The sequence below is a fragment of the Planktotalea sp. genome (assembly GCF_018607995.1).
Taxonomy (GTDB): Bacteria; Pseudomonadota; Alphaproteobacteria; order Rhodobacterales; family Rhodobacteraceae; genus Planktotalea.
In genome coordinates this window covers 1-50,946 of sequence record NZ_JABBAL010000024.1, presented here as the reverse complement: position 1 = coordinate 50,946, position 50,946 = coordinate 1, and the positions used below count along the sequence as shown (strand labels likewise).

The window sequence follows — 50,946 nt, the reverse complement described above, 5'->3', positions numbered from 1 at the left end:
TCGCTGTGAGGTAACACTCGTGGGGGTTCGAGTCCCCCCGACCGCACCAGCAAGTGTTGATGTTTAGAGGGCAAATCGGAAGATTTTGCATTTAATCCCACATCCAATCCCTCTTCGATTTTTTGTTTCGACGATGTACCGGTTATCTCGAGGGCACTAGAAGTCTGAAAAATGGCATCTAAGCGAGTAACGCAAGAAAAAGTGCGATTAAGCTCGTCAGCTCATTTAACTGTGGACGTTTTGATACGCCAAGCCGTATAATAAACAGGGCACGCCCCGTGCGGTAGCCACCATGACCCAAAGGGCATTCTTAAGCCACCATGACCCAAAGGGCATTCTTAGATGAGCCTTTATTAGTGCTAGCGCGGAGCCCTGTAGAGGTTTTCGGATTTTAGTATTTCGATATTCACATCTTCGCGTGCCATCGCGCGTTGTACAGCAGGGCGTTCGTTATTAAGCGCAAAGTGGCGTTGGATATTTGGGTAAGCGGACCCATCGTAGCCAACGCCTGAAATCCGTGCCCAAACCCAATACAGATAGCCGTCCACAATAGACCAATCTGCACCATACCACCACGGACTTTGCGCGAGTCGCGCATCAATCATCGTCATGATCTTATTCATGTCTTTGATTGCGGGAGGGCGAACAATTTCAAATGAAAGGGTTGAATCTGCGATCGTTTTCATAGGCATGGCTATGCGCGTGACAATTGGGTGAATTGTGCCCGCAAAAAACGCAAGGTCTGCGGTTTGCTTCAGCTGCTCCAATTTGGTGTGGGTTGCAGGTAAGAGATGCGCGTCGGGAAATTCTGCTGCCAGCCAGCTTAGAATAGCAACATTTTCGGTAAGTGGCATACCGTCGATCAAAAGGGTAGGAACTTTTCCCTTTGGGTTGACCTTCAAAAACTCAGCAGAATTTTGTTGGTTTGCCGCCGTTCTCACCAATGACGTTTCAAACGAAACACCTATTTCTTCCAACCCAATCGTCGCGACGCGCGCGCATGAATTGGGTGCAACAAACAGCATAAGGTTGGGCATTGTATAGAATCCTGAGATGGTTATTAATATAGGCACGAACGAAAAATCGATTTTTTGACGGGAAGGCAATCAAATCATTTAAAAGAAACAGTGTCACTGTCAAAATTCATACATCATCTGGGAGGATAATTAATGTCACGAAAGCTACTTGCGGTCCTTGCCACCGCAACTTGTGTTGGGTCCAGCGCCTTTGCTCAGGGAATTTTGACCGCAGAAACGGCGGCACCGAGTACGACGCCGGGTATTTCAATTATCGCACTGTCTGAGGCTGCGTCCAAAGCGGGTATTGCTGATATTCAAGTTACAGCTGGCCAAACCCTCACAAATTCGGTCCAGAACGTAGCGGAAGGCAAGACTGATATTGCCGCTGCACCTTTCATCTTGCCATTCTTGTTGTCGCGTGGCGTTGGTCCCTATGCGGGTCTTGGCGCAGAGGCGGGCGGAGATTTGGCCGACAATCTAGCAGTTCTATACACGTACCGCATCTCTGTTCAGGGGCTTTTTGCTTACGATAGTGCCGGTATTTCTGGATGGGATGGTCTGGAAGGTAAAACCATCTTCAACGGACCGCCACGCGGGGCAGCTTTGACCAATGCACGGCTTTTGGTAAAGACCGTCGCAGGATTGGACGAAGGCACAGGGTATACTGGCGTTCAGGTTAACTGGGGCCAAGCGGTCAAGACCATTCAAGATGGCTCAGCTGATGCGTTTGTTTTGCCTCAGGCGTTTCCTGATCCTCGCGTTACTGCGGCCTTGGCGTCTGGTAACATGACTGTTTTTTCGATGCCTAAAGACGTACATGAAAGTGAGGCTTTCCAGAAAGTTGCCAAGCTTCCGGGTACAGTTGCATTCAGTATGCCTGTGGCCGAGATGGGGTATGGCGACGGCGTCACAGTCGTTTCCGAGGATGACACGTTTCGCGGTCCAGGTACCGTTGGTGGCGACATCGTCAACGTAAGCATGGATTTTGATACGGCCAAAGCGCTGACTGCAGCTTTCATCGCAAATATCGAGCCAATCTATCAAGCCAAAGCATCTTTCATGAAAGCCGCATGGCATGGTGAAACAGATCTGGAGTTGACCGACATGTGCGGCACGAACCCGATTAAGTATCACCCCGGTGCGGTCGCCGCTTGGGAAGAGGCCGGCTACCCTCTGCCTGACTGCGCAAAGTAAACACTTAAACTATAATTTACGGGCCGCGTGCACAGTCTTGCGGCCTGTTTATTGGGGTTGGAAGTCATATGTCGAACGCATCTGTTAAGCAGCAAAGCACTCAAGGCTTCTCTGAGCGCTTGCTATTTATCTTGTCGCTGGCATTGGTGCTCATCGGGTTGATCAACTCCACGCCCGGAATCCCCGGATATGACGATTTTGCAGCTGCTATTTTGGGTGAAACCGGAACGCGTTTCCGTAAGTTCCCGACAGAATGGTTCTATCCTTTGTTCTTCTCACTGATGATGTGTACCGTCGTTCTTAGGCACTCCATGTGGCGCGATTGGGCCGAACGATCCAGTCTGCGGCGTGGCTTTGGATTGACTATGGACCTTGCGCTTGTTGTCATGGCAGCCACTATTTCAATTACTTACTTGGTCGAAATTGAATCGGTCTGCTTGATAGATCAGCTGAACGGTGACCGCGCTCGCTTGATAGCAAAAAGTCTCGCGTCTGCAACGGAATTCAATGAAAGCCTCGGCTTGCCTGCGCCAACCACGGTCGAGGACCCGCAATGTGTCAACACGACCGGTGGGTGGCTGGTGTTGATCGTCGGCGTCGCCGTCATGATCTTTCTGTTCTACAACGTCAAGGTTTGGGGCTTGCCGCTGGTGATCGTGGCAATCATTTTTGCGAGCTACACCATCCTGACTGTGCTGGTTTGGTACTTCTACGGCACTGAAGACATCAACAAATACTTTGTGACCAAACTCGCAGGCGAGCCGCGCATGCTGTCCGATGGACGGCCACGGGTTCATGATATTCTGGTCAATAATTCGTCCGGCCTTTTGGGTCGCTTCATGGATATCGTCCTGAACACGATCTTCCCTTATCTCGTTTTAGGATCGCTTTTTGGCAGTTCTGCTGGTGGGCGATCGCTTATCAAACTGGCATTCCGCTGGACACGTCATTTGCGGGGCGGGCCTGCGCATGCTGCAATAGTGTCCTCTGCCATCTTTGGCACCATCTCTGGCGGGCCAATTGTGAACGTTCTATCAACAGGTGTTTTGACCATTCCGATGATGATCAAACGTGGATTTTCCAAAGTGTTTGCAGGCGGGGTAGAGGCCGCTGCCTCGTCTGGTGGATCAATTATGCCCCCTGTGATGGGCGTTGCGGCCTTTGTTCTCGCCTCATTGACCTCGGTGCCATATTCCAGCGTCATTGTCGCTGCGATCATCCCCGCGGCGGCGTATTTCTTTTGTCTGTTCCTTTCCGCAGTGTTTCAATCGCGCAAGCAAAATATCACTGCCATTGGCGATTTGACCGAAGACATGATCCTAGAGCGTCAAGATTACTTAAATCTTGTGATGATTTTTGGACCGATTGCAGTGATCCTGACGTTGTTGTTGATTCCAAAAGATGCCGTTGGATGCGGAGTTTTTGGTGGTCTCTTGGGCGCTGATCGTCTGCTCACTGATGGGGATTGCAAGGTTCAAAGCCTGAATTGGTTCCTGCAAGTGGTGCAAAATGCATCAGGCTCTGCTGGCGCCGCGGGCTGGTGGGCTGTGATGCTTTTGATCGCGCTCCTGTTTCTTGATCCAGACATCCGCGCACGTCCGCGCAAAATCATTGGTGCGCTTTCAAATGCAGGAACACTCATCGCTACGCTGTATTTGATGTTTTTGGCCGTCTCTATCATCGATTTTTGTCTGTCCTTTACCGGTTTGCCGGTCTTTTTGTCGCTTGATGTACTGTCTTGGCTCAACACGTTGAACCTGGGTGGCAGCGACTCTGCGCTTCCACAGTTTGTAGCGCTGCTATTAACGATGTTTCTGGCCGTTTTGCTTGGCATGGGCATGCCTGCCGTTCCGGCCTACATCAACGCAGCCTTATTGATGAGCCCGGTCCTCGCCGGTCTCGGTTTGTCGCTGTTCACGGCGCATATGTTCATTTTCTACTTTGCGGTTGCCAGCGCGATAACACCGCCAGTCGCCTTAGCGGCCTTTGCAGCGGCGTCGATTACCAAAGCAGAACCCATGGCGACGGGCCTTTCTGCAGTCAAATCTGGCATCGTCATATTTATCGTGCCCTTTGTGTTCGCGTTCCATCCCGAGTTGCTGTTGATCAATGAGGCGATTTTAGATGCTCAATCTCCAACAGGAGCGTTCCTGCCTGGCTATGACGGGCAGTTCGACTTGGGAGCTTTCGCACTTTTGATAACGCGTCTGGTGTTCGCGCTCTATCTTCTTTCAAGTGCACTCGCCGCATTTGATAAAACCCGACTGGCAGCTTGGGAAATCTGCATACGATTGATCTTGGCGGTTCTGTTGATGATGAAACCAGAAGCGATTTGGATCACAGCCGCGCTCTTTTCAATAGCTGTAATTATTGAGCACGCACAACGGCGCGTCGCTCACCCTTTGGACGGATAGATCCTAAGGATACATCAAAAAAAATATCAAGAGCTCTGTAGCGGATTAGCACTGCGATGCGAATTTAGGCGTCCACGACCCACTGCTAGAAATCCCGCGCCACAATCGCCTCACTACATTTGCGCGTGTCACCAAAATTTACTCATACATCGAATGTCCGAAATGACATGCTGCACCGTAGTATGAACGAGGATGGCTGGAAGTCCGGTTATAACCGCCCCCTGCGACTGTTTTCTCTGATCAGTTGGAAACACGCTGTCACACCGCATGGCGGCTGCAAGCGCATTGGTGAATTGGATTCCCTCACTTCGCGCGTTCGGAGCGGAAAAAACGCTGCATATGCAGTATCATCTGATGTTGCGACGCATCAAAAAGAGCGGAAAATCGTTCCTATTAAGATGATGGACTGGAAGAGGCGGACAATAGCCGAGCAGCTTCATATTGCGACAGAAACACCTCGCCCGTCATTTCCTGCAAAAAGTGTTGTTTCGCCAATCGGTCCATAACCGGGCCTTTAACTTCGGACAGGTGTAGTTTGACGTCCATCTCGCGCAAACGTTCGTTGATCGCCTCCAGAGATTCCAGCGCACTTAAGTCAATCTCTTTTTGCAGTCGCTTCAGTTCCTTAAGTTGTTCTGTGCCCATTCCGCCGTATTTCTTCTTCCAGCGATAATAGGTCTGTTCAGTCACACTGATCTGTCTGATTGCATCGATCCGGGGCATGCCTTGCCCCATCAGAACTTCAACCTGCCGTAACTTCACGACAATCTCTTCGGGCTTGGGTCTCTTAATCGCCATCTCTGATCCTCCGCTTTCCTAACTGTAGGGGCGGACGACTTCAAACGGGGAGGCTCAATTCTGTTCTAGAATCTCAACGAATGGGTCACGCGCCAGAAGGCTGTCCCATTCAGCATAAATACCTTCGACTATTTTGGATTGCTTCATCTTTGCACTGGGTTCATCGCTTGTGCCAGTTGATCGTCGGGTTGGATATTTTTTTTGCCATCCCTTAGCGCATCAGGCTTGGTTATGATGACATACCAAACGTTCCCCTTTGACGGGATTTGCTTAAAAGATGGCGGTGGGTATCCACGATTTAGTGCTATGTTTAGGCCTAATTTAGTGCCTTATATGGACACAAAACGTAGCATACGTTGAAATAAAGGCAATGAGAAGCAATGGAGGCGAGTACCGGAATCGAACCGGTGTACGCGGATTTGCAATCCGCTGCATAACCACTCTACCAACTCGCCAGCCAGTGATTATAGGCAGTTAACTTATCTGGCAAACTGCTGCAAGTCCCAAGCGGTGCGAAATCTAGCGAATTGTGCGGAGGTGGGGCGTTGTGGGGGCGCGCGTGATGTGGCACTAAAGCGCAAAGGATTCTGAACGGATGAGTTTAGCCAATGTCTGATTTTGCAGCACGTCGTGTCATGATGGTGGACACCCAAGTTCGTCCCTCTGATGTTACCAAATTTCCAATCATCGATGCGATGCTATCGGTTGAGCGCGAGAACTTCGTTCCGAGTGAACGCCGCGAAGCCGCTTATGTTGATGGCAACCTTGCGCTAAGTGTGGGGCGTGTTTTGCTTGAGCCGCGCACGCTCGCGAAAATGCTCGACGCTTTGGATTTGCAAAATGATGAGTTGGTGCTCGATATCGGATCAGGCTACGGCTACTCGGCCGCGATTATAGCTCATATTGCCCAAGCGGTTGTTGCGCTCGAAGCCGATGAGGCGATGGTTGCAGATGCGCAAACTGTGCTGAGCGATGCGGGCGCAGACAGTGTGATCATGAACGCCGGGCCGCTTGATGCAGGTGTCGCAGAACACGGACCCTACGATGTGATCACCATCCAGGGCGGTGTTGAAGAGTTGCCAGTCGCAATTATCGATCAACTGAAAGAGGGTGGGCGCATCGCGGCACTCTTTATGAAGGGTGCTTTGGGCGAAGTGCGGATTGGTCGCAAAATCAACGGACAGATGAATTGGCGGCTTGCGTTTAATGCCAGTGCGCCGGTTTTGCCGGGATTCTTTAAGGCGCGTGACTTCGCGCTATAATATTTAATACCCGCGCGACGGAAGCTGCTGTGTCGCGCGTTAAGACTGTATAAGAGCATCCCGAATGGATGCGGAAATCCTTGGGGGCAGAATGCTCGATCTATTGATGAAGGTGCGACGCACGACTGCGATTGTTGGCCTCTTTTTACTGGCCACGCAATCGGTGCAGGCTGAAACGCTCTCGGATGCGCTGATCGGGGCGTTCAATCACTCAGGATTGCTGGAACAAAATCGCGCTCTGCTACGTGCAGCAGATGAGGATGTGGCCATCGCAACGGCTTCCCTCCGCCCGATCTTGAATTTCACGGGCTCTTTGGGCCGCAGCTTTTCACGCACGTCTAATACGTCAAGCGGCCTACTAGTGGATCCAAGCAGCACGACAGCGAAGATTGGCATCGCGATGGATCTACTAATCTACGATGGTGGCCAAACCCGATATGCCATTGAAGCTGCAAAAGAAAACGTGCTTGGTACGCGGGCGCGCCTGCTATCGTTGGAGCAATCCGTGCTTTTGCGCGCGATCCAAGCTTTTATGAATGTGCGCCGCACAACCGAAACAGTCGCGTTGCGTCAAAGCAATGTGCGGCTGATCACGCAAGAACTGCGCGCCGCGCGCGATCGCTTTGAAGTTGGTGAGATCACCCGCACGGACGTCGCACTTGCCGAGGCGCGCCTTGCCTCTGCGCGCTCGGCTTTGGCTGCAGCAGAAGGGGATTTGATCCGCTCGCACGAAGAATACCGGGCTTCAGTTGGGCATAAGCCTGGAAATCTGCGTCCACCCAAGAACTTGCCTAAAACGGTTAATTCCGTTGAAAAGGCTAAATCGATCGCGGTGCGTGGTCATCCCGATATGCAAGCTGTGCAACATGACGTGGCTGCGGCTGATCTCAATGTGGCCCGTGCGGATGCTGCGATGCGCGGCAACGTGCGCTTGCGCGGCGGGCTGAACCGCACCCAAACGCCGTCGGCAAACACCTCTACTAACGCGGGTTCCTTGTCGCTTGAGGCGTCTGTGCCAATCTATCAAGGTGGCCGCCTTAACGCTTTGCATCGCCAAGCAATGGCGCGCCGTGATGCGGCCCGCTCTGGTCTGCACATCACACGGCATCAAATTCAGCAAAACGCTGGCAATGCGTTTGCGCAGTTACGCGTATCCCGCGCATCTCGCGATGCTAGCGAACGTCAAATCCGCGCAGCAACCGTCGCGTTCAGGGGCGTGCGCGAAGAGGCGGCCGTTGGATCACGTACGACCTTGGATGTGCTCAACGCAGAGCAGGAATTGCTCGATGCACGCTCCGGTCTGATCGGTGTGCAAACCAATGAATTTATTGCCGCTTATTCCGCGCTGGCGGCGATGGGTCTGTTGACGGCCAAGCACTTAAACCTGCCTGTGCAGCAATATGATCCGACCGCCTATTACAAGCTGGTGAAAGACGCACCCGCGCGCAGTGTTCAGGGCGACAAGCTCGATCGCCTCCTGCGCTCGCTTAATAAAAACTAACCTTAGGCAACCTGCGCGTAAATATTCTATCATAGAGCGGTAAAAATTACTGCTAATTCGTTCTATCTGTTGTGAAAATTTACTTTGGTAGGTATTCTGCGCCAGAGGCGAGAGTGGAATTATAATGTCAGATCCGGTTACCAATATCGAAATTGAGGACGTATTGTCTTCTATTCGTCGACTTGTGTCTGATGAGGCGCGCGCCGCTGAACGTGGTGAGAAAGAGCCGTCATTCTCCTCTGAGGTTCCCCCTCAATCCGTTGAGTTGGAAGAAGAAAGATCTGATGAGGTGATGGAATTTACGGCCCCTAAAGCCGCGCCCGCACTTGTGCTGACCGCAGCCTTGCGCGTTGTGCTGGAGCACGAGAACGAGGCGGAAAAGACCGACACAGAGGATAGCGCACCAGAAGGTGAGGACGCATCAGACGATGGCATTTTGATTCTGACGCAGGTATCTTCTGAAGATGACACCGCGCAAGTTTTCACGGAAGAGGCGGAAGCTGAGCAAGATGTGGCTGGCGATCACGCTACAAATACCACCGATGAGACGTATGAAAACGAGTCGAGAGCGCGAGAAGGGCACGACGCGCCCGCGCCTGAAATGCGCGAAGAGGCTGAGGCAGACAGCGAAGACCAAGACGTGACGCTCGAAGAGCATGTCACAATCGAAGATAAAATTGCAGCCCTTGAAGCTCTTATTTCGCGCACTGATAGCGAGTTTGAACCTGATGGCGAGGAACAGGGGGGCAATGCAGCCCGCCGGCTCCAGTCATTGCATTGGGAAGATAGCCGCCCGTTACATAGTGGTTTGCAAACTCGCACTTTGCTCGATCCAGAGATCGCATCGCAAACAGCAACCTTTCATGACACTGCAATAACTTTCGAGGGAGAGCATACCGAAGCGGTCGATTCAATGCAAGCTGAGCTATCGACGAACGCCAGGGAGACCTTGTTAGAGAACGAACAAATCGCAAGCGTTGTCGATGAAGAAGCGCTACGCGATATGGTGTCAGAGATTGTGCGTCAGGAATTGCAGGGAACTTTGGGCGAACGCATCACGCGCAACGTGCGCAAACTCGTACGTCGCGAAATTTATCGTGCTTTGGCGGCAAACGAACTCGACTAAGGTCCGCCCCTTAGGGTATGACCGGCTCCGCCAAATCAAACAACAAATCCAAATCCATGTGGGTTTCCAGATGGCGTGCGAGCTTATCCAGCACCGCCTCCACATCTGCCGCATAGTTGAAATCTTGCGATGCCAAGTCGCCGATGAAGCCAGCGCGAAAGCCATCCGCGGTGAAAAGGCCGTGCAAATAGCAGCCCATGATCTGCCCGTTCATGCTTGCTGCACCCTCGGATCGTCCCCCAATGTCCAACCAGGCGCGTGCGCGATCAGGGCCATCGGTCTCGCCCAAATGAATCTCATAGCCGGCAACAGAATCTCCCGTTGGCGTGTAGGTCGCCGCGGTTAAAGCCAGCCTTTTTTGCTCTGACATGCGGGTCTTCACCTTCAAATGCCCCAAGCCCTTAACCGTTGATGGCGCGCCCTCGATTCCCAATGGATCTGCTATCTCTGTGCCGAGCATCTGATATCCCCCGCAAATCCCCAACACACGCCCGCCACGGCGAATATGCGCAGTCAAATCAATGTCCCAGCCCTGCGCACGGAAGAACGCGAGGTCTGGAATCGTCGCTTTAGAGCCAGGAATGAGGATCAGATCAGCATCTGCGGGTAGGGGGCGACCTTGTTCCACGATATCGACACTGATGTTTGGGTCGGAAGACAGTGGATCAAGGTCATCAAAATTCGCGATCCGTGCAAGACGCGGCACGGCGATTTTGAAAATGCCATCATGCGTTGATGCGATGTCCATCACGTCTTCTGCGGGCAGACGCCAAGCATCTTCAAACCACGGAATAACACCCAAAGATGGCCAACCTGTGTGTTCAGTGATCGCTGTTAGGCCATCATTAAAAAGGCTGACGTCGCCACGAAACTTGTTTATGCAAAAGGCTTTTATATGATCCGCATCAGTCTTGGGAAGGATCGTTTGCGTGCCGACAAGTTGCGCTATGACGCCGCCGCGATCAATATCACCTGTCAAAACTACAGGCACCTGCGCGGCCTCTGCAAAGCCCATATTTGCAATGTCGCCCGCGCGTAAATTGATCTCTGCAGGGCTGCCTGCACCCTCTATTACAATCAAGTCTGCTGTTTTAGCGAGGCGGTGAAAGCTCTCCAAAACTGCACTCATCAACTTGGGTTTGGCTTTCGCATAATCACGTGCGCGCAGCGTGTCCCAGCGTTTGCCCTGCACGATCACCTGTGCGCCCGTATCGGTTTCGGGTTTTAACAAAACGGGGTTCATATCCGTATGTGCATCACGTCGCGCGGCTAATGACTGCAAGGCCTGTGCACGGCCAATTTCGCCATCATCAACAGTGACAGCCGCATTGTTGGACATGTTTTGCGGTTTGAAGGGCGCGACTGATAGCCCACGATTGGCAAAAGCCCGCGCGATTCCGGCCACAAGCATGGATTTCCCCACATTCGAGCCTGCGCCCTGGATCATTATTGCTTTGGTCATGGACAGCCCCCTCATTCCCCATCAGACATAGTTGGGAGTGATGCAGAGCGAAAGAGGCATGAACACACCCGCGCATTTGATCTTAGGTTTGGCAGCATTTTCGCTCGCGGATAATCGTAAAGTGACGGGAGCTGCGGGTTTTGGCGCGCTTTTGCCGGATCTATCGCTTTATGTCATGGCAGGGGGGGCGCTGGCGATCTTGCAGATCCCGCAGGATGTGGTGTTTGGGCAATTGTATTACTCGAATGCGTGGCAAATGGTGTTCGCGATCGACAACTCGTTTTTACTCTGGGGTTTGGTGCTGGCCTTTGCGCTTTGGCGGAAAGCGCGCGCTGGTGTGGCGTTTGCGGGTGCAGGATTGTTGCACGTTTCGTTGGATTTTCCGCTGCATCACGATGATGGTCGCCCGCATTTTTGGCCCGCGAGTGATTGGATTTTTGAAAGTCCCGTCAGCTATTGGGATCGTGCGCATCATGCGGGCTGGGTGCAACCGCTAGAAGTTACTTTGGTCTTTATCTGCGTGGCGGTTCTCTTTCGACGCTTCCTGCGTTGGCCGATGCGGGTGGTTGCACTTGTCCTGCTCGCTATGGAACTGATGGTAGCGCGTGTTTGGATGTTCGTTTTTTAAAAAAGAACATACGTACAAAAAAACGCCCCCGAGAACAGATCGGAGGCGTTTTTGACTTTCGAGTGAAAGCGTTGTTTATGCGGCTTCTGCCTGCTGTGCAGCGTTGCGGCGCTCCGACTCCTCACGAGATAGGGCGACGGATGTGCGCACACCTTTGGAAACGAAGTCCATCAAGCCTGCGACAACACGTTCGTTCGGGTCGATGCCCGCACAAGACAACACTTCACGGCCATCACGCGAACGCGCCCAACGGGCGATTTGCTCAGGACCATTTCCATACTTCTTATCGTCGGCGATTGCATCGTCGAGCGCTGCCAGGACGACTGCCGCAAACAATTTGCGTGCACGGTTGCCTTGCTCAGAATTGTAGGCAGTACCGTCTACGAAATCTCTCATAATTTCGATCCTTATTCTTGCTCTTGTGTTTCCGGCGTAGAGGCTCTTATGACCCATCCTCTCCGATTCGGATACCCTCTATTTGCATAGCACTTATGCAAAAATTGCATGGCTTGCTGCAGATGCAGCACGAAATTTAGCGTTCTTGCACGGGGGCTACCTCCGAGATATAGGGTGCAACAAGATTTCATCAACCTTTTGATATGGTTTTGACACATATGCCCAAGATTAACGGAAACGAAATACGCCCCGGAAATGTTCTTGAACACAACGAAGGCCTGTGGGCTGCCGTTAAGGTAGATCATGTAAAACCGGGCAAGGGTGGCGCATTTGCACAAGTAGAAATGCGCAACCTTCGTAACGGATCCAAACTGAACGAACGCTTTCGCAGTGCAGACAAGGTAGAACGCGTACGGTTAGAACAAAAAGATCAACAATTCTTGTACGAGTCCGACGGCATGTTAGTGTTCATGGACACGGAAACCTATGAGCAGATTGAACTGCCTGCAGAGCTGCTCGGCGAGCGCCGTCCGTTCTTGCAAGATGGCATGACGATTGTTGTGGAATTTCACGATGAAGAGGCACTGCACGCGACGATTCCGCAGAAAGTGACCTGCAAGATTGTTGAGACAGAACCTGTCGTCAAAGGTCAGACTGCAGCAAATAGCTTCAAGCCTGCGATACTGGAAAACGGCGTGAAGGTCATGGTGCCACCATTCGTGGGACAGGACGAAAGCATCGTCGTGGACACGGTGTCCATGGAGTACTCCGAGCGCGCTTGATAAGCCGCCAAAGCGGGGGATTGAGGATTTGCCTCAAACTCCGAGGTATTTTGAGACCAGAGAAACTAAGACGCGTAGGTGATCTGCGCGTCTTTTGCTTTTAAAGGGCCTGTTGCGCGATCAAAGCGCAGGTAAGCGAGGGCTTTGTCGCCCGACTGGCTAAGGAGCGTGCCGGCGATTTTATCTGCCTCGGTCGTGATGTCAGTACCAATCGGGGCTGAGCCTGTGATCGAAACTTGGGCCAGGCCTTTACGCAGCTCCGTTTTGTGTTTCATTCGCGCGGTCACTTCTTGGCCGACATAGCAGCCTTTCTTGAAATCAACACCATTCAGCCGCTCGAACCCCATTTCCAATAGGAAGCTGTCCGGCGTCAGCTCAATACCAGCGCGCGGGACACTATGCGTGACGTTCAAAGCGGTCCAATCCACATCTTGCGCGATTTGCCCGTCATAACCACGCCATCCAAGAGCGGCGAGACGGGGGTCGATGAAAGCGCCTTCTGGGATCGGGCCTAGGCCACGCGAGACCGATCTTTGATCGTCTTCAATGGTCACATCTGCGCGCAATTTGTACATTGTCAGCCGTTTGGCCAGCGCGTCGGTTTGGCTGGCATCCGTATCTAGCAAGATCGCGTCACCGTCAGGCACCAAAAAGAAATCCGCAATGTATTTCCCCTGTGGCGTCAGCATCGCAGTATACACAAGCCCTCGATCCAGCTTTTGCAGATCATTGGTGAGCAGGCCTTGCAGGAAACCTCTTGCATCGGCTCCAGTCACGCGTAGTAGGCGGCGGGTCTCGGGGTGGATCATTTTGCTCTCCCTCAGGCTTTGCCCTTGATATAAGAGGAGTGGAGCGAAGTGAGAAGGGCCAAGGTTATGCGCGCGCCGATTTCTGTGGTGATCCCCGTTTTGAATGCTGAGAAGCAATTGGCGCACTGCGCGGCCGCGTTGATTGAAGGTGTAGAAGCGGGGCTAATCCGTGAGTTGATCGTGACGGATGGCGGGTCTACCGATGAAACGCATTTGGTTTCGGATGAAGTTGGCGCGGTTTGGATCACAGGCGCGGCCTCGCGCGGGGGGCAACTGAAACGCGGATGTGCGGCAGTGCGTGGCGATTGGATCTTGGTGCTTCACGCCGATACGATTTTGGATGCAGGGTGGAGCGGTGAGGTTGCGACGCATTTGAACTCATCCGATACGGGCTACTTCACGCTGGCGTTTGCGTCGGGCGGTCTGCCCGCTCGATTTGTGGCGGGATGGGCGAACCTGCGCTCACGGCTCTTTGGGTTGCCTTATGGGGACCAAGGATTGCTAATTGCCCGGGCGTTGTATGAGCGTGTGGGTGGGTTCCAAGACATGCCGCTCATGGAGGATGTCGCGATGGCACGGGCTTTGCGTGGGGGCTTGCGCCCTTTGAAAACCCGTGCGGTGACCAGTGCTGCGAAGTATGAAACGGGTGGCTGGATACGACGAGGGTCGCGTAACCTTATGACACTGCTGCGCTATTTCGCAGGGGTTCCCGTCGAGAAGTTGGCTGCGAGTTACCGCAAGCCCTAAGCTTTTGCCTGCAATTTGTGCAACGACGCGTATGTACCATCCAGCGCTATCAGGCTGTCGTGGGTGCCTTGTTCCACGACTTTACCTGCTTCCATCACCACGATCTGATCTGCCGTCCTGATCGTTGATAGGCGGTGTGCGATCACCAATGTTGTGCGCCCTTGTGAGAGGCGTTCGAGCGCGGCTTGAACAACCGCTTCGGATTGCGCATCCAATGCGGAGGTTGCCTCATCCAAGAGCAAGATCGGCGTGTCGCGCAGCAGGGCGCGCGCGATGGCGACCCTTTGACGCTGACCGCCTGACAGGGCGGATCCGCGGGGGCCAACGGCTGTGTCGAGACCATTGGGAAGTTGCTCCAGAAAGTCGGACACATGCGCCGCGTCAAGCGTCTTTTTCAGCTGCGCCTCGCTCACATCTTTGCGCCCCAGCAAGATATTTTCGCGCAGGGTTTCATCAAACAAAAGCGCATCTTGCGAGACCACCGAAAACAGATCGCGTAAATCTGTCAGCGCCATTTGCGTCACAGGCACGCCACCCAGTGTTGCAACCCCTGACTGAGGGTCGGTTAGCCGCGTTAATACGTTGAAAATAGTGGATTTACCCGCGCCAGATGGACCCACAAGCGCAGTTGTTTTACCAGCTCTCGCAGTCAAACTCGTGCCCTGTAAAACGGGTGTGTCGCCATAGCTCAGATGTACGTTGTTAAGCGTAATTTCAGGTGTACCAACCGGTGCAGGCTGCGGATTGGTGGGTGTCTTGTGGACGGGCTCCAGCGCCAACAACTCCATCACGCGTTCGATGCCAGCGGCTGCCGCTTCCCATGTGCCTGTGATCGTACCGAGGCGACGCAGAGGTTCAAACGCGAAGCCAAGCGCTGTGAAGAACGCCATGAATTCGCCAACAGTCTTTTCGCCAGAGATTATTTCGCCGCCCCCATAGAGCAAAACACCCAAAAAACCGACGCCTGACATGGCATCAATCAAGCCGGGAATAGCGGCTTTTCCGCGCGATGTTGTGACTTCGATCTCTACCCGCTCTTCGTTGAGTTTGGCGTAGTGGCGCGCTTGATAATCTTCCAAGCGATTCAACTTTACTGGTACTATACCGTGAAACACCTCATCCAGACGTCCTGATTGGCGGGCTGCAATTTGATGCGCCGTGCGGCTGTGACGGCGCACAAAACGCTGCGCAATAAGCGAGGGCAGGACCAGAAAAGGTACACCGATCAAAGCAACGACAGTCCAGCGCCAATCAACGCTCATCGCGACCCCAAACAGCACGACGACCGCGACCAGATCACGCCCCGCACCCGTAATAATTGCGTTCCAGACTTTGGATACGGCGGAGACATCGCCAATGACACGTTGCATCAACGTTCCAGGGGCATTCAACTGGTGAAAGCTCACATCAAGGCGCATCAAATGGCTCAGAAGATCGCCGCGCATGTCCGCTTCAGATTGCTGCGAGATCCGCGTTAGGATTACTTTCTGGATCACAGACGCCACTGCGCGGACCAGAAAAATCCCAAGGATCACAAGGCCAACCCACCACAGCGCGCTCTCATCGCCAGCGAGAAAAACCGAATCGAACATCGGTTTCATCATCCAACTAAGCAAGCCTAGCATCGATCCTTCCAGCGCCATAAAAAACGTCGCCAACAGCAACATCCAGAAATGCCGGCCGAGATAACTGCGCCAAAGCCAGCGCAGCAACGTGCGACTTGTTTGATCGGGTTGTGCCATGTCAGGCAATCTGCGCGGGCGGCGACTTGCTGTCAAAGCCTGACTGTATTGCCTTGTGATCATACTCTGTGCGCAACCAAGTTTCAAAATCGATCTCGCCCTTGGCTTGGCGTGCTTGAAACACATCCAGAATATAGCCCTGAACACCGGTCTTTGACCATTTTAGGTGGATAAACTTGATGGAGAGCTGCCTTTTCGCCTCCTCAACAGAGGCCCCGTCAAACACGATCTGATACATGGCCGCGCAAAACCCCGCGCGATCTGCACCAGATTTGCAATGAAACATAAAGGGCCGCTCAACACTGCGCATCAGATCCAGCACTGCAACGATATTCTCGCGATTGGCCGCCGTGCGCGCCCAAAGCTTGGTGTTATGCAGCTTTAACCCCAAGATCCGGCAACTTTCCTCTTCAAACAGGTAATGTGCGCGCGGGTCTGTGCCGCGCAGGTTGATCACCGATTTGATTCCCAAATCACGGTAGCGCATAAATCGCTGGTGGGTCGGCTGATTGGATCGCCAAACCCCTGCGGACACGGGATAAAAGTTCGTCCAAGGCACACGCAGAAAGGCGTGATCAAACATATTGTAGTGCCACTTGGCCTTGCGCCGCTCTTCGGGATCAGTGATGTCCTTGCCAAAGGCATACCGCCATTTGCGTTCCCAATCGCTAAATTTTTTCCCGAGGGTCTTAAACATCAAGCTATCCTGCCAAAAAGGGGCGTGGGGCGGATGTAGACCCTAGGCTGGCGTGGTGCAAGTCTGCGCCCTGTTGACGCGCCGCGCGGCTCGGCTAATGTCTGCCTAAATGCAACTGGAGTTCGCATCATGTCTCTTGCAAATGGCCGTACCTATCTTGCTATTCCTGGCCCTTCTGTGGTGCCTGATGCGGTTCTGCGCGCTATGAACCGAGCGTCGCCCAATATTTATGAGGGTGAATTGATCGAAATGATGCCGGGTCTTACGGCGGATCTGCGCCGTGTTGCGCGCACTGAACATCACGTGGCGATCTACATGGGCAATGGCCACGCCGCGTGGGAGGCCGCGCTAAGCAATGTGATTAGCGAAGGCGATCTGGTACTCGTGCCCTCAACAGGGCGCTTTTGTGAAGGCTGGGGCGAGATGGCTGAAGCATTGGGCGCATCGGTAGAACTGCTTGATTTCGGGATGAAATCCCCGATGGACGCCGGTGCGATCGAAGCACGCCTTCGCGCAGATACGGAACATAAGATCAAGGCAGTGCTCGCTGTACATGTGGACACCTCGACTTCGATCAAAAGCGATGTAGAGGCGGTGCGCGCCGCGCTTGACGCCGCTGGTCATCCGGCCCTTTTGATGGCCGATTGCATTGCCTCGCTGGGCTGTGATCGCTTTGAGATGGACGCCTGGGGCGTTGATGTGATGGTCACAGCCAGTCAAAAAGGGCTGATGTTGACACCCGGCTTGGCCATGGTCTTCTTCAACGATCATGCCGCAGAAATACGTGCTACGATGACCCGTGTCAGCCGTTATTGGGATTGGACCCCGCGTGCGCATCCCGAACATTTTTTCCAGTATTTCGGCGGCACTGCGCCGACGCATCACCTTTATGGTCTGCGCGTCTCACTCGACATGATGATGGCAGAGGGGATGGAAGCGATTTGGACCCGCCATGAAAAGCTCGCAAGCGCAATCTGGGCCGCCTGCGAGGCATGGGGGCAGGGCGGTCCTTTGAGTTTGAACGTGGAGAAACGCGCGCATCGATCTTGTGCGGTGACCGCTTTGCGCCTTGGCGGCCCAGATGGCACGCGCTTGCGCCGTTGGAGCGAACATCAGGCTGGCGTCACCCTTGGCATTGGTTTGGGCATGTCCGAGCCAAATGATCCCAAAGGCGATGGCTTTTTGCGCATTGGTCATATGGGGCATGTAAATGCGCATATGGTGCTGGGCACGCTCGCCTCTATTCAGGCGGGCTTTGATGCGCTTGATCTGCCTTATGGGGCCGGTGCTTTGGACACGGCAGCTAAATCGTTGGCGTCTTAGTGGCGCAAACGCGCGAGACTTCGATCCAGTAGTTTGATTGAAAAATGCACCGCACCGCTTAGTAAAAGTGCCGCGACAAAGCCTTTCGATGCCTAAATCACAACCATGATCCACATCAGATTAACCAGTGCCATGATCAAGCACATGCTTATGTAGTCTTCGACGCGGCCCTGCCTTTGATCTCTCATCTTGCCCTCTTCACTCAGTCACTGTCAGAGTAGCAAAGCAGACCTAAATGTCAGGTAAATTTTTCGCGGGTTATGCGTTCTGCGCCGCACTCAGCGCTTTTGGCAGCGCAGTCGAAACTAAATCCACCTCCGCATCAGGGCCGCAACTGATACGAATGCAACGATCCTGCGGGGCTACAAAGGGCATACGAACGAACACGCCTTGCTCAATCAGGCTCGCCAGCACAGCGCGCGCGAAATCGCCGTCCTTACCGCAATCGACAGCGACAAAATTTGTGGCAGAGGGCAGCACGCTCAGACCATTCTCTTCAGCAATCGTAGCAATACGCTCTTTGGATGCCTCAACCTGCTGTTGAATATCTCGCAGCCCTGCTTGATCGCGCAGCGCTGCGAGAGCGGCAAACTGCGCCAAACGGTTCATCCCGAAATGGTTGCGGATTTTCTCAAACGCACGGATCAATTCAGGCGCGCCCATCGCATAGCCCACACGCATACCCGCTAGCCCATACCCCTTTGAAAACGTGCGCATACGAATGACGCCGGGATGATCTATAGGCAGAGTCGGCACAGCGCTTTGCGGGGCAAGGTCGATATAGGCCTCGTCCAGAACCAACAGGCAGCCCTCGGGCAGGTTATCGGCCATATCCTCGATCACAGACCCTTCGTGCCACGTACCCATGGGATTGTCTGGGTTTGCAAGATAGATCAGCTTTGCACCACTCTCACGCGCTTTCGCAAGCAACGCATCGGGGTTCTCATAGTCCCTTTTGTAGGGCACCTTATGCAAGGTCCCGCCGAATCCGGTGACATGATAGTTGAACGTAGGATAGGCCCCTTCAGAGGTCACAACATGATCGCCATCCGTGACCATCAAGCGCACGAGATAGCCCAAAAGACCGTCAATTCCTTCGCCCACAACGATATTTTCAAGGCCAATCCCGTGATGTACGCCGAGCGCTGCACGTAAATCATGGCTTTCGGGTTCACCGTACATCCAAGTCTGATCTGCGCTGGCTTTGATCGCTTCCAGTACGGCTGCACTAGGACCAAAGCCGTTCTCATTTGCGCCAAGTCGCGCCTCAAATTGCGCACCACGTGCGCGTTCTTGGGCTTCGGGGCCAACAAAGGGCACGGAAGCAGGCAAGGTCTGGGCGAGTGCGGTATAGCGTGGATGTGTCATAGACAAAGGCGTAAGCGGTGGCGCTAAAGGGGGCAAGGTTGAAATTGTCGCCGCGCCTGCTTAGATGAGAATCATTCGCAACTAAAAGGGGGCGCATCATGAAACTGACCCGTAGAGGATTTATCGCCAGCGCGCTCGCCGCTGGCTCCGTGCGTGCACTGCCGCCAATCGTCAGCAAAGTGGGCGGACGCCGCATATTGACACTGGTTTACGACAAATCCCTCGGCATGATGCGCGCGGTTGAGAAAATTGTGCCCTAGGCACCCGAACGTAGCGTGCCCTAACGTTCCGCTTTTCTTAGACGGGCTATCGCGGCTAGCGTGAGCCACAGAAACAGGAGCTCGCCCATGCCACGCGTCACCACAACCATCCAAAACCACATTGCACATGTCGAGCTGACCCGCTCCGACAAAATGAACGCGGTGGATCCGGCCATGCTCGCGGCCATTATCGAAGCGGGCGAAGCCCTGCGCGACAATACAGATGTGCGTGCGGTGGTGCTTTCAGGGCAGGGCGATGCCTTCTGCGCTGGGCTCGACGTGGCAAGCTTTGCGGCACTTGCGGGTGGTGATCCTATGGACATCATGATGCCGCGCACGCATGGCCCCTCTAACGATTACCAACATGTGTGCATGATCTGGCGGCAGCTGGATGTCCCCGTAATCGCTGTGCTCCAAGGCGTGTGCTTTGGTGCGGGCCTGCAAATCGCGTCTGGTGCGGATATCCGCATTGCGGCGCCAAATACGCGCATGTCGATCCTTGAAATGAAATGGGGCCTTGTGCCGGATATGGGTGGCATGGTGCTTTGGCCAGCCTTGATGCGCGCGGATGTGTTGCGCCGCTTGACCTACACGGGCGAAGAATTCACAGGCGAGGCGGCAGAAGGCTACGGGCTGGTCACCGAGGTCAACGACACACCTTTAGAGCGCGCTTTAGAGCTGGCCAAGCTCATCGCCAGCAAAAGCCCGTCCGCGGTGCGTGCGGGCAAAGCTTTGGTCACTTACGCGCTGGAAAACGCGTCCGAAGCTGTCCTGTTGGAAGAATCCCGCGCGCAAGCTTCGTTGATCGGCAAGCCCGATCAAATGGAGGCGGTGATGGCCAACGTTCAGAAACGCCCACCCAATTTCGGGTGAACGATTTTTCTAAAAAAACAGCGACCTCTAACCAATTTCGGCCAAACGATCGAAGGCATCTTTCAACTTTGCCTCTTCCGCTTCGCGCAAGCTCAGGTTCTTGCGGGTTTCTTCCAATACCTCCGTAGGCGCGCTTTCAGCGAACTTGGGATTGTTCAGACGCCCGCGCAGACCGCCCAATTCTTTAGCTAATTTACCCAGCGTCTTCTCCAAACGCGCCTTTTCAGCCGCCACATCAATCACGCCTTCCAGAGGCAATCCAAACGTGCCGCCCGATGCCGCAAGCGCGACCGTACCCTTAGGCAGATCCTCCACATGCGCGATGCTCTCAATCCGCGCAAACCGCATGATCAAAGCTTCATTCTGCTCCCAAGCAGACTTGGCCGCATCGTCCATGCCCTTAACAACCAAGGGAATGAACGCACCAGCAGGCACATTCATTTGCGCGCGCGCAGAGCGGATCGCTTCGATCATCGCAACCGTCCAGCTGAGGTCCGCATCCGCTTGGCTATCGACCAGATCGGCGGCGGTATAGCTAGGCCATGGCGCGTGTACGATCATCGATGGGCGCGCTTTCTGGCCCCAGATTTCCTCGGTCACGAAGGGCATGATCGGGTGCAGCATGATCAGGATTTGATCCAGCGCCCAAGCATATGTTGCCTTGGTTTCCGCTGCTTCTTCTGGCGTGCCTTCGTCCATGACGGGCTTGGTGAACTCCAGATATTGCGAGCAGAACGTGTTCCATGTGAACGCATAAAGCGCGTTGGCGGCATCGTTAAAGCGGTATGCCTCCAGTGCGTCATCCACCGTCTCGCGGGTCTTGGCGATCTCGCCTTTGATCCATTGGTTAAGCGGCAGTGTCGTTGCGGGGATCGCATCAGAATGCGCCACCTCAAACGTGCCTTTGAAATCACCATAAGTCGCGGCGTTCCAGAGTTTGGTCACGAAGTTGCGATAGCCCTCGATCCGTTTGGTGTCGAGCTTCAGCACACCACCTAAAGACGCCATCGACGCATTGGTAAAGCGCAGCGCGTCCGCGCCGTATTCGTCAATGATCTCAAGCGGATCCACCACGTTGCCCGTGGATTTGGACATCTTCTTGCCCTTCGCATCACGAACGAGGCCGTGCAGGTAGACCGTGTCGAAGGGCACTTCATCCACGACCGCGAGCTGCATCATCATCATGCGCGCGACCCAGAAGAACAGGATGTCTTGGCCTGTGATAAGCGTGGAGGTCGGGAAGTATTTGCTCAACTCCTCCGTCTGCTCAGGCCAGCCGAGCGTGCCGATAGGCCAAAGGCCAGAGGAGAACCATGTGTCGAGCACGTCAGGGTCGCGACGCAGTGCAACGCCATCACCAGCCATCGCCTGCGCTTCTGCTTCTGTTGCTGCGCAATACTGATTGTCATCGCCATCAAACCAAACCGGAACCTGATGCCCCCACCAAAGCTGACGCGAGATGCACCAAGGCTCGATATTCTCCAGCCAGTGGAAATACACCTTCTTGTCACTTTCAGGCATGATCTTCGTAGCACCTGAGCGCACAGCTTCCAAAGCGGGCTCAACAATTTTGGAGGTCTCAACGAACCATTGATCGGTCAGCATCGGCTCGATTACCACTTTAGAGCGGTCGCCAAAGGGCTGCATGATCGGCTTGGCCTCAACATACGGCACCTGCGTCACCGTCTCGTTGCCATCCTCATCCGTCGCAACGTGATCGACCATCACAGCCAGACCTTCAGCGGAAATATCCGCCACAACCTTCTTACGCGCCTCAAAGCGGTCCATGCCGCGATACTCATCCGGCACAAGGTTCATCGCAGCGATCATCGCCTCGTCAAACTCTTGCTCACCATTGGCAATCGCCTGCGCAATCGCAGCTTCCTCCGCATAGGGTTTGCCATCGGCGCGCATCGCAGCGCGTGTGTCCATAAGGTTATACATGGGTATGCCGCCACGCTTGGCGACTTGGTAGTCGTTGAAATCATGCGCGCCAGTGATCTTGACCGCACCTGATCCGAAATCCTTATCAGGATATTCATCCGTGATGATCGGGATCAGGCGGCGCAATTCTTTCGGACCAACCGGAATTTCGCATAGCTGGCCAACAATAGGAGCATACCGTTCGTCACTTGGATGCACGGCAACCGCGCCATCGCCAAGCATCGTCTCAGGGCGGGTCGTCGCGATGGAGATATAGTCGCGCTCTTCCTCAAGTGTGACGTTGCCGTCTTCGTCTTTCTCAACGTAGGTATAGGTCGCACCACCCGCGAGTGGGTATTTGAAGTGCCACATGTGGCCCGCCACTTCGATATTCTCGACCTCAAGATCGGAAATCGCTGTCTCAAAATGCGGATCCCAGTTCACCAAACGCTTGCCGCGATAGATGAGACCTTTGTTGTACATCTCAACAAAGACCTTGATCACCGCATCATGGAAATTACCGCCCGCCACGTCCGCAGGCGCGTTTGGCGCACCCGACATAGTGAAAGCTTCGCGATCCCAATCGCAAGACGCGCCAAGACGCTTGAGCTGGTTGATGATCGTACCGCCAGACTCACCTTTCCACTCCCACACTTTCTCAAGAAACGCATCGCGGCCCATTTCAACGCGCGTTGGCTGCTGGGTCTCGGCCAGTTTACGCTCAACCACCATCTGTGTGGCGATGCCTGCGTGATCCGTTCCGGGCTGCCACAGTGTGTCAAACCCCTGCATCCGCTTCCAGCGGATCAAGATATCCTGCAAGGTGTTGTTGAAGGCGTGGCCGATGTGCAGAACGCCCGTAACATTGGGCGGTGGGATCATGATGCAGAAGGTCGACGCTTCCGGCTTGGCATTCGCGCCCGCTTTGAAAGATCCGGCTTTTTCCCAAGCCTCATAGAGGCGGGTCTCTGCGCTCTGCGCGTCGAAATTCTTTTCCATTGCCATGGGTTTGGCGTCCTTCAAATCGAATGAGGTGTTGAAAGGGGTGATAAACAAAGCGTGCCCAAAGGAAAAGCCAATCTGGACATCTGATGTGCGTGGCTTAGGGTTATCTTTCACAGTGGCGCGCAACGCAGGGAGCACATCATGGAAAAATTCGGGAAAAGTCAGGCGGTCAAACGCACGGAAGATATCCGCTTTCTCACGGGTGAAGGGCGTTATGTAGATGATATCACGCCACAAAACGCGTTGTTTGGCGTGGTCTACCGCGCCCCCGTCGCACATGCTGACATTACTGCGCTGAACGTCGATGACGCGCGCGAAGCTGATGGCGTACACATGGTGCTCACCGCCAAGGACCTTGAAGATATGGGCGTCACCCTGCCCATGGCAGCCAGCCTTTTGAAAAAGCGCGATGGCAGTCGTGGGGATCGCACTGTGAGACCACTGTTAGCACAGGGACGTGTGCGTTTCGTCGGCGAACCCGTCGCGATGGTCTTTGCAGAGACCCTACAGCAAGCGAAAGACGCGGCTGAATTGATCGAATTCGACTATGACGAGCTGCCCGTGCATATGGACCTCGCAGCTGGGGGGGCACCTGTGCACGACATCGCCCCAAACAATATTGCGTTCGATTGGGTGCTGGGCCACGAGGATGCATTTGAAGCGGCCTTCAAAGCTGCCGCGCATCAGATTGATGTGGATATCGAGGACAACCGGATCATCGTCAACTCGATGGAGCCGCGTGGTTGCTATGCAGAGATCTCTGAGGGCCGTGTGCATGTGGCGCTCAACGGGCAGGGGGTGTGGGCACCGAAAGACCAGCTCGCCACGCATCTGGGGATGGCGCCTGAGGATATCCGCGTGACCAACCCCGACACGGGCGGCGGCTTTGGGATGAAAGCGATGATGTATCCCGAATACGCCATTTGCGCCGCCGCTGCGCGCACTTTGGGGCGGCCCGTGCGCTGGATGTCGGAACGCACGGAAGCCATGCTCAGCGACAATGCGGGGCGCGATCTCACCAGCCGTGTGCAAATGGGCTTTGATGTGGATCACAAGCTGGTCGCCTACAAAGTCCACTCCATCGCCAACATGGGCTCATATAATTCACAGTTCGCGCAACCCATTCAGACAGAACTCTTCTCCAAGGTCCTCACGGGGTGTTATGACGTGCAAGCGGTGTTCCTTCATGTGGAGGGCGTTTACACAAACACAACTCAAGTGGACGCATATCGCGGCGCCGGCCGTCCCGAAGCGATCTACGTGCTGGAACGCGCAATGGATTACGCCGCACGCACGATCGGCACGGATCCGTGGGAGCTACGTCGCCGCAATTTTATCGCACCCGATGCTTTCCCTTATGCGACGGCAGGACAAGTCACCTATGACGTCGGCGATTTCGGCCGCGTTTTGGGCGTTGCGCAAAATAAGTGCGACCTGACTGGCTTTGCAGATCGGCGCAACAAGAGCCAATCCGCAGGTAAATTGCGTGGCATGGGGCTTTGTTACTATATCGAAAGCATTTTGGGCGATCCTTCAGAAACATCAAAAGTGGTGTTCTTCGAGGAAGGGGATCGTGTGCGCATTTATGTCGGCACCCAAAGCAACGGGCAGGGCCATGAAACGGTTTATGCGCAGTTCTTGTCGGATCAAACGGGCATTGCGGCAGATAAGATTGACGTCATTCAAGGCGACAGTGACCTTATCGCGACGGGGGGTGGCACGGGTGGATCACGTTCCGTCACGGTGCAAAATACCGCAACCCTTGCGACTGTTGAAAAGATGATCGCCCAATTTACACCATTCTTAGCAGAGAAGATGGGCGTGAGCGAGGAGAGCATCATGTTTGATGATGAGGCCTTTAGAGCAGATGGCTCCAATGAGAGCTATACGATGGTAGAGGTTGCAGAATTGGCGCGCGCGGACGGGCGCGAGGATCTGTTGAACGTTGAGGCCCGCATCACGCTTGATGCTCGCTCTTTTCCCAATGGTGCTCATATCGCGGAGGTAGAGATCGATCCCGAAACCGGAGTTACCCAAGTGGATCGCTATACAGTCGTCGATGATTTTGGAAATCTTATCAACCCTATGCTGGTTGCAGGCCAAGTACATGGCGGCATCATTCAAGGCCTCGGGCAAGCGCTGACAGAACGGGTTGTCTATGACGAAGACGGCCAGCTCCTCACGGCAAGTTTTATGGACTACGCAATGCCGCGCGCAGATGATAGCCCAATGATTTCTTTCTCTACAGAAGCGGTGCCAACAGCCACTAATCCGATGGGCATGAAGGGCTGCGGTGAGGCGGGAACAGTCGGCGCTTTGGCGGCGATCGCCAACGCGGTTCAAGACGCGGTCGCACCACTCGGTATCGAAAAAGTTGATATGCCCTTCACCCCACATCGCATGTGGCAGATGATTTCAAAGGCAAACAAGGCGGGCTCTCTTGCGGCTGAGTAAACGCATATCCCTTTGGCTCAGCGGTGCTTTGCGCCGTCGCCGTCAAAGCCCGCGCACCGCAGCGCGCGCGGCCCAAACCCATGTGGTGATCTTTGATGGCACCATGTCTTCTTTGGATGACGGGTACGAAACCAACGCGGGGCGCACCTATAAGCTGCTCTGCGAAGCCGACCCTGACATGTTGCTTTATTATGAAGCGGGCGTGCAATGGCGCGGATTGCGCTCTGCGCCGGATGTAATGCTGGGGCGAGGGATCAATCGCCTAATTCGCCGCGCTTACGGGTTTCTCGCCTCGCGTTATCGCCCAGGAGATCGCATTTCTCTACTTGGCTACTCGCGTGGTGCCTTTGCTGTGCGCTCACTCGCGGGGGTGATTGATCGTGTAGGTTTGCTCACTGCTGCGCATTCAGAAGAAAGACATATACGCACAATTTATCGCATCTACGAAAGCGGTGAAGGACGCGTCGATCACGAAAATTTTGTGGCAGAGCATTGCCATGACAACGCCCCCATCGAAATGGTGGGTGTCTGGGATACGGTCAAAGCGCTTTGCAATGGTCTGCCTGTGTTCTGGCGGTGGAGTGCGCCCAAACATGCGTTTCACAACCGCGATCTGGGTCGCTCCATCCAGCACGGGTTTCACGCACTCGCGCGCGATGAAACACGCAACAGTTACACCCCTGTTTTGTGGACTTGCCCCGAAGATTGGCAAGGCCGCATCGAACAAGTTTGGTTTCCGGGCACCCACGGCGATGTGGGCGGCCAGCTTGGTGGCCTTGAAGCGGCACGCCCGCTCGCCAATATTCCGCTGGTCTGGATGTTAGAACGTATGGAAAGCTGTGGTTTGGTTTTTCCAGAAGACTGGCGCGCGCGTTTCACGCAGAATCCAAGGGCGGCTTCGGTCAGCACATGGCGCGGGTTTGGCAAGCTGTTCTTATTTCGCAAACGCCGCCGCATCGACAACGACATTTGCGAACGCATACATCATTCCGTCTACGCGCGTTAGCAGCGCGATCCGCCAACGCTAAGCGGTGGTCTAACCGCAGGCCTCAAACAACGCTGGCGCGGTGCGAGCAGCGTTTAATCAAGCGTTGTTTGGTTTCATAATGATGCAAGTGGTTGTTCCCAAAGCATAAAGCTTATTATCCGAAACCCCGCGAATTTCACCATGGGCAATCCCGGTCGAGCGGCCCGTGTGATCCGTGACGCCAATTGCATCAACCTCTGTGCCCAAAGGAATGGGGCGTAGGATATTCACCTTATACTCCAAGGTCGTATAGACGCTGCCTTTCGGAATCTTCGTCATCACAGCGCAAGCCATGGCACTGTCCAAAAGTGTGCCGTACCAGCCGCCATGCACTGTCCCCAAGGGATTGCAGTGATCAAAAAGCGGCGTGCCGCGAAACACGATTCGCCCGTCGCCGACAGCATTTAGTTTATAATTCAGAACTTTGCCGATGGGTGGCGCAGGATGCTTGCCGTCCAAAATACCTTGCATAAACGCCACGCCAGTGATGTCGAGCACCTCAGCGAGGGACATCAGATCATCAAGGCTTTGGGCGTAATGCATGGGCGCGGCTCCTTATTTCACGACCAAGCTAGAAGGCGTGAGCCCGCGCCGCAATCGTCAATTACGCAACGTTTTGCAGATCGATCTTCGGCGTGACCCCTAGCGCGTGACACACATCACGGGTCAACTCAGGACGGTTCAGTGTATAAAAATGGAATGCATCAACGCCGCCCTCCATCAGATCTGAACACAATTCCGTGCAAATCGCAGTTGCAAGTAGATCGCTGCGCCCATCGCGCTCTGCTGTCTCAAACGCGTCATTCAGCCACTGCGGGATCTCTGTGCCACACCGCTTCGCGAAATTGCGCGTGCCTTTCCAATTCTCGATTGGCAGAATGCCGGGCAGAATGGGCGCTGTGATCCCCGCTTTAACGCAGGCATCGCGAAAGCGGAAAAATGTGTCTGCCTCAAAGAAAAATTGAGTGATCGCTTCGCTCGCGCCCGCGTCCAGCTTGGCCTTGAGCCAATCAATATCCGCCTGCGCACTTGCCGCCTCTGGATGGCGGTCGGGATAGGCCCCGACGCGGATCTTGAAATCGCCCGTTGCGCTCAGCGCCTCAATCAGCTCGACAGAATTGGCAAACCCACCCTCAACAGGTGTGAACCTGTCCTGCCCTTTTGGCGCATCGCCACGCAAGGCTACGATTTCACGCACGCCTGCTTTGGCGAACTCTTTAGCAATTCCAAGGGTTTCTTCGCGTGTAGCGTTTACACAGGTCAAGTGTGCAGCCACGTTCAGGCCGCTTGATTTATGCAAGGTTGCGACCGCATCCCGGGTCAGATCACGCGTTGTGCCGCCCGCGCCGTAAGTGACGGAGACAAAGGTCGGATCAAGCGGGGATAAAACCTGCACTGTGTCCCAAAGCCGGAACGACGCCTCTAACGATTGCGGTGGAAAAAACTCGAATGAAACCTGAGGCGCGTTCATGATAACTGGATCCTTTATGAATTTCGCTCTTGTCGCACGAAGGTGATTGTGAAACAAATTCATATTACTCAAGACCTTCATGAGGCGCGCTCAGGTATGCATATTGAATTCAGACATCTTCGAACGATCAAAGCGATTCACGAGAATGGCGGACTGGCCAAGGCTGCAGATCAATTGCACATCACGCAAAGTGCGCTCAGCCATCAGATCAAGGGCTTGGAAGATCAGGCAGGTGTCGAACTTTTCGTGCGCCGTTCCAAGCCGATGAAGCTGTCTGCAGCGGGGTTTCGCCTGCTGCGTTTGGCCGAGAAAATCTTACCAGAAATTGATGCGATGCAGGCGGAATTCAGCGGTTTGCGCGATGGCAAATCGGGCCGTTTGCACATCGCCATTGAATGCCATGCTTGCTTTGAATGGCTCTTTCCTGTGCTCGAAGCGTTCCGCAAACTCTGGCCTGATGTGGATGTGGATATCAAACCTGGGCTTGCCTTTGACGCGTTACCTGCCCTGCAAAAGGAAGAGGTGGATCTGGTCGTCAGCTCCGACCCTGAGGACCTGAAGGGGGTCGAATTCAGCCATCTTTTTGATTACGCACCTGTTTTTGTGTCTTCTTCCCAGCACCCCTTGGCGCAAAAACCCTATATCGATGCAGAAGACTTCAGGGGGCAAACCTTGATTACATACCCCGTTGATCGCGCGCGCCTTGATATTTTTAGCCAGCTTTTGACGCCCGCCAAAGTCGAACCCGCCGCTATTCGGCAAGTGGAATTGACGGCCGTTATTCTTCTGCTCGTCGCCTCCAATCGCGGCATTTCCGTTCTGCCCGATTGGGTCGTGCGCGAGGTGAAATACTCCTCTGACTACGTGACACGCCCGCTCAGTGAAACGGGCCTTACCCGCCAACTTTTCGCGGCCACACGCGATGAAGATATCACCAAACCCTACATGTTGGATCTGATCCGTTTGGCCAAAGAAGAGGCCGCGAAATTGCAAAACGCTTAAGCGCTTGGCAAATGGCGCGTGCCTGCCTATACCGCGCGCCTAAACACCTCACATTTTAAGGACGATCCCGCCATGCAAGGCAGCGCAAATCTAAACGTGATGATAAAAGCGGCGCGCAGGGCCGGACGTAGCTTAGCCAAGGACTTTCGCGAAGTCGAAAATCTGCAAGTTTCGCGCAAAGGCGCCGGCGACTTCGTCAGCAAAGCGGACCTGTCTGCGGAAAAGATTATCAAAGAAGATTTGATGGACGCGCGGCCCACTTACGGTTGGCTCGCCGAAGAGGGTGGCGCAGATGAAGGCGCAGATCCGACACGTCGCTGGATCGTTGATCCTTTGGATGGCACTACGAATTTTCTACACGGCCTGCCGCATTGGGCTGTCTCTATTGCGCTCGAGCACAAAGGCCAGATCGTTGCGGGTGTTATTTATGACCCCACTAAAGACGAGATGTTTGTCGCCGAAAAAGGTGCGGGCGCTTGGATGAATGATCAACGCCTGCGTGTGTCTTCGCGTCATTCGATGATCGAGAGCCTGTTTGCGACAGGCATTCCTTTCGGTGGTCGCGCGGATTTACCCGAGACGATCAAAGATGTTGCCAAGATTGCACCCTCCGTTGCAGGTATTCGCCGCTTTGGTGCGGCTGCGCTTGACCTCGCCTATGTAGCTGCGGGCCGCTATGAAGGGTTTTGGGAGCGACGTTTGAATTCCTGGGACATGGCTGCGGGTCTTGTGATTGTGCGCGAAGCGGGTGGATTTATTGAGCCCTTGAACCCGAAAGGGGACATATTCGCAGACGGTGAAGTGATCTGTGCGAATGAAGCTATCTTCTCTACATTTGCAAAAGTGATCCGCTCTTAAGGTTTCGAATTGCTTGCGCAATCCGAATTAAGCGAGGGGCCAGCCCCTCGCGCTCCCAGAGGTATTTTTGGACCAAAAAAGTGGGATGGCGCAAAATGTCATGGCATTTGTCGATTTCGTTGCGGTGCAGGTGTGCATTCTGAGGGAAGGTGAAGTCTATGCGGATGTTGATTTCCTTTGTAGCTTTGTTTTTGTCAGTCGCTTTGTTGCAGCTGTCATCGGGCGGTGTTGGGCCGCTTGATGCTTTGTCTGGCATTGCACTAGGATTTAGTACGACGCAGATCGGCCTGTTAGGATCGGCCCATTTTGTCGGGTTTTTCATTGGTTGTTGGTGGGCCCCGCGTCTCATGGGAAGTGTCGGGCATAGTCGCGCGTTTGCGGCCTTTACCGCTTCGGGCGCGATTGGGTTGTTGGCCCATATGTTGATCATAGATCCCTACGCTTGGGCGTTGATGCGGACCGCATCCGGCTTGTGTGTCGCGGGTTGCTATACGGTGATCGAGGCGTGGTTGCAGGCCAAAGTGAACAATGAGACTCGCGGGCGTACGATGGGCGTGTACCGGATTGCCGATATGGGGGCGTCCTTGGTGGCGCAATTGATGATCGGGGTGCTCGAACCTGCGTCCTATGTGTCCTACAACTTGCTCGCGCTGTTGTGTTGCGCCGCACTTTTGCCGATGACTTTGACTAAAGTGAGCCAGCCCAAAACGCCAAGCGCGCCACGTTTGCGGCCAATGTTGGCGGTGGCACGATCACCTTTGGCAGCGGCAGGGGTGATTGTCGCCGCGCTTTCAAGTGCGTCCTTCAGGATGGTTGGACCGATTTATGGGCAAGAGGTTGGGTTGCGCCCCGATCAGATCGCCTATTTTCTTGCGGCTTTCGTTTTGGGCGGCGCTTTGGCGCAATATCCGATTGGCTGGCTTGCGGATAAGTTTGACCGACGTTGGGTCTTGATTGGATTGTCCGCCGCGGCTGTCATCAGTTGCATGGTGACCAATGTGATTGGGGCAGGGGGCACGGCTGCGATCATGGCGGGGGCTGTGTTCTTTGGCCTCACCACGTTCCCGATTTATTCGGTGGCTGTGGCGCACGCGCATGACTTCGCCTCCGATGATGAGCGGGTCGAATTGTCCGCTGCACTCATGTTCTTCTTTGCGCTTGGTGCGATTGCATCACCGCTGGTGTCGTCGACTTTGATCAATTTGTATGGGCCGTCGGCCTTGTTCATAATGATCGCGACTGGGCATTTGGTGCTGATCGCTTTCGGTCTGATCCGTATGCGCGCGCGCGATACTGTGGAGGACAAGACCCGCTATGTTTACGCGCCGCGCACATCATTTGTGATCGGGCGACTGGTCGGCAAGTCGCGCAAACGCGATTGAGGTCTGGCACCGCACATCGCGCTGGGCTAAACGGGGGAACGTTCACACAAAAGGCGCATCATGGCTCGGCATCTCATCACTTCGGCGATCCCTTATATCAATGGCATCAAACATCTTGGCAATCTGGTGGGCAGCCAATTGCCTGCGGATCTCTACGCACGGTTCCAGCGCGCGCGCGGGAATGAGGTTTTGTTCCTTTGCGCCACAGATGAGCACGGCACACCGGCTGAATTGGCCGCTGCGAAAGCGGGAAAACCTGTCGATGAGTACTGCGCTGAAATGTGGGCTGTGCAGGATGAGATCGCCAAGGGCTTTCGCATGTCGTTTGATCATTTTGGCCGTTCTTCATCTCAACAAAACCGCGACTTCACCCAGCACTTTGCAGGGCGTTTGGCGGATGAGGGCCTGATCGAGGAAGTCACGGAACAGCAGATTTATTCCAATACTGACGGGCGTTTTTTACCTGATCGCTATATCGAGGGCACATGCCCCAATTGCGGATTCGAGAGTGCGCGTGGCGATCAATGTGACAATTGCACCAAGCAGCTTGACCCGGTTGATTTGATCAATCCGTATTCAACGATCTCGGGTTCCACCGATCTGGAAATGCGCGAGACCAAGCATTTGTATCTGCGTCAAAGCCAAATGAAAGACCAGCTGAGCGAATGGATCGAGAGCAAAAACGATTGGCCTGTGCTGACCACCTCGATTGCGAAGAAGTGGTTGCATGATGGCGATGGTCTTCAGGATCGCGGGATCACGCGGGATCTGAGCTGGGGCGTGCCCGTGAAGCGCGGCACAGAGGATTGGCCGGGCATGGCGGGTAAGGTCTTTTATGTGTGGTTCGATGCGCCGATTGAATACATCGCTTGCGCCAAGGAATGGGCCGATGCCAATGGCAAGTCTGATGCGGATTGGCAGCGCTGGTGGCGCACCGATATGGGTGCGGAGGATGTGCGTTACACCCAGTTCATGGGCAAGGATAACATTCCTTTTCATACATTGAGCTTCCCTGTGACGATTCTAGGCTCAGGCGAGCCATGGAAGCTAGTCGATTACATCAAGGGCTTGAATTACCTCAATTATGATGGCGGTCAGTTCTCTACCTCGCGCGGGCGCGGTGTGTTTATGGATCAAGCCTTGGCGATCTTGCCAAGCGATTATTGGCGTTGGTGGCTCTTGAGCCACGTGCCAGAAAGCAGCGATAGCGAATTTACGTGGGAGAATTTCCAAGCCTCTGTAAATAAGGATCTCGCGGATGTGCTTGGTAACTTTGTCTCGCGCGTGACCAAATTCTGCCGCTCCAAATTCGGCGAAGTGGTGCCGGAGGGCGGTAAATGGGGCGAACAGGAAGAGGCTTTGATCGCGGAGCTGACAACTCGTGTGCGCGCTTATGAGGGCCACATGGATGCCATGGAAGTGCGCAAATCCGCGTCTGAATTGCGCGCGATCTGGGTGGCGGGTAATGAGTATTTGCAAACGGCGGCACCTTGGGTGACGTTCAAAGAGGACCCCGAAAAGGCGGCGGCGCAGATCCGTTTGGCTTTGAACTTGATCCGTCTTTACGCGGTTCTGTCAGCGCCGTTCATTCCCGATGCGGCAGAAGATTTGATGAAAGCGATGCACACGGAAGATGCAGAGTGGCCGGATGATATCAGCGCGGCGCTTGGCAGTTTGGCTGTGGGGGACGCGTTTACTGTGCCCGATGTGACCTTCCGCAAGATCACTGATGACGAGCGTGAAGAGTGGCAGGCACGTTTCGCAGGTACACGCGACTAGAGGCCGAGTATGCTACGCAGCGATGGCAGGATCAGCGCCGCAAGAACACCAATCGCGGCACCTAGCCCGAAGCGCACGAAAGCTGTACCAAAACGAGGGGCCGCGACGCTCAGCACACCGCACACAAGGGCGTAAAAGCCGAGAACTGTAATATCCATGCGCGTAACTTAGCAGAGGCGCGCAGTTTTTTCACCTCTTAAGTACGCCAAACGCCCCGCGCAGCATGGAGTGCTGGCAGGGAGGCGTGGTTGTGGGGCGGTAAACGGTGTGGCAGGCCTGCCGAGAACGTATCTGTTGATCACATCCAAAGCAGCGCTTTGGGTCTGTTTTAAAACAAGGGCACCTTGACCGGAATGTTTACCGTTGGTCTTAAACAAGATGGGATCGTGGATCGTGCCGTTCTTGAGCTCAGGCTCTGTTTTAGCGTATTGCGCGTTAACACACTGAGAAGGATGCGCGCGGTGAGCAGGGCATGACGCAAACACATCCAGAGTTACGCGTGGATTTCGTGAACGGCCCTGTCGCGCATCGCCTCCGCTTTGGCGGCGGGCGCGGGCAGGACTTGCCCAAGGCGATGGGCCTACGCGCGGGTAAGACTCCCACGGTGATTGATGCAACGGCGGGTCTTGGACGCGATGCGTTTTTGCTGGCCTCTTTGGGGGCGGATGTGACGCTGATCGAACGCTCCCCCAAGATGCACGCGTTGCTTGAAGACGCGATGGCGCGCGCGACGCAAGAGGGGGGCGATTTCGGAGAGATTATGGCGCGCATGACTCTGCTTCACGGCGACGCAAAAGATCTCTTGTCTAATTTGATAGCCGACGCGATCTTAATCGATCCGATGCATCCGCCGCGTAAGAATTCTGCACTGGTGAAACGTGAATTGCGTCAAGTGCGCGAGATTGTTGGGACGGATGAAGACGCCGCTGATTTACTGCGCGTGGCTTTAGAGTGTGCGCAAAAACGCGTGGTTTTGAAGTGGCCCGCAAAGGCTGATCCAATCGCAGATGTGCGAGCGTGTTCTCATCAAATCATAGGAAAATCAACGCGCTATGATGTGTTTATGATTGCCTAACTCGCGTCTTTCCAGGTGACCGGAGTGACGTATACGATGCTGTCATCTGCGCTCAGCATCACGTCGCCCTCTTGGATATTCACCTGCACTTTCATCGACCGATTGGCGAGTTCGGCCAAATTTTGTGTGTCGCTTTGCGCAAGGTTCACGACCTTCAGATTATCAAAACGCGTCGTGCTGTTCTTGATCTTATCCCACCACATTTCCGCGGTGGAGCCATAGGCATAAACGATCACCTGTTTTGATTTCCCACTGGATTGACGCACGATCTTTTCGCTGGGCAGGCCAAGCGCGACCCAAAGCTCTAGTTCACCACTTAGGGATTTTTGCCAGATATCGGGTTCATCGTCGGAGGAGAGGCCCTTGGTCATTTCCAGATGCTCGTGAGCGTTAAGCGCGAAGGCCAGCACACGTACCATCAAGCGTTCATCGGTTTCGGATGGATGCTTGGCGATGGTGAGCTTGTGGGTCTCGTAATAATGCTGATCCATGTCAGAGATGGAGATTTCGACTTTATAAATTGTAGATTTCTGCGCCATTATGCGTGCCACCTTTGTGAAGTTGGGGCTGCGTAATGTGTTTGGAGGAAGATGGGAAGAGGAGCGGGGATGCCCGATCGGCCCCATCTGTTCCTGAGTTATCAGAAAAATACTTGCTATAATAGTGAACAAATTAGGCTGGAAAGGGCGGTTCGTAACATCGTGAACTCTTTATAGTTATTAAAATAGTTATGAAAATCAGCACCTAAAAACTGAAAGTAGCATAGGGAGGAACTTGCTCAAAGAAGAAGAGTGCCTTCGGCCATTTTGGAAAAACAGATACTTGCCGATTACGGTCCTTTCTAAAGAACCTATGGGTTGTGCTTATCGCCCCTTGCCACAAACCCCCACCCCGACTATACGCCCGCAAGGGGCAAACCGTGCCACGTACGAATCAATTATACGCCGTGTTCGGCCACTCCCGTCGCTGGGGGTCGCATCCGGCAAAGGAGAAGCGACATGAAACTGAATGAACTGCACGACAATCCAGGTGCCACGAAAAAACGCAAGCGTATTGGTCGCGGTGTTGGTTCCGGCATGGGTAAGACTGGTGGCCGTGGTATCAAAGGTCAAAAATCCCGCTCAGGTGTAGCGATCAAGGGTTTTGAGGGTGGCCAGATGCCTCTCTACCAACGTCTTCCAAAGCGTGGTTTCAACAACATCAACGCCAAAACACACTCCGTTGTGAACTTGGGCTTGATCCAGAAATTTGTAGACGCAGGCAAGATCGACGCGAAAGCAGCGATCACCGAGGAAAGCCTTGTAGCTTCCGGCCTCGTACGTCGTATCAAAGACGGTATTCGCGTGCTGGCGAAGGGTGAAGTGACGACCAAGCTGAATATCACAGTGACAGGTGCTTCTAAAGCAGCGGTCGATGCGGTGGAAAAAGCGGGTGGCTCACTGACGGTCACAAAAGTACCAGCGGCTGAATAAGAGGTTGTGACGGGGCAGTCTAGCCCCTAAGTAACTTGAGACGTTTTCCTAAATGCTGCCTTGCGCCGAAAACGCACAGGGCGGCGTTTTACATTCAAAAGAGAGCCGTTCATGGTATCCGCAGCAGAACAAATGGCAGCCAACACAAGTTGGGCCGCCCTTGGCAAAGCCACTGATCTTCGCAATCGCATCCTTTTCACGCTAGGTTTGCTCATCGTTTATCGATTGGGCACGTTTATTCCGGTTCCTGGAATTGATGGCGCCGCGCTGCGTGAATTTATGGAAAGCGCAGGGCAGGGCATTGGTGGTATGGTGTCCATGTTCACAGGTGGTGCTTTGGGCCGCATGGGCATCTTTGCTCTGGGCATTATGCCTTATATCTCGGCCTCTATTATTGTGCAGTTGCTCACCTCCATGGTGCCGCAGCTTGAGCAATTGAAGAAAGAGGGCCAGCAGGGCCAGAAGAAGATCAACCAATACACGCGCTACGGCACGGTGGCTTTGGCGACGATGCAGGCTTATGGCCTTGCGGTGTCGCTGGAAGCAGGTGGTTTGGTCACTGAGGGCGGTCTTTATTTCCGCGCGGCATGTCTGATCACGCTCGTTGGCGGCACAATGTTCCTTATGTGGCTGGGTGAGCAGATTACTGCACGCGGAATCGGCAACGGTATTTCTTTGATCATCTTCGTCGGTATTATTGCCGAAGTTCCAGCCGCTTTGGCGCAGTTCTTCGCATCAGGGCGTTCCGGTGCGATCTCTCCTGCGGTTATCGTCGGTGTTATTTTGATGGTGGTCGTCACCATTGCCTTTGTGGTGTTTATGGAGCGCGCTTTGCGCAAGATCCATATCCAGTATCCGCGTCGTCAAGTTGGTATGCGCGTGCAGGAAGGCTCATCCTCGCATTTGCCAGTTAAGGTAAATCCAGCGGGCGTTATCCCGGCGATCTTCGCATCTTCATTGCTACTGCTACCTGCGACAATTTCGACATTCTCGGGCAATTCCACGGGTCCGGTGATGTCCACGTTGCTTGCGTACTTCGGCCCTGGTCAGCCGCTTTATCTATTGTTCTTCGCGGCGATGATCGTCTTCTTCACTTTCTTTTATACATTCAATGTCAGCTTCAAAGTCGATGATGTTGCGGATAACTTGAAGAACCAGAACGGTTTTGTGCCAGGCGTACGTCCAGGTAAGAAAACCGCTGAATACCTCGACTTCGTGGTCTCTCGACTCTTGGTACTTGGTTCTGCTTACCTGACTTTGGTGTGCTTACTGCCAGAAATCATCCGCGGCCAATTCGCCATACCGTTTTATTTCGGTGGAACGTCGGTTTTGATCGTTGTATCGGTGACAATGGATACAATTCAACAGGTGCAGAGTCACTTACTCGCACATCAGTATGAAGGTCTGATCCAGAAATCACAGCTGCGCGGTAAGGGTGGCAAAGGACGTAAAAAACGGAGTCCAATTCGCCGATGACACATATTATTCTTCTAGGACCACCCGGAGCGGGTAAAGGTACTCAAGCTCAAATGCTCGTAGAAGACCGCAATATGATCCAGCTTAGTACTGGTGACATGCTGCGCGAAGCCAAAGATAGCGGCACAGAAATGGGCAAGATCGTGGCGGATGTTATGGCGCGCGGAGATTTGGTCACGGACGAGACTGTGATTGGTCTGATCCGCGAGAAGCTTGAAGGCGATAAGGCTGGCGGTTTCATATTTGACGGTTTTCCACGCACATTAGCGCAAGCGGATGCATTGACTGGATTGATGGCGGAGCAGGGCGAAGTTCTGGATCATGCGATTGAATTGCAAGTGGATGACGACGTTTTGGTTGATCGCATTGTTGGCCGTGCGGCTGATGCTGTCGCTGCTGGTGGCACTGCGCGTGCGGACGACAACGCGGAAAGCCTGAAGATCCGCTTGATGGCGTACTACAAGCAAACGTCACCGCTTATTGGCTATTATCATGCGAAAGGTTTGCTGAAAGGCGTTGATGGCCTTGGCACGATGGATGGCGTTAAGGCAGAGATCGCGGGTGTTTTGGACGCCTGAACCGCACTTAGCTTGAGGACCTATTGACCCTCTTCGCAAAAGGTCCTAACCACCGCTATCTCTAACGAGAATCAACCGTCGGATCTGGGGTAGCTACCCTTATTTGACAGATCACCTGATCAGCTTAATCCCTCGGCTAAATTGCCCAGGGTTTTATGTTGTAAAAAAGGGTCCGGCATTACGGACTCGCAACGAAAAGGAAGTCCACACGTGGCACGTATTGCCGGCGTAAACATCCCGACCCATAAGCGGGTCCCGATCGCCCTCACATATATCACTGGCATTGGCCCTGCCTCTGCCAAAGCAATCTGCGAAGCTGTTAAAATCGACGAAACGCGTCGTGTAAACGAGCTCTCAGATGCGGAAGTTCTCGCGGTTCGCGAGCACATCGACGCAACGTACAACGTTGAAGGCGACCTTCGCCGTGAGACGCAGATGAACATCAAACGTTTGATGGACCTTGGTTGTTATCGAGGCCTGCGTCACCGCCGTAACCTGCCAGTTCGTGGTCAGCGCACATCTACAAATGCTCGTACTCGCAAAGGTCCTGCAAAGGCCATTGCTGGTAAGAAGAAGTAAGGGAGGACTGACTAATGGCACGCGAAGCTAAACGCACCAAAAAGAAGGTCTCCAAGAACATCGCCGCTGGCGTTGCTCACGTGAACTCTTCGTTCAACAACACTAAGATTCTTATCTCTGACGTTCAGGGTAACGCAATTTCTTGGTCATCTGCGGGCACGATGGGCTTTAAGGGCTCACGTAAGTCCACGCCATATGCGGCGCAGATGGCTGCTGAAGACGCTGGCCGCAAGGCTGCTGAGCATGGCGTGAAGACGCTGGAAGTTGAAGTTCAGGGCCCAGGCTCTGGTCGCGAGAGCGCACTTCGTGCACTTGCAGCGGCAGGCTTCAACATCACTTCCATTCGCGACGTGACTCCTATGGCTCACAACGGTTGCCGCCCACCAAAGCGCCGCCGCGTCTAAGCACTGATTTCTATGGTAGAGGCTGCGTGTCTGCGCGGCCTCTGCTTCGTCATTTTAACCTCGAGCGTTTTGGTCTTTTGGACATGAGGTCGAAACAAGGATGGAGGGACGTATGATCCACAAAAATTGGGCAGAATTAATTAAGCCAACACAGCTTGATGTAAAGCCAGGAAACGACGCTGGTCGTCAAGCAACGGTTGTTGCAGAACCTCTTGAGCGCGGCTTTGGCCTCACGCTTGGTAACGCGCTGCGCCGTGTATTGATGAGCTCGCTTCAGGGCGCAGCAATCACATCCGTACAAATCGACAACGTTTTGCACGAGTTTTCTTCGGTAGCCGGCGTTCGCGAAGATGTCACAGACATCGTTTTGAACCTCAAAGGCGTGTCCTTGCGCATGGAAGTTGAAGGGCCAAAGCGTCTTTCAATCAATGCAAAGGGCCCAGGCATTGTCACCGCGGGTGACATTTCCGACAGTGCTGGAATCGAAGTTCTCAACCGCGAGCACGTAATCTGCCACCTCGACGATGGTGCAGATGTGTACATGGAACTGACTGTGAATACGGGCAAGGGCTATGTGGCTGCTGAGAAGAATAAGCCAGAAGACGCGCCAATCGGTCTTATCCCGATCGATGCGATCTACTCGCCTGTTAAGAAAGTGTCTTATGACGTGCAGCCGACCCGCGAAGGTCAGGTGCTCGATTATGACAAGCTGACGATGAAAGTCGAAACAGACGGCTCTTTGACGCCTGATGACGCGGTTGCTTACGCGGCGCGCATTTTGCAAGATCAGCTGTCTATCTTCGTGAACTTCGATGAGCCCGAGTCCGCATCCGCGAAGGATGAGGACGATGGTCTTGAGTTCAACCCACTTCTGCTGAAGAAAGTGGACGAGCTGGAGCTTTCCGTACGTTCCGCGAACTGCTTGAAGAACGACAACATCGTTTACATCGGCGATCTGATCCAGAAAACCGAAGCAGAAATGCTGCGCACGCCAAACTTCGGCCGCAAGTCTTTGAACGAGATCAAAGAAGTGCTGTCAGGTATGGGCTTGCACCTTGGCATGGACGTCGAGGACTGGCCACCGGACAACATCGAAGATCTTGCGAAGAAATTCGAAGACGCCTTTTAAGAATTGGTAAGGTGCGTCATAAGACGCACCTTACTTTACGACCCGGGCACATCGCCCCAAGGAGAGTAGTGGAGTACGCATCCGCTGCCAGACAAAGCAAAAACAGCCCGTAGAGGGCACATTATTGGAGAAGACACATGCGTCACGCAAAAGGTTACCGCCGCCTAAACCGTACTCACGAGCACCGTAAAGCGCTCTGGGCGAACATGGCAGGCTCGCTCATCGAGCATGAGCAAATCAAAACAACGCTTCCTAAAGCTAAAGAGCTGAAGCGTATCATGGATAAGATCATCACACTTGGCAAACGCGGCGATCTGCACGCGCGTCGTCAGGCTGCGGCTCAGCTGAAGGAAGACAAGGACGTTGCAAAACTGTTCGAAATCCTCGGCCCACGCTACGCAGACCGCCCAGGTGGCTACACACGCGTTCTCAAAGCGGGCTTCCGCTACGGTGATATGGCACCAATGGCGATCATCGAATTGGTTGACCGCGACGTTGACGCGAAAGGCGCGGCTGACAAAGCGCGCGTTGCAGCGGAAGCAGACACGGACGAGTAAGCCACTGGCTTAACGGTTTAAGATTTAGAAAGGCCCTCGCGTGATGCGGGGGCTTTTTGCGTTTGCGGAGTGGGAGGGAGTACGAAACGTAAAATCTGCTTCTCGCCCTTACTTACAATCAGCCACAGCTCTCTGAAGCGGCTTTGCCAGCGTCAGACTTGTTTTATTCGTCGATTTGTAACCACAGCTTTCGTAGAATTTCTTAGCCGTTTTGGTGCTTTCCAATACGCATTCTCGACTGCCCACTTCGACAGCCACACTCTCTAAAGATTCGAGTAACGCTTTGCTTACGCTAGAGAACCGAGCATCAGGTAGAACGTAATTCAGCAAGACTTCTCCATCGTGATCTACCATTCCGACCCCAATAATTTCACTGGCTTTTACACCTACGAGCACGGTCGCATCGCCGCGCATGAGCCATTCCCCCCATGACGTTTCTGTCTTGTTGGACAACCAATCCGCAACTTCTCGGGCATCACCTTCATGATCTGCGACGCATAATTCGGAGATTGATCGGCGCACCACATTGATTGCTTCAGCTCCATCGGCATCACATCCTTTACGAATAATGATTTTCATCCATCCATCCTTTAGCTTGGCTTGGTGATGATAAAGAAAAGCCGTTGCGCAACAATGGTAACTTCGTCCGCATAGCAGCCGTTCAACAACTTTTAAAAAGCCCCCATCTTCAAGCTGAGTAAGGGCGCGTGTAGGCTGCATTCAGCGCATTATTTTGTGAAAATTGAAGATGTTCCGCAGCTATTAGGCCATATTCGTATAAATGCCGCATATTTATACGTATTTTTAGGTTTTTTGCGTCATTCTCGCATGTCGCATCCGCTACTAAAGTCACCAACCCCAGCAGGAAAGCCCCAAAATGACCGCCACCCACGTCTACCAATCCATTGCACGCGCGACCCACGAGCATGGTGTCGATACTATGTTCGGCCTCATGGGGGATGCGAACCTCTTTATGGTGGACGCTTTCGTGCGTGAACGGAATGGTCGCTTTATCCCAGCCGCGCATGAGGGCAGTGCGGTCTTGATGGCGCTGGCTTATGCGCATGTGTCGGGCAAAGTGGGCGTGGCGACGATCACTCATGGGCCAGCACTGACCAATGCGATGACCGCGTTGACCGAAGCGGCGCGGGGACATGTGGCGATGGTTATTCTTGTGGGGGACACGCCCGTTGATAATCCGCGTCATCTGCAAAGCATTGATCAACGCGAGGTCGTCAAAGCTAGTGGGGCAGGGTTCGAACAACTCCGCTCGCCCGCGACCACGGGGAAGGACGTTGCGCGCGCCTTTTATCGCGCTCAGGTGGAACGTCGCCCGATCGTGCTGAACATGCCTGCGGATTTTATGTGGCAAGAGGTGACGCATGACATGCAAGTGCTTGATGTGTTCACAGCACCCGGTGGCGTGGCTGAGGGGGATACGTTGGACAATGCGATTGGGATGATCGCCTCTGCACGGCGGCCTTTGATCCTTGCGGGGGCGGGTGCGAATCATGCGCGGGATCAACTGATTGCGCTGGCGGATCGTTTGGAAGCACCACTGGCGACAACCCTGAAAGCCAAGGGGTTGTTCAACGACCATCCCTATAACATCGACATCTTCGGCACGCTGTCCACGCCAGCCGCTTATGATCTTATCGCGCAATCGGATTGCATCATTTGTTTCGGAACCGCCTTGCATGATTTCACCACGGACCGTGGTAAGTTGATGAAAGACAAGCGCATCGTGCAGATCGATGTGGAGCCTGAAGCGATTGGCGGTGGCCTGCATCCTGACGCGGCTTTGGTGGCGGATGCGGGGCTGACGGCAGAAACGATCCTGTGGTGGCTGAACGAGGCGGAGATCGCGGCAAGTGGGTTTACCCGCGAACTGGATGTGCCCGCATTGACTGCGCATCCGGTTGGGTCACAAAAGAACACCGAAGGCTTTGTGAATTACGTTCATGCTTTGGGTCGCTTGGAAGAGGCTTTGCCGAAGGATCGTGTCCTGGTCTCTGATGGCGGGCGTTTCATGACTGAGGTCTGGTGCCGCATTTCTGCGCCGAACCCGCAAAGCTTTGTCGCGACTGTGAATTTCGGTGCGATTGGCTTGGGCTTGCAAGAAGCGATTGGCGCAGGGCTTGGCGCACCCGAACGCCCTGTGGTGATGTTTAGCGGCGATGGTGGCTTTATGATGGGGGGCATCAATGAGTTTAACACGGCTGTGCGTCTTGGGCTCGATCTGATTGTGATCATCGCGAACGATTCCGCGTATGGGGCGGAACATATTCAGTTTATCGATCGCAAAATGGACCCAAGCCTGACAGAATTTAACTGGCCCTCTTTTGCAGAGGTAGCGCGTTCCTTGGGTGGGGAGGGTGTCGAGGTGTCCTCCAAGTATGAGTTGGAGAGCGCGATTGAAGCGATGACAGCCCGCAAGGGCCCGTTCTTGATGGAGCTGAAACTTGATCCAAATGATGTGCCCCGCATGCGGATATAAAGCGTCGCGGGGCTCAAAAAAGCCTAGTCGATCTTGACCCAATTCACCGTCAGATCCGTCCCTGCGGCTGAAAATAGCTTGGCAATTGCGCAGTATTTGGCGGTTTCAACACCGACATGATCCAAGTCCGCTTGGGACGCCTCGGTTTTGCAATTCACCGTCAAAGTGATTGCAGGAAACGGTACGTCGATTTCTTCCTGCATCAGCACGCCACGCCGATCAAACTTGCAATCTGCATCAATCGTGACCTCGCCCAGCTCGACGCCCAAACGATGTGCGTTCTTGTGGCCAATCACATTTGTGCAAGCGATCAAAGCGGTCATCGCGGCTTCGGTTGGCGTGGGGCCGAGGTTAGTGCCATCGCGCTCAAGCGGTTCGTCGATCACAACGTGCAAATCACGTACAGGGATTTCTGTGCGCGAGTGTGTTGGGCACTGCGCGGTCGCGCGGTAGGTGACGACGGTTTTCATTTTGATGGCCATGCTTTGGCTCCTTTTCAGCGTGTGAGCAAATCTTCTAGACTGAGACGCGCAGCAAACCTTTGCGTAGCGCTGACTCAGCTTAAGCCATAATATTGCATAGAAAATTCGATTTGGCTTGGGTTTTGTGATTGAATTATGCCCCTTGGCGGACCAGAACGATCTGGGTGTTGCCGGCACCACAGGTGATATGATCAGGTGCCGCTTTAACAGCGCTTGCAAAGCGGGAGGCAAACCAAATACTTTTGCGTAAATGCGCGAAAGGAATAGGGCGATGAAGCAACGTAAACTGGGACAAAACGGGCCAACGGTCAGTGCAATCGGCTATGGAGCGATGTCGTTCACGGATTTTTACGGGCCTGCGGATGATGCGGAGTCTGCACGTGTTCTGGATACCTGTCTGGAGTTGGGGATCACGCATTTGGATACGTCTAACGCCTATGGCATGGGGCGCTCTGAAACAGTGATCGGCGATTGGCTGCGCGCGCGTGGTGGTGAAACTCCGTTCACAATCGCTACCAAAGTTGGCATAACACGTGATCCTGAGCATCGTTTTAACAACGCGCCCGAGCACCTTACACAAGAGCTGGATGACAGCCTGAAACGTCTCGGTGTTGAGGCGATTGATCTTTATTATTTGCATCGTCGTGACCTTCGCCACGAGATCGAAGAGGTGACAGAAACCATGGCCGGTTTTGTCAAAGCGGGTAAGATCAAAGCCATCGGTTACTCCGAAATCGCGCCCTCGTCTTTGCGTCGCGCTCATGCGGTGCACGCGATTGCGGCGGTTCAATCGGAATATTCGCTGTCAACACGCTCGCCCGAGCTGGGTTTGATCCAGACCTGCGCTGACATTGGTGCGTCTTTGGTGGCCTTTTCGCCGGTGGGGCGCAGCTTGCTTACCGATCGGCCACATAGTCTGGCGGCGGTTCAAGACATGCCGTTCCTCAAAGGAAATCCGCGCTTTATGGAGCCTCATCTGAGTGCGAACCATAGCTACAATGCCAATTTCTGTGCGCTTGCGGCGGACATGGGGATGTCGGCTGCGACGCTCGCGCTGGCTTGGGTCTTGCATCAAGGGCCAGAGGTGATTGCCATCCCCGGTACGCGCAGCATCGCGCATTTGAAAGAACTGGCAGCAGGCGGTGAAATGGACCTCTCCCAAGAGGATATCGCGCGGATCGAAGTGGTCTTGCCTGTGGGCTGGGCGCATGGGGATCGTTATTCCGCAGCGCAGTGGGTTGGGCCAGAGCGGTATTGCTAAAGCGCAATGGCGCATCACTTTGAATATTGAGGAACATGAGCCATGAGCGATCAGAGCAACCGTAAGCAATCCATCGTCACGCGCGTGGCGCAGGCCTTGCATTTTGTGGAGGCGGAAACAGGCGCGGTCGTGCCAGCGATCCAGCCCGCTGCCACCTATGCGCGTGATGAGAATTACGAAGTGCGCAAGCCCTATTGGTATCGCCGCGATGGCAGCCAAACGACGGCACATGCAGAGGCGATCATTGCAGAACTCGAGAATGGTGCAGATTCGCTCTTGTTCTCGTCAGGCATGTCGGCTTGCACTGCCGTGATTGAACACCTGCCCACAGGCGCGCATGTGGTCGTGCCCAAGGTCATGTATCATGGTGTTTTGCAGCAAGTTCAGAACTACGAGAAGAACAAACGTATCACCGTTAGTTATTATACTGCGGGCAATCTAGGAGAGTTGGTGAGTGCTGCACGGGCAGGGGAAACGCAACTTGTTTGGGTGGAAACGCCCAACAATCCCAACTGGGAAGTGACCGACATTGCCGCCGCCGCAGAGATTGCCCATGAGGCGGGTGCCAAACTGATCGCAGATTGCACCGCAACGCCGCCCTCTATGACTCGTGCGCTGGAGTTGGGGGCTGACATCTCTTTCCACTCGGCCACCAAATACCTTAACGGCCATTCTGATATCACGGCTGGGGTTCTGTCGGTGAAAGAGACCGGACAATTCTGGGATGACATCGCCATGGTGCGCAAATTGCAGGGCACGGTGCTGCATTCGCAAGATGCGTGGCTCTTGATCCGTGGCATGCGCACCTTGTTTCTGAGGGTGGAGCGGTCTTGCAAAAACGCAATGGCGATAGCGACTCATTTTGAGGGGCATCCCCATATCGAGGCGGTATTGTATCCCGGCCTTGCCTCTGATCCGGGGCATGAGGTTGCCAAGCGCCAGACAGGTGGGCAATTCGGGGGGATGATGTCGATCATCATCAAAGGCACGGAACAAACGGCGGTTGATGTGACCCGATTTTGCGAGTTGTTTTATCCTGCGACATCGCTTGGTGGAGTGGAAAGTCTGGTGGAGCACCGTAAAACCGTGTCCGGCGAAGGCTTCCCTGTGCATCCGCGTTTGCTGCGTCTGTCGATCGGGATCGAAGAGGCAGATGATCTAATTTACGATCTGGAACAAGCCTTGGTGCGCGCGTGTGGTTAACTGTGAATGCCCCTGCAGATTGCGAGAGACAATGAGGCTTTACCGGGCCTTTGGTCGAAGGCTTTGAGTGTTTCATCAAGCACGGTCGCCTTCATTTTGCGTGAGACCGCATATGTTGCACAAATCGAGTGTTGGGTTTCACGGTTGAATCCAGGGTGATAGCTTGAGGCATGAGCCGTTGGGCCCCTACGAAGTACAAGATTACAAATTGGCCGTTTTACAATGACAGTTTAAAGTGGCGCAGTTCGTTGTAATTTCGCTTCGATCCAGTGATGTCTTGGAGCTCGCAGCCAAGCGGCAAGAGGGGTCGGTAACAGTAATAAAATGATGCAGCTATTCAAACTTGTTTGGTAGTCTCCCCCTTTATGGGGTCCAACCGTAAAATTTATGCGGTTGCTTTTATCTTCATAGCGGGTGTTTTGCCGCCGATGCCCATGTTGGGTCGCTCGTTGTTCTAAGTCCAGAGCCATTTAGCTGCTTGGTCCTGTGCCTTAGGAATGTAGTGATCTTCGCTGTTCGCGAATTCTGTTGAAAAACTCTTCCTTGATCGGAAGCTCATTCACTGGTTTAAATGCCATATTGATTGGAGGATTTGGCGATGATGGGTCCAAAGCAGAAAGCGCAAGGCGCGCAGTTTTATGAGTTTTCGCTGGAAGATCATGTTCCCAAATATCACCTCTAGCGCTCGATTGATCGGTTTGTTGATCTGAGTGACATTCGCCAGTGTGTTGCCGAGTTTTATAGCCTCACGGGCTGTCCGTTGATTGATCCTGAGATTTTTGGATCTGCATGCTGTGGGTAGGGTACTGTTTTTGCATCCGTTCAGAGTGCCACCTGTGTGAAGAGGTGCATCTGAACCTGGCCTATCGCTGGTTATGTCGTCTCGATTTATCTGATCCAATCCTTAACCATTCAACCTTTTTTAAGAACCGGCACGGGCGCTTTCGGGAAAGCAAACTACTCAGGCATCTGTTTGAGAAGAGCGTTGGCCGCTGCATCGCAGATGGCCTGGTGAGCGGCCAACGCCTTTTGGCAGACGCAAGTTTGATTGAAACCGATGCGAGCAAACAGAACTCCACGCCAAAGGAAGATTGGAATTTCAGCGCCATCGATCCAAACGATGCATCGCGTGCAGTAAAAGAATATCTCGATGTCTTGGACGATGCTGCATTATTGGCCGCATCGGAGGTTGAACCCAAGTTACGTCCCATCCCGATCCCGCAAGCCAGTGGACGGCAGCACGCAAAGGCCTTGCGTTCTTTAACTTTTCGACAAACGATCAAATCGATACGGGTTAGACCGTTATCGTCGATGTCGAGCCGAGCCGTTATATTCTAAGCGCGGAAGTTGAGGCACCACGAACCATGCTGGATAGGGTCGAAGATCGCTTCGATCTTCAACCAGAACGTCTCATCTCCGATACAGCTTACGGTTATGCCATGAACCTTGGCTGGCTGGTCGAACACGGTATTGCCCCGCACATCGCTGTCATCGATCAGTAGGGTCGCAAGGATGGAACTTGGTCTCGGGCTGACTGCGAATGGGATGCCGAGAACAACCAGTACATCTGCCCAGAAGGTGAACCTCTCAAGCAGTTCTGACGCAATTATTCAGACCCAAACCGTGGTTCATCTGGCAGAGGTGTCGCGAAATACCAAGCTCTAAAACACGCATGTCAGGCTTGTCCCTCCAAATTAAAGTGCTGCCCCAAAAGCCGATACCCGCAAGATCACCCATGAAGAAAACGAAGACACCCGCTAGGTAGCCCGCGACATTGCCAAGACCACGCAATACAAAATCTCGATGCGGCAAAGAGAGAAGGTGGAGATGCTCGTTGCCCAGCTTAAACGTATTCTTGGGTTGGGTAGGCTCTGATTACGTATCCCCTGCGGCGCCAATGACGAATTCCTTCTTGCTAAAAACTGCCCAAAACCTTTGCAAATTGGCAAAGGTCTTTCCTGCACCGCAGCAAACGCGCCAAGCCTGATAAGAAAGGCGCTCGCGCAATATCCCATTCCTAATTTTGGGCACCTGCAATACGTTGTTTTTCCACAAAAATGGTCCAAGCCAGGCCTTTGTCGATCATCAAGATGCCGCCCACAGCTCCCCCAAAGTAGATATTAGAAATGGAACGCGGCGTTTTGGTGAGGTCCATGCTTTGAATTCTAACATAGCTGAATGGGCACTTCCGAAACTTCCAACTTGCGTTTCAGCGCTAGAGCATAGCATTTTCTGAATATCCTACTCATAAACCGAAGTGCTATATGCTGATCTACGCCTCTGACCATTCGCTCTACTGTGCCAAGTTGCGCATTTTACTGCATCATAAAAAATTATCCTTCAGGGAAGCCCCACCGCCGGGTGGAGGTGGGTCGTCCACATATCTGGCGCTTGTGCCATCGGGCAATATTCCGGCGCTCGTTGACGGAAACTTGACGCTGACAGATAGCGAAGCGATTGCGGAATATCTGGAAGAAAAATATCCGGAAATTCCAATGTTACCTAACACGCTTGTTGGGCGTGCGCGATCTCGGGAACGCTCTCGATTTTCCGATACACGATTGGAACCTGCTTTGCGTCTGACGTTCCCGTATGTTGACCCTGAAATGCGTGAAGCCGCAACGATCAGCATAGCACATACTCAGATTAATCTGCGGCTGTACGGATTGGGCATCATGTTGCAGCAATTGGAATTACCGCGTGACCGCCTTTGGATGGGTGATCTCGGTACTATTGTGACGCTTGAGTGGATCGCTCTTTTCGAAGGGACAGTTGTGCCGAAGTTGGAATGGCCTGCGGCAGTACAGATCTATCGCTCGGACATGTTAAAACATCCAGCCGTTGCCAGAGAACTCGCCACATATCGGCCTGCGATGCTCCATTACATGCGAGAAAAAGGCGCGCATTAGTCTAAGAGACTTGAGCCACAGTGGCAGGCGGCCCAAACTAGTTATCCGTGTCGGCTTTGTTGCACAAATCAGGCGAAGGACGCTCTTGGCCTTACCACATACGGGTTTAGTTTACAGGCTTCGTAATAGGTATGCCAAGAGCCGTGTAGCGGTTGAGGACAGCGATGCGGACGTGGATCTCTGCAACCTGCCGATCAAAACACCTCACCATCAACGATTGGCCAAGTAGTTTCTTGCAGTGCATCTTCGTTTCGACGCGGCTTCGGCGGTGGTATCCATTCCAACGTTGCCACAAGGTATGGCCCAGATATTGCTGCGGACTGACCGCTTCGTTTCGGGCAATCGCTCCGGCGCTCGTCAGCTTATAGGGCTTGGCATTCTTGCGCGGAGGGGTCACGGCATTGGCACCTCTGGCAGCAATCGACTCGACGCATTTACGCGTGTTATATGCCCCATCAGCTGTGACGTTGCGGATGTCCTGATCGTGCGAGATTTGGTTCAGAAGTTCTGGCAGCATGGGAGCCTCTCCGAGTTTCTGCTTGTGACCTCGACCGTCCGAAGCTCCAATGTTTCGTCGTCAATTCAAATATGTATTTTCCGTCAGATTCGGCGTTTGGGGCCGCCCTCTGCCCGGTAGCACATGCTTGCATGTGTGAGAAGGATGCTTGCGGGCGCTCCACTCGCCTCCACCTTTGGCCTTGATGCCTTTGCCACTTCTTAGCTTAACCTAATTACCGTTTGTTCGGTATCTTTGCTACGGGATCAGTCTGACGCGCAGTGGCCTGTCTCAAGATCAAGGATGGCAGGGTGCGGGAGAAGAGTATTGGTGGTTCAAAGCAAGACACACAAACCAGTGTAGTTTGAATTGGCTGAACACACGCGAGAAACCGTGACCAAGTGGTTCAAGTCTCTGGAAAAGCTGCATACGCCCTTTGAGCACCCACAAATTTGATGGATCGATCACTCTTCTTACTTAGTTGCACTACTGCGTCATAAAAGCAGACCCTATGAAAATCATCGCGCGGGGGCAAAGTTCCACCGAGCGTGAGTGAGAGGTGAATGTTGCGAAAGGAAGGTTTTGGAATACTTGGTCTTGATGACTTTCAAGGGCCGCTCCTGTGAAATTTGAGACGTCACCAAAATAACTCTAACGCAAATGCAAATGAATGCTGCGTCAGCAATATGCCCATACATCAATGTCGGGAAAGTCCGGTTGTGTGAGTTCGCCTATCAACCAATTACGCAGTCGCCGCGAATGACTGCAATGATGGGCCGCACCGCAGCAGCTTGACTGGACGGCCAAGGTCGGCTCTAGGCCGGGCATGTCGCGAATGAGTACGGATCGTTAATAGATACGACTGCAAGTTCGGAACTAGCGAGCGAGTCAAAATTTATTACCCCGCCCCGTGATTGAACATTGCCAACGATTGCTGGACTACCTTCCTCAAAGTGAACGAGTTGCACAATGACGGGTTTTTCTCTCAGAGCGGTATTTTCTTAGCACGCTCCATGCCCTATTCATCCGCTCGGCTCCCTTTTCATGCTAAATTGGTTTCAGGCAATCGCGGATCGCGATTCGGTCAAGGTCCCCAACGGGCATATCTCCAAGCATTGGCAAGATGTGCAATTCAATGGGACAAAACCAACGCCTAGCTTTCCCATCGCATTTCAATTGGGCTTTGTTGCTCTCAACCGCTTCTTTGGCGACGTTGCGTGATACGTGCAGTTTACGATGCGCTCGCGCCTTCTAACGTCTACGCTCGACAATGGCTTTGTGGGGACGCCGGTAATCTTTGGCCATTTGAGGCCAAGTGGTCGCCGCGTTACGGGCTTTTGCCAAGCTAATACGCCGATAGGTACCAAGACCCATTTCTCGGCGGCGCTTGTTTTAGATTACCCGTAAGCCCCACGGTCTACGCCCGTTGGGTTTGATATGCAGCCAAAGACCCTCACCATCGTTTTACTTACTAGGGTCAGGACCCATTAACTGATTGAGCTTGCGGCGCTGTCATGATTCACGGC

The 50,946-nt window shown here is 53.8% G+C and carries 45 protein-coding genes, 1 tRNA gene and 5 pseudogenes; 32 read left to right on the top strand and 19 right to left on the bottom strand.

Translation table 11 applies throughout. The features are described 5' to 3' along the window. Positions 1–359: 359 nt before the first annotated feature. A complete protein-coding gene (locus QZ280_RS10790) occupies positions 360–1,037 on the bottom strand; it encodes a glutathione S-transferase family protein (protein WP_293443892.1) in 678 nt (225 codons plus the stop codon). Positions 1,038–1,169: 132 nt separating this feature from the next. On the opposite strand from QZ280_RS10790, the gene QZ280_RS10785 reads away from it, so the two are divergent. Together QZ280_RS10785 and QZ280_RS10780 are read left to right on the top strand one after the other, a co-directional pair. Continuing rightward, positions 1,170–2,213 carry a TAXI family TRAP transporter solute-binding subunit gene (locus QZ280_RS10785; RefSeq protein WP_293443889.1) on the top strand — a complete coding sequence of 348 codons (1,044 nt, stop codon included), beginning with the start codon at positions 1,170–1,172 and terminating at the stop codon, positions 2,211–2,213. A gap of 68 nt (positions 2,214–2,281) precedes the next feature. Then, positions 2,282–4,627: a TRAP transporter fused permease subunit gene (locus QZ280_RS10780; protein ID WP_293443886.1), complete on the top strand. Its 2,346-nt coding sequence runs from the start codon at positions 2,282–2,284 to the stop codon at positions 4,625–4,627. A gap of 501 nt (positions 4,628–5,128) precedes the next feature. Here QZ280_RS10780 and QZ280_RS10775 read toward each other — a convergent pair. Then, positions 5,129–5,425 (bottom strand): annotated as a pseudogene (locus QZ280_RS10775) (transposase); the annotation flags it as partial. A 381-nt stretch (positions 5,426–5,806) separates the two neighbouring features. Next, a tRNA-Cys gene (locus QZ280_RS10770) sits at positions 5,807–5,880 on the bottom strand. 153 nt (positions 5,881–6,033) lie between these two features. On the opposite strand from QZ280_RS10770, the gene QZ280_RS10765 reads away from it, so the two are divergent. The 3 genes from QZ280_RS10765 (at position 6,034) to QZ280_RS10755 (ending at position 9,314) form a co-directional block, all read left to right on the top strand. Next, positions 6,034–6,687 (top strand): rRNA adenine N-6-methyltransferase family protein, encoded by a 654-nt coding sequence (locus QZ280_RS10765; RefSeq protein WP_293443883.1) that lies wholly within the window; start codon positions 6,034–6,036, stop codon positions 6,685–6,687. Positions 6,688–6,751: 64 nt separating this feature from the next. Then, positions 6,752–8,188, top strand: a complete 1,437-nt coding sequence (locus tag QZ280_RS10760; protein ID WP_293443880.1) for a TolC family outer membrane protein — start codon at positions 6,752–6,754, stop codon at positions 8,186–8,188. 124 nt (positions 8,189–8,312) lie between these two features. Continuing rightward, positions 8,313–9,314 (top strand): hypothetical protein, encoded by a 1,002-nt coding sequence (locus QZ280_RS10755; RefSeq protein ID WP_293443877.1) that lies wholly within the window; start codon positions 8,313–8,315, stop codon positions 9,312–9,314. Between the two features lie 10 nt (positions 9,315–9,324). On the opposite strand, the gene QZ280_RS10750 is transcribed toward QZ280_RS10755, so the two are convergent. Next, a complete protein-coding gene (locus tag QZ280_RS10750) occupies positions 9,325–10,776 on the bottom strand; it encodes a cobyric acid synthase (RefSeq protein WP_293443874.1) in 1,452 nt (483 codons plus the stop codon). 58 nt (positions 10,777–10,834) lie between these two features. On the opposite strand from QZ280_RS10750, the gene QZ280_RS10745 reads away from it, so the two are divergent. After that, the gene (locus QZ280_RS10745) at positions 10,835–11,404 is read left to right on the top strand and encodes a cobalamin biosynthesis protein CobQ (RefSeq protein ID WP_293443871.1); all 570 of its coding nucleotides are present in this window, start codon (positions 10,835–10,837) and stop codon (positions 11,402–11,404) included. Positions 11,405–11,479: 75 nt separating this feature from the next. Here QZ280_RS10745 and QZ280_RS10740 read toward each other — a convergent pair whose 3' ends face one another. Then, positions 11,480–11,800, bottom strand: coding sequence for a DUF6280 family protein (locus QZ280_RS10740; protein WP_009828663.1), 321 nt, complete (start codon positions 11,798–11,800; stop codon positions 11,480–11,482). A gap of 218 nt (positions 11,801–12,018) precedes the next feature. Here QZ280_RS10740 and efp point away from each other — a divergent pair, with 218 nt between their 5' ends. Continuing rightward, on the top strand, positions 12,019–12,582 hold the full coding sequence (efp, locus tag QZ280_RS10735; RefSeq protein WP_040778974.1) for an elongation factor P: 564 nt from the start codon (positions 12,019–12,021) through the stop codon (positions 12,580–12,582). 65 nt (positions 12,583–12,647) lie between these two features. On the opposite strand, the gene QZ280_RS10730 is transcribed toward efp, so the two are convergent. After that, complete coding sequence (locus QZ280_RS10730; protein WP_293443862.1) at positions 12,648–13,391, bottom strand: folate-binding protein; 744 nt, start codon at positions 13,389–13,391, stop codon at positions 12,648–12,650. A gap of 66 nt (positions 13,392–13,457) precedes the next feature. Here QZ280_RS10730 and QZ280_RS10725 point away from each other — a divergent pair, with 66 nt between their 5' ends. Beyond that, on the top strand, positions 13,458–14,138 hold the full coding sequence (locus QZ280_RS10725) for a TIGR04283 family arsenosugar biosynthesis glycosyltransferase (RefSeq protein WP_293443859.1): 681 nt from the start codon (positions 13,458–13,460) through the stop codon (positions 14,136–14,138). Here QZ280_RS10725 and QZ280_RS10720 read toward each other — a convergent pair. Both QZ280_RS10720 and QZ280_RS10715 read right to left on the bottom strand, forming a co-directional pair. Beyond that, positions 14,135–15,880, bottom strand: a complete 1,746-nt coding sequence (locus tag QZ280_RS10720; RefSeq protein WP_293443856.1) for an ABC transporter ATP-binding protein — start codon at positions 15,878–15,880, stop codon at positions 14,135–14,137. The genes QZ280_RS10725 and QZ280_RS10720 overlap by 4 nt on opposite strands. A gap of 1 nt (position 15,881) precedes the next feature. Continuing rightward, entirely contained in the window at positions 15,882–16,577 is a 696-nt protein-coding gene (locus QZ280_RS10715) for a tyrosine-protein phosphatase (RefSeq protein WP_293443853.1), read from the bottom strand. 129 nt (positions 16,578–16,706) lie between these two features. Here QZ280_RS10715 and QZ280_RS10710 point away from each other — a divergent pair, with 129 nt between their 5' ends. Further along, the gene (locus QZ280_RS10710; protein ID WP_293443851.1) at positions 16,707–17,900 is read left to right on the top strand and encodes an aminotransferase class V-fold PLP-dependent enzyme; all 1,194 of its coding nucleotides are present in this window, start codon (positions 16,707–16,709) and stop codon (positions 17,898–17,900) included. 258 nt (positions 17,901–18,158) lie between these two features. On the opposite strand, the gene QZ280_RS10705 is transcribed toward QZ280_RS10710, so the two are convergent. Then, positions 18,159–19,268, bottom strand: a complete 1,110-nt coding sequence (locus QZ280_RS10705) for a pyridoxal phosphate-dependent aminotransferase (protein ID WP_293443848.1) — start codon at positions 19,266–19,268, stop codon at positions 18,159–18,161. A gap of 98 nt (positions 19,269–19,366) precedes the next feature. On the opposite strand from QZ280_RS10705, the gene QZ280_RS10700 reads away from it, so the two are divergent. Next, positions 19,367–19,528: a Tat pathway signal protein gene (locus QZ280_RS10700; protein ID WP_293443845.1), complete on the top strand. Its 162-nt coding sequence runs from the start codon at positions 19,367–19,369 to the stop codon at positions 19,526–19,528. An 87-nt stretch (positions 19,529–19,615) separates the two neighbouring features. Beyond that, the gene (locus QZ280_RS10695) at positions 19,616–20,401 is read left to right on the top strand and encodes a crotonase/enoyl-CoA hydratase family protein (RefSeq protein ID WP_293443842.1); all 786 of its coding nucleotides are present in this window, start codon (positions 19,616–19,618) and stop codon (positions 20,399–20,401) included. 27 nt (positions 20,402–20,428) lie between these two features. Here QZ280_RS10695 and QZ280_RS10690 read toward each other — a convergent pair whose 3' ends face one another. After that, on the bottom strand, positions 20,429–23,329 hold the full coding sequence (locus QZ280_RS10690; RefSeq protein WP_293443898.1) for a valine--tRNA ligase: 2,901 nt from the start codon (positions 23,327–23,329) through the stop codon (positions 20,429–20,431). 141 nt (positions 23,330–23,470) lie between these two features. On the opposite strand from QZ280_RS10690, the gene QZ280_RS10685 reads away from it, so the two are divergent. After that, complete coding sequence (locus tag QZ280_RS10685) at positions 23,471–25,783, top strand: xanthine dehydrogenase family protein molybdopterin-binding subunit (RefSeq protein ID WP_293443839.1); 2,313 nt, start codon at positions 23,471–23,473, stop codon at positions 25,781–25,783. Then, positions 25,770–26,789, top strand: a complete 1,020-nt coding sequence (locus tag QZ280_RS10680) for a DUF2235 domain-containing protein (RefSeq protein ID WP_365734560.1) — start codon at positions 25,770–25,772, stop codon at positions 26,787–26,789. Before QZ280_RS10685 ends, QZ280_RS10680 begins: the two co-directional genes overlap by 14 nt. A gap of 78 nt (positions 26,790–26,867) precedes the next feature. Here the strand turns inward: QZ280_RS10680 and QZ280_RS10675 are convergent, their stop codons facing one another. Both QZ280_RS10675 and metF read right to left on the bottom strand, forming a co-directional pair. Beyond that, positions 26,868–27,353 (bottom strand): PaaI family thioesterase, encoded by a 486-nt coding sequence (locus QZ280_RS10675; protein WP_293443836.1) that lies wholly within the window; start codon positions 27,351–27,353, stop codon positions 26,868–26,870. Between the two features lie 61 nt (positions 27,354–27,414). Further along, positions 27,415–28,281 (bottom strand): methylenetetrahydrofolate reductase [NAD(P)H], encoded by an 867-nt coding sequence (metF, locus tag QZ280_RS10670; protein ID WP_293443833.1) that lies wholly within the window; start codon positions 28,279–28,281, stop codon positions 27,415–27,417. 96 nt (positions 28,282–28,377) lie between these two features. Between metF and QZ280_RS10665 the strand changes: the two genes are divergently transcribed. The 4 genes from QZ280_RS10665 (at position 28,378) to metG (ending at position 33,302) form a co-directional block, all read left to right on the top strand. Then, on the top strand, positions 28,378–29,283 hold the full coding sequence (locus QZ280_RS10665) for a LysR family transcriptional regulator (protein WP_293443830.1): 906 nt from the start codon (positions 28,378–28,380) through the stop codon (positions 29,281–29,283). Between the two features lie 72 nt (positions 29,284–29,355). Then, positions 29,356–30,141: an inositol monophosphatase family protein gene (locus QZ280_RS10660; RefSeq protein ID WP_293443827.1), complete on the top strand. Its 786-nt coding sequence runs from the start codon at positions 29,356–29,358 to the stop codon at positions 30,139–30,141. Between the two features lie 158 nt (positions 30,142–30,299). Then, positions 30,300–31,523, top strand: a complete 1,224-nt coding sequence (locus QZ280_RS10655; protein ID WP_293443824.1) for an MFS transporter — start codon at positions 30,300–30,302, stop codon at positions 31,521–31,523. A 60-nt stretch (positions 31,524–31,583) separates the two neighbouring features. Then, positions 31,584–33,302, top strand: a complete 1,719-nt coding sequence (metG, locus tag QZ280_RS10650; protein WP_293443821.1) for a methionine--tRNA ligase — start codon at positions 31,584–31,586, stop codon at positions 33,300–33,302. Here metG and QZ280_RS10645 read toward each other — a convergent pair. Then, complete coding sequence (locus QZ280_RS10645; protein WP_293443818.1) at positions 33,299–33,460, bottom strand: hypothetical protein; 162 nt, start codon at positions 33,458–33,460, stop codon at positions 33,299–33,301. The genes metG and QZ280_RS10645 overlap by 4 nt on opposite strands. 314 nt (positions 33,461–33,774) lie before the next feature. Between QZ280_RS10645 and QZ280_RS10640 the strand changes: the two genes are divergently transcribed. Next, complete coding sequence (locus QZ280_RS10640; protein ID WP_293443815.1) at positions 33,775–34,377, top strand: class I SAM-dependent methyltransferase; 603 nt, start codon at positions 33,775–33,777, stop codon at positions 34,375–34,377. On the opposite strand, the gene QZ280_RS10635 is transcribed toward QZ280_RS10640, so the two are convergent. Next, the gene (locus tag QZ280_RS10635; RefSeq protein ID WP_293443812.1) at positions 34,374–34,916 is read right to left on the bottom strand and encodes a YaeQ family protein; all 543 of its coding nucleotides are present in this window, start codon (positions 34,914–34,916) and stop codon (positions 34,374–34,376) included. The genes QZ280_RS10640 and QZ280_RS10635 overlap by 4 nt on opposite strands. 459 nt (positions 34,917–35,375) lie before the next feature. Here QZ280_RS10635 and rplO point away from each other — a divergent pair, with 459 nt between their 5' ends. The 7 genes from rplO (at position 35,376) to rplQ (ending at position 40,572) form a co-directional block, all read left to right on the top strand. Beyond that, the gene (rplO, locus tag QZ280_RS10630) at positions 35,376–35,849 is read left to right on the top strand and encodes a 50S ribosomal protein L15 (RefSeq protein WP_293443809.1); all 474 of its coding nucleotides are present in this window, start codon (positions 35,376–35,378) and stop codon (positions 35,847–35,849) included. Between the two features lie 111 nt (positions 35,850–35,960). Next, positions 35,961–37,325: a preprotein translocase subunit SecY gene (secY, locus tag QZ280_RS10625; protein ID WP_293443806.1), complete on the top strand. Its 1,365-nt coding sequence runs from the start codon at positions 35,961–35,963 to the stop codon at positions 37,323–37,325. Beyond that, the gene (locus tag QZ280_RS10620; protein WP_293443803.1) at positions 37,322–37,903 is read left to right on the top strand and encodes an adenylate kinase; all 582 of its coding nucleotides are present in this window, start codon (positions 37,322–37,324) and stop codon (positions 37,901–37,903) included. The genes secY and QZ280_RS10620 overlap by 4 nt, the downstream gene beginning before the upstream one ends. Positions 37,904–38,113: 210 nt before the next feature. After that, complete coding sequence (gene rpsM / locus QZ280_RS10615) at positions 38,114–38,482, top strand: 30S ribosomal protein S13 (protein WP_009829693.1); 369 nt, start codon at positions 38,114–38,116, stop codon at positions 38,480–38,482. A gap of 14 nt (positions 38,483–38,496) precedes the next feature. After that, positions 38,497–38,886, top strand: a complete 390-nt coding sequence (rpsK, locus tag QZ280_RS10610; RefSeq protein WP_009828689.1) for a 30S ribosomal protein S11 — start codon at positions 38,497–38,499, stop codon at positions 38,884–38,886. Between the two features lie 112 nt (positions 38,887–38,998). Further along, positions 38,999–40,015: a DNA-directed RNA polymerase subunit alpha gene (locus QZ280_RS10605; protein WP_040777493.1), complete on the top strand. Its 1,017-nt coding sequence runs from the start codon at positions 38,999–39,001 to the stop codon at positions 40,013–40,015. A gap of 137 nt (positions 40,016–40,152) precedes the next feature. Further along, entirely contained in the window at positions 40,153–40,572 is a 420-nt protein-coding gene (gene rplQ, locus QZ280_RS10600) for a 50S ribosomal protein L17 (protein WP_293443794.1), read from the top strand. A 108-nt stretch (positions 40,573–40,680) separates the two neighbouring features. Here the strand turns inward: rplQ and QZ280_RS10595 are convergent, their stop codons facing one another. Further along, positions 40,681–41,151 (bottom strand): GNAT family N-acetyltransferase, encoded by a 471-nt coding sequence (locus QZ280_RS10595; protein WP_293443791.1) that lies wholly within the window; start codon positions 41,149–41,151, stop codon positions 40,681–40,683. Positions 41,152–41,449: 298 nt separating this feature from the next. Between QZ280_RS10595 and QZ280_RS10590 the strand changes: the two genes are divergently transcribed. Continuing rightward, positions 41,450–43,069, top strand: a complete 1,620-nt coding sequence (locus tag QZ280_RS10590) for a thiamine pyrophosphate-binding protein (protein WP_293443788.1) — start codon at positions 41,450–41,452, stop codon at positions 43,067–43,069. Between the two features lie 23 nt (positions 43,070–43,092). On the opposite strand, the gene QZ280_RS10585 is transcribed toward QZ280_RS10590, so the two are convergent. After that, positions 43,093–43,551 (bottom strand): OsmC family protein, encoded by a 459-nt coding sequence (locus QZ280_RS10585; protein WP_293443785.1) that lies wholly within the window; start codon positions 43,549–43,551, stop codon positions 43,093–43,095. 271 nt (positions 43,552–43,822) lie between these two features. Here QZ280_RS10585 and QZ280_RS10580 point away from each other — a divergent pair, with 271 nt between their 5' ends. From QZ280_RS10580 to QZ280_RS10570, 3 genes and pseudogenes are all read left to right on the top strand, one after another. Further along, complete coding sequence (locus QZ280_RS10580) at positions 43,823–44,812, top strand: aldo/keto reductase (RefSeq protein ID WP_293443782.1); 990 nt, start codon at positions 43,823–43,825, stop codon at positions 44,810–44,812. Between the two features lie 42 nt (positions 44,813–44,854). Further along, the gene (locus tag QZ280_RS10575; RefSeq protein ID WP_293443779.1) at positions 44,855–46,015 is read left to right on the top strand and encodes a PLP-dependent aspartate aminotransferase family protein; all 1,161 of its coding nucleotides are present in this window, start codon (positions 44,855–44,857) and stop codon (positions 46,013–46,015) included. Between the two features lie 170 nt (positions 46,016–46,185). Then, a pseudogene (locus QZ280_RS10570) lies at positions 46,186–46,326 on the top strand (IS5/IS1182 family transposase); the annotation flags it as partial. A gap of 74 nt (positions 46,327–46,400) precedes the next feature. Here QZ280_RS10570 and QZ280_RS10565 read toward each other — a convergent pair. Next, a pseudogene (locus tag QZ280_RS10565) lies at positions 46,401–46,514 on the bottom strand (IS3 family transposase); the annotation flags it as partial. 99 nt (positions 46,515–46,613) lie between these two features. On the opposite strand from QZ280_RS10565, the pseudogene QZ280_RS10560 reads away from it, so the two are divergent. Continuing rightward, positions 46,614–48,002: pseudogene (locus tag QZ280_RS10560) on the top strand (IS1182 family transposase). A gap of 30 nt (positions 48,003–48,032) precedes the next feature. On the opposite strand, the gene QZ280_RS10555 reads toward QZ280_RS10560, so the two are convergent. After that, complete coding sequence (locus QZ280_RS10555) at positions 48,033–48,170, bottom strand: hypothetical protein (protein ID WP_293443776.1); 138 nt, start codon at positions 48,168–48,170, stop codon at positions 48,033–48,035. 109 nt (positions 48,171–48,279) lie between these two features. Between QZ280_RS10555 and QZ280_RS10550 the strand changes: the two genes are divergently transcribed. After that, entirely contained in the window at positions 48,280–48,924 is a 645-nt protein-coding gene (locus tag QZ280_RS10550; protein ID WP_293443773.1) for a glutathione S-transferase family protein, read from the top strand. Between the two features lie 106 nt (positions 48,925–49,030). On the opposite strand, the pseudogene QZ280_RS10545 reads toward QZ280_RS10550, so the two are convergent. Next, positions 49,031–49,630: pseudogene (locus QZ280_RS10545) on the bottom strand (IS5 family transposase); the annotation flags it as partial. Between the two features lie 834 nt (positions 49,631–50,464). Here QZ280_RS10545 and QZ280_RS10540 point away from each other — a divergent pair. Further along, a complete protein-coding gene (locus QZ280_RS10540) occupies positions 50,465–50,641 on the top strand; it encodes a hypothetical protein (RefSeq protein WP_293443770.1) in 177 nt (58 codons plus the stop codon). Positions 50,642–50,946 lie beyond the last annotated feature (305 nt).

Coding starts and splice junctions, on each gene's coding strand:
- QZ280_RS10790 (WP_293443892.1), bottom strand. CDS start 1,037: ATGCCCAACCTTATGCTGTTTGTTGCACCCAATTCATGCGCGCGCGTC.
- QZ280_RS10785 (WP_293443889.1), top strand. CDS start 1,170: ATGTCACGAAAGCTACTTGCGGTCCTTGCCACCGCAACTTGTGTTGGG.
- QZ280_RS10780 (WP_293443886.1), top strand. CDS start 2,282: ATGTCGAACGCATCTGTTAAGCAGCAAAGCACTCAAGGCTTCTCTGAG.
- QZ280_RS10765 (WP_293443883.1), top strand. CDS start 6,034: ATGTCTGATTTTGCAGCACGTCGTGTCATGATGGTGGACACCCAAGTT.
- QZ280_RS10760 (WP_293443880.1), top strand. CDS start 6,752: ATGGATGCGGAAATCCTTGGGGGCAGAATGCTCGATCTATTGATGAAG.
- QZ280_RS10755 (WP_293443877.1), top strand. CDS start 8,313: ATGTCAGATCCGGTTACCAATATCGAAATTGAGGACGTATTGTCTTCT.
- QZ280_RS10750 (WP_293443874.1), bottom strand. CDS start 10,776: ATGACCAAAGCAATAATGATCCAGGGCGCAGGCTCGAATGTGGGGAAA.
- QZ280_RS10745 (WP_293443871.1), top strand. CDS start 10,835: ATGAACACACCCGCGCATTTGATCTTAGGTTTGGCAGCATTTTCGCTC.
- QZ280_RS10740 (WP_009828663.1), bottom strand. CDS start 11,800: ATGAGAGATTTCGTAGACGGTACTGCCTACAATTCTGAGCAAGGCAAC.
- efp (WP_040778974.1), top strand. CDS start 12,019: ATGCCCAAGATTAACGGAAACGAAATACGCCCCGGAAATGTTCTTGAA.
- QZ280_RS10730 (WP_293443862.1), bottom strand. CDS start 13,391: ATGATCCACCCCGAGACCCGCCGCCTACTACGCGTGACTGGAGCCGAT.
- QZ280_RS10725 (WP_293443859.1), top strand. CDS start 13,458: ATGCGCGCGCCGATTTCTGTGGTGATCCCCGTTTTGAATGCTGAGAAG.
- QZ280_RS10720 (WP_293443856.1), bottom strand. CDS start 15,880: ATGGCACAACCCGATCAAACAAGTCGCACGTTGCTGCGCTGGCTTTGG.
- QZ280_RS10715 (WP_293443853.1), bottom strand. CDS start 16,577: ATGTTTAAGACCCTCGGGAAAAAATTTAGCGATTGGGAACGCAAATGG.
- QZ280_RS10710 (WP_293443851.1), top strand. CDS start 16,707: ATGTCTCTTGCAAATGGCCGTACCTATCTTGCTATTCCTGGCCCTTCT.
- QZ280_RS10705 (WP_293443848.1), bottom strand. CDS start 19,268: ATGACACATCCACGCTATACCGCACTCGCCCAGACCTTGCCTGCTTCC.
- QZ280_RS10700 (WP_293443845.1), top strand. CDS start 19,367: ATGAAACTGACCCGTAGAGGATTTATCGCCAGCGCGCTCGCCGCTGGC.
- QZ280_RS10695 (WP_293443842.1), top strand. CDS start 19,616: ATGCCACGCGTCACCACAACCATCCAAAACCACATTGCACATGTCGAG.
- QZ280_RS10690 (WP_293443898.1), bottom strand. CDS start 23,329: ATGGCAATGGAAAAGAATTTCGACGCGCAGAGCGCAGAGACCCGCCTC.
- QZ280_RS10685 (WP_293443839.1), top strand. CDS start 23,471: ATGGAAAAATTCGGGAAAAGTCAGGCGGTCAAACGCACGGAAGATATC.
- QZ280_RS10675 (WP_293443836.1), bottom strand. CDS start 27,353: ATGCATTACGCCCAAAGCCTTGATGATCTGATGTCCCTCGCTGAGGTG.
- metF (WP_293443833.1), bottom strand. CDS start 28,281: ATGAACGCGCCTCAGGTTTCATTCGAGTTTTTTCCACCGCAATCGTTA.
- QZ280_RS10665 (WP_293443830.1), top strand. CDS start 28,378: ATGCATATTGAATTCAGACATCTTCGAACGATCAAAGCGATTCACGAG.
- QZ280_RS10660 (WP_293443827.1), top strand. CDS start 29,356: ATGCAAGGCAGCGCAAATCTAAACGTGATGATAAAAGCGGCGCGCAGG.
- QZ280_RS10655 (WP_293443824.1), top strand. CDS start 30,300: ATGCGGATGTTGATTTCCTTTGTAGCTTTGTTTTTGTCAGTCGCTTTG.
- metG (WP_293443821.1), top strand. CDS start 31,584: ATGGCTCGGCATCTCATCACTTCGGCGATCCCTTATATCAATGGCATC.
- QZ280_RS10645 (WP_293443818.1), bottom strand. CDS start 33,460: ATGGATATTACAGTTCTCGGCTTTTACGCCCTTGTGTGCGGTGTGCTG.
- QZ280_RS10640 (WP_293443815.1), top strand. CDS start 33,775: ATGACGCAAACACATCCAGAGTTACGCGTGGATTTCGTGAACGGCCCT.
- QZ280_RS10635 (WP_293443812.1), bottom strand. CDS start 34,916: ATGGCGCAGAAATCTACAATTTATAAAGTCGAAATCTCCATCTCTGAC.
- rplO (WP_293443809.1), top strand. CDS start 35,376: ATGAAACTGAATGAACTGCACGACAATCCAGGTGCCACGAAAAAACGC.
- secY (WP_293443806.1), top strand. CDS start 35,961: ATGGTATCCGCAGCAGAACAAATGGCAGCCAACACAAGTTGGGCCGCC.
- QZ280_RS10620 (WP_293443803.1), top strand. CDS start 37,322: ATGACACATATTATTCTTCTAGGACCACCCGGAGCGGGTAAAGGTACT.
- rpsK (WP_009828689.1), top strand. CDS start 38,497: ATGGCACGCGAAGCTAAACGCACCAAAAAGAAGGTCTCCAAGAACATC.
- QZ280_RS10605 (WP_040777493.1), top strand. CDS start 38,999: ATGATCCACAAAAATTGGGCAGAATTAATTAAGCCAACACAGCTTGAT.
- rplQ (WP_293443794.1), top strand. CDS start 40,153: ATGCGTCACGCAAAAGGTTACCGCCGCCTAAACCGTACTCACGAGCAC.
- QZ280_RS10595 (WP_293443791.1), bottom strand. CDS start 41,151: ATGAAAATCATTATTCGTAAAGGATGTGATGCCGATGGAGCTGAAGCA.
- QZ280_RS10590 (WP_293443788.1), top strand. CDS start 41,450: ATGACCGCCACCCACGTCTACCAATCCATTGCACGCGCGACCCACGAG.
- QZ280_RS10585 (WP_293443785.1), bottom strand. CDS start 43,551: ATGGCCATCAAAATGAAAACCGTCGTCACCTACCGCGCGACCGCGCAG.
- QZ280_RS10580 (WP_293443782.1), top strand. CDS start 43,823: ATGAAGCAACGTAAACTGGGACAAAACGGGCCAACGGTCAGTGCAATC.
- QZ280_RS10575 (WP_293443779.1), top strand. CDS start 44,855: ATGAGCGATCAGAGCAACCGTAAGCAATCCATCGTCACGCGCGTGGCG.
- QZ280_RS10555 (WP_293443776.1), bottom strand. CDS start 48,170: ATGGACCTCACCAAAACGCCGCGTTCCATTTCTAATATCTACTTTGGG.
- QZ280_RS10550 (WP_293443773.1), top strand. CDS start 48,280: ATGCTGATCTACGCCTCTGACCATTCGCTCTACTGTGCCAAGTTGCGC.
- QZ280_RS10540 (WP_293443770.1), top strand. CDS start 50,465: ATGCTAAATTGGTTTCAGGCAATCGCGGATCGCGATTCGGTCAAGGTC.